At 45.2% G+C, this 57,671-nt stretch carries 54 protein-coding genes, 5 tRNA genes and 1 other RNA gene (1 of these 60 running past the window's edge); 47 read left to right on the top strand and 13 right to left on the bottom strand.

Features of this window, described 5'->3' with window-relative positions; genetic code table 11:
• The 5 genes from R7070_RS19680 to mscS form a co-directional block, all read left to right on the top strand.
• Positions 1-174: the end of a ligand-gated channel protein gene (locus tag R7070_RS19680; RefSeq protein WP_054575406.1), read on the top strand. The gene continues 1,785 nt to the left of window position 1, outside the view; 174 of the gene's 1,959 nt are visible here — the last part of the coding sequence; its start codon lies off the left edge, out of view; its stop codon occupies positions 172-174.
• Between the two features lie 135 nt (positions 175-309).
• A complete protein-coding gene (epd, locus tag R7070_RS19675; protein WP_005384545.1) occupies positions 310-1,347 on the top strand; it encodes an erythrose-4-phosphate dehydrogenase in 1,038 nt (345 codons plus the stop codon).
• A 151-nt stretch (positions 1,348-1,498) separates the two neighbouring features.
• Entirely contained in the window at positions 1,499-2,659 is a 1,161-nt protein-coding gene (locus R7070_RS19670; RefSeq protein WP_005384547.1) for a phosphoglycerate kinase, read from the top strand.
• A gap of 154 nt (positions 2,660-2,813) precedes the next feature.
• The gene (gene fbaA / locus R7070_RS19665; RefSeq protein ID WP_005380996.1) at positions 2,814-3,890 is read left to right on the top strand and encodes a class II fructose-bisphosphate aldolase; all 1,077 of its coding nucleotides are present in this window, start codon (positions 2,814-2,816) and stop codon (positions 3,888-3,890) included.
• A 424-nt stretch (positions 3,891-4,314) separates the two neighbouring features.
• A complete protein-coding gene (gene mscS, locus R7070_RS19660) occupies positions 4,315-5,181 on the top strand; it encodes a small-conductance mechanosensitive channel MscS (RefSeq protein ID WP_005380995.1) in 867 nt (288 codons plus the stop codon).
• Between the two features lie 47 nt (positions 5,182-5,228).
• Here the strand turns inward: mscS and R7070_RS19655 are convergent, their stop codons facing one another.
• On the bottom strand, positions 5,229-5,711 hold the full coding sequence (locus tag R7070_RS19655) for a YbaK/EbsC family protein (RefSeq protein WP_005380994.1): 483 nt from the start codon (positions 5,709-5,711) through the stop codon (positions 5,229-5,231).
• A gap of 26 nt (positions 5,712-5,737) precedes the next feature.
• Positions 5,738-6,367, bottom strand: a complete 630-nt coding sequence (locus R7070_RS19650; RefSeq protein ID WP_031780897.1) for a LysE/ArgO family amino acid transporter — start codon at positions 6,365-6,367, stop codon at positions 5,738-5,740.
• A gap of 147 nt (positions 6,368-6,514) precedes the next feature.
• Between R7070_RS19650 and R7070_RS19645 the strand changes: the two genes are divergently transcribed.
• Together R7070_RS19645 and R7070_RS19640 are read left to right on the top strand one after the other, a co-directional pair.
• Entirely contained in the window at positions 6,515-7,411 is an 897-nt protein-coding gene (locus R7070_RS19645) for a LysR family transcriptional regulator ArgP (RefSeq protein ID WP_025768836.1), read from the top strand.
• 208 nt (positions 7,412-7,619) lie between these two features.
• Entirely contained in the window at positions 7,620-8,312 is a 693-nt protein-coding gene (locus R7070_RS19640; RefSeq protein WP_005384550.1) for an oxidative stress defense protein, read from the top strand.
• A 71-nt stretch (positions 8,313-8,383) separates the two neighbouring features.
• Here R7070_RS19640 and serA read toward each other — a convergent pair whose 3' ends face one another.
• The 5 genes from serA to R7070_RS19615 all read right to left on the bottom strand — a co-directional run bounded on the left by serA (position 8,384) and on the right by R7070_RS19615 (position 11,707).
• Positions 8,384-9,616: a phosphoglycerate dehydrogenase gene (serA, locus tag R7070_RS19635; protein WP_017821632.1), complete on the bottom strand. Its 1,233-nt coding sequence runs from the start codon at positions 9,614-9,616 to the stop codon at positions 8,384-8,386.
• A gap of 274 nt (positions 9,617-9,890) precedes the next feature.
• Entirely contained in the window at positions 9,891-10,547 is a 657-nt protein-coding gene (rpiA, locus tag R7070_RS19630) for a ribose-5-phosphate isomerase RpiA (protein WP_005380982.1), read from the bottom strand.
• Positions 10,548-10,600: 53 nt separating this feature from the next.
• Entirely contained in the window at positions 10,601-11,200 is a 600-nt protein-coding gene (locus R7070_RS19625) for a 5-formyltetrahydrofolate cyclo-ligase (protein ID WP_005384552.1), read from the bottom strand.
• Between the two features lie 5 nt (positions 11,201-11,205).
• A non-coding RNA gene (gene ssrS / locus R7070_RS19620) (6S RNA) lies at positions 11,206-11,390 on the bottom strand.
• A gap of 8 nt (positions 11,391-11,398) precedes the next feature.
• On the bottom strand, positions 11,399-11,707 hold the full coding sequence (locus R7070_RS19615; RefSeq protein ID WP_005384553.1) for a cell division protein ZapA: 309 nt from the start codon (positions 11,705-11,707) through the stop codon (positions 11,399-11,401).
• A 249-nt stretch (positions 11,708-11,956) separates the two neighbouring features.
• Here R7070_RS19615 and R7070_RS19610 point away from each other — a divergent pair, with 249 nt between their 5' ends.
• Genes R7070_RS19610 through R7070_RS19600 form a run of 3 tightly spaced genes read left to right on the top strand, consistent with a single transcriptional unit; the run spans position 11,957 to position 14,977 of the window.
• Positions 11,957-12,535, top strand: coding sequence for a YecA family protein (locus tag R7070_RS19610; protein WP_005380976.1), 579 nt, complete (start codon positions 11,957-11,959; stop codon positions 12,533-12,535).
• Positions 12,536-12,558: 23 nt separating this feature from the next.
• On the top strand, positions 12,559-13,737 hold the full coding sequence (gene ubiH / locus R7070_RS19605) for a 2-octaprenyl-6-methoxyphenyl hydroxylase (protein WP_005380974.1): 1,179 nt from the start codon (positions 12,559-12,561) through the stop codon (positions 13,735-13,737).
• Positions 13,738-13,768: 31 nt separating this feature from the next.
• Positions 13,769-14,977: an FAD-dependent 2-octaprenylphenol hydroxylase gene (locus R7070_RS19600; protein ID WP_256900272.1), complete on the top strand. Its 1,209-nt coding sequence runs from the start codon at positions 13,769-13,771 to the stop codon at positions 14,975-14,977.
• 65 nt (positions 14,978-15,042) lie between these two features.
• Here R7070_RS19600 and R7070_RS19595 read toward each other — a convergent pair whose 3' ends face one another.
• The 3 genes from R7070_RS19595 to ygfZ form a co-directional block, all read right to left on the bottom strand.
• Entirely contained in the window at positions 15,043-15,249 is a 207-nt protein-coding gene (locus tag R7070_RS19595) for a DUF1107 domain-containing protein (RefSeq protein WP_005380970.1), read from the bottom strand.
• A 639-nt stretch (positions 15,250-15,888) separates the two neighbouring features.
• Positions 15,889-16,362 carry an aminoacyl-tRNA deacylase gene (locus R7070_RS19590; protein ID WP_005384562.1) on the bottom strand — a complete coding sequence of 158 codons (474 nt, stop codon included), beginning with the start codon at positions 16,360-16,362 and terminating at the stop codon, positions 15,889-15,891.
• The gene (ygfZ, locus tag R7070_RS19585; protein ID WP_005384564.1) at positions 16,355-17,323 is read right to left on the bottom strand and encodes a tRNA-modifying protein YgfZ; all 969 of its coding nucleotides are present in this window, start codon (positions 17,321-17,323) and stop codon (positions 16,355-16,357) included. The genes R7070_RS19590 and ygfZ overlap by 8 nt, the downstream gene beginning before the upstream one ends.
• A 189-nt stretch (positions 17,324-17,512) precedes the next feature.
• Between ygfZ and R7070_RS19580 the strand changes: the two genes are divergently transcribed.
• Positions 17,513-17,773 (top strand): succinate dehydrogenase assembly factor 2, encoded by a 261-nt coding sequence (locus R7070_RS19580; RefSeq protein WP_005380951.1) that lies wholly within the window; start codon positions 17,513-17,515, stop codon positions 17,771-17,773.
• The gene (locus R7070_RS19575) at positions 17,721-18,203 is read left to right on the top strand and encodes a protein YgfX (RefSeq protein WP_309543986.1); all 483 of its coding nucleotides are present in this window, start codon (positions 17,721-17,723) and stop codon (positions 18,201-18,203) included. The genes R7070_RS19580 and R7070_RS19575 overlap by 53 nt, the downstream gene beginning before the upstream one ends.
• Positions 18,204-18,225: 22 nt before the next feature.
• On the opposite strand, the gene nadB is transcribed toward R7070_RS19575, so the two are convergent.
• Complete coding sequence (gene nadB, locus R7070_RS19570) at positions 18,226-19,839, bottom strand: L-aspartate oxidase (RefSeq protein WP_005380947.1); 1,614 nt, start codon at positions 19,837-19,839, stop codon at positions 18,226-18,228.
• A gap of 554 nt (positions 19,840-20,393) precedes the next feature.
• Here nadB and rpoE point away from each other — a divergent pair.
• From rpoE to acpS, 11 genes are all read left to right on the top strand, one after another.
• Positions 20,394-20,972, top strand: coding sequence for an RNA polymerase sigma factor RpoE (gene rpoE, locus R7070_RS19565; RefSeq protein WP_005380946.1), 579 nt, complete (start codon positions 20,394-20,396; stop codon positions 20,970-20,972).
• A gap of 26 nt (positions 20,973-20,998) precedes the next feature.
• Positions 20,999-21,625, top strand: a complete 627-nt coding sequence (locus R7070_RS19560; protein ID WP_042521278.1) for a sigma-E factor negative regulatory protein — start codon at positions 20,999-21,001, stop codon at positions 21,623-21,625.
• Positions 21,622-22,581 carry a sigma-E factor regulatory protein RseB gene (gene rseB / locus R7070_RS19555; protein WP_005380941.1) on the top strand — a complete coding sequence of 320 codons (960 nt, stop codon included), beginning with the start codon at positions 21,622-21,624 and terminating at the stop codon, positions 22,579-22,581. The genes R7070_RS19560 and rseB overlap by 4 nt, the downstream gene beginning before the upstream one ends.
• A 2-nt stretch (positions 22,582-22,583) precedes the next feature.
• Positions 22,584-23,054 carry a SoxR reducing system RseC family protein gene (locus R7070_RS19550; protein ID WP_005384575.1) on the top strand — a complete coding sequence of 157 codons (471 nt, stop codon included), beginning with the start codon at positions 22,584-22,586 and terminating at the stop codon, positions 23,052-23,054.
• Between the two features lie 158 nt (positions 23,055-23,212).
• Positions 23,213-25,006: a translation elongation factor 4 gene (gene lepA / locus R7070_RS19545; protein WP_005380934.1), complete on the top strand. Its 1,794-nt coding sequence runs from the start codon at positions 23,213-23,215 to the stop codon at positions 25,004-25,006.
• A gap of 104 nt (positions 25,007-25,110) precedes the next feature.
• Entirely contained in the window at positions 25,111-26,010 is a 900-nt protein-coding gene (gene lepB, locus R7070_RS19540; protein WP_104979692.1) for a signal peptidase I, read from the top strand.
• A gap of 21 nt (positions 26,011-26,031) precedes the next feature.
• Entirely contained in the window at positions 26,032-26,709 is a 678-nt protein-coding gene (gene rnc, locus R7070_RS19535; protein ID WP_005380932.1) for a ribonuclease III, read from the top strand.
• The gene (era, locus tag R7070_RS19530; RefSeq protein WP_005380931.1) at positions 26,702-27,664 is read left to right on the top strand and encodes a GTPase Era; all 963 of its coding nucleotides are present in this window, start codon (positions 26,702-26,704) and stop codon (positions 27,662-27,664) included. The genes rnc and era overlap by 8 nt, the downstream gene beginning before the upstream one ends.
• 115 nt (positions 27,665-27,779) lie before the next feature.
• Positions 27,780-28,511, top strand: a complete 732-nt coding sequence (gene recO / locus R7070_RS19525) for a DNA repair protein RecO (protein ID WP_005384578.1) — start codon at positions 27,780-27,782, stop codon at positions 28,509-28,511.
• The gene (gene pdxJ, locus R7070_RS19520) at positions 28,508-29,242 is read left to right on the top strand and encodes a pyridoxine 5'-phosphate synthase (protein WP_053306777.1); all 735 of its coding nucleotides are present in this window, start codon (positions 28,508-28,510) and stop codon (positions 29,240-29,242) included. The genes recO and pdxJ overlap by 4 nt, the downstream gene beginning before the upstream one ends.
• Before the next feature lie 10 nt (positions 29,243-29,252).
• Positions 29,253-29,633, top strand: coding sequence for a holo-ACP synthase (acpS, locus tag R7070_RS19515; RefSeq protein ID WP_053306776.1), 381 nt, complete (start codon positions 29,253-29,255; stop codon positions 29,631-29,633).
• Between the two features lie 69 nt (positions 29,634-29,702).
• On the opposite strand, the gene barA is transcribed toward acpS, so the two are convergent.
• Positions 29,703-32,501, bottom strand: coding sequence for a two-component sensor histidine kinase BarA (gene barA / locus R7070_RS19510; RefSeq protein WP_033907441.1), 2,799 nt, complete (start codon positions 32,499-32,501; stop codon positions 29,703-29,705).
• 192 nt (positions 32,502-32,693) lie between these two features.
• Here barA and rlmD point away from each other — a divergent pair, with 192 nt between their 5' ends.
• From rlmD to rpoS, 13 genes are all read left to right on the top strand, one after another.
• A complete protein-coding gene (gene rlmD, locus R7070_RS19505) occupies positions 32,694-34,013 on the top strand; it encodes a 23S rRNA (uracil(1939)-C(5))-methyltransferase RlmD (protein ID WP_053306774.1) in 1,320 nt (439 codons plus the stop codon).
• Positions 34,014-34,136: 123 nt separating this feature from the next.
• Complete coding sequence (gene relA, locus R7070_RS19500) at positions 34,137-36,356, top strand: GTP diphosphokinase (RefSeq protein WP_005380915.1); 2,220 nt, start codon at positions 34,137-34,139, stop codon at positions 36,354-36,356.
• A gap of 349 nt (positions 36,357-36,705) precedes the next feature.
• Entirely contained in the window at positions 36,706-37,509 is an 804-nt protein-coding gene (mazG, locus tag R7070_RS19495; protein WP_005383780.1) for a nucleoside triphosphate pyrophosphohydrolase, read from the top strand.
• Between the two features lie 205 nt (positions 37,510-37,714).
• On the top strand, positions 37,715-39,355 hold the full coding sequence (locus R7070_RS19490; RefSeq protein WP_021034029.1) for a CTP synthase: 1,641 nt from the start codon (positions 37,715-37,717) through the stop codon (positions 39,353-39,355).
• A 78-nt stretch (positions 39,356-39,433) separates the two neighbouring features.
• Complete coding sequence (eno, locus tag R7070_RS19485; protein ID WP_005383785.1) at positions 39,434-40,735, top strand: phosphopyruvate hydratase; 1,302 nt, start codon at positions 39,434-39,436, stop codon at positions 40,733-40,735.
• A 548-nt stretch (positions 40,736-41,283) separates the two neighbouring features.
• Positions 41,284-41,565: a cell division protein FtsB gene (gene ftsB, locus R7070_RS19480; protein WP_005380907.1), complete on the top strand. Its 282-nt coding sequence runs from the start codon at positions 41,284-41,286 to the stop codon at positions 41,563-41,565.
• A 1-nt stretch (position 41,566) separates the two neighbouring features.
• On the top strand, positions 41,567-42,274 hold the full coding sequence (gene ispD / locus R7070_RS19475; protein ID WP_256900270.1) for a 2-C-methyl-D-erythritol 4-phosphate cytidylyltransferase: 708 nt from the start codon (positions 41,567-41,569) through the stop codon (positions 42,272-42,274).
• A gap of 14 nt (positions 42,275-42,288) precedes the next feature.
• A complete protein-coding gene (gene ispF / locus R7070_RS19470) occupies positions 42,289-42,765 on the top strand; it encodes a 2-C-methyl-D-erythritol 2,4-cyclodiphosphate synthase (RefSeq protein ID WP_005380896.1) in 477 nt (158 codons plus the stop codon).
• 45 nt (positions 42,766-42,810) lie between these two features.
• Complete coding sequence (gene truD, locus R7070_RS19465) at positions 42,811-43,854, top strand: tRNA pseudouridine(13) synthase TruD (protein ID WP_256900269.1); 1,044 nt, start codon at positions 42,811-42,813, stop codon at positions 43,852-43,854.
• The gene (gene surE / locus R7070_RS19460; RefSeq protein WP_005380894.1) at positions 43,854-44,630 is read left to right on the top strand and encodes a 5'/3'-nucleotidase SurE; all 777 of its coding nucleotides are present in this window, start codon (positions 43,854-43,856) and stop codon (positions 44,628-44,630) included. The genes truD and surE overlap by 1 nt, the downstream gene beginning before the upstream one ends.
• The gene (locus tag R7070_RS19455) at positions 44,630-45,256 is read left to right on the top strand and encodes a protein-L-isoaspartate(D-aspartate) O-methyltransferase (protein ID WP_005380892.1); all 627 of its coding nucleotides are present in this window, start codon (positions 44,630-44,632) and stop codon (positions 45,254-45,256) included. The genes surE and R7070_RS19455 overlap by 1 nt, the downstream gene beginning before the upstream one ends.
• A 13-nt stretch (positions 45,257-45,269) precedes the next feature.
• A complete protein-coding gene (locus R7070_RS19450) occupies positions 45,270-46,193 on the top strand; it encodes a peptidoglycan DD-metalloendopeptidase family protein (RefSeq protein WP_017633546.1) in 924 nt (307 codons plus the stop codon).
• Positions 46,194-46,273: 80 nt separating this feature from the next.
• Entirely contained in the window at positions 46,274-47,260 is a 987-nt protein-coding gene (gene rpoS / locus R7070_RS19445; RefSeq protein ID WP_005380887.1) for an RNA polymerase sigma factor RpoS, read from the top strand.
• A gap of 82 nt (positions 47,261-47,342) precedes the next feature.
• Here the strand turns inward: rpoS and mutS are convergent, their stop codons facing one another.
• Positions 47,343-49,904 carry a DNA mismatch repair protein MutS gene (mutS, locus tag R7070_RS19440; RefSeq protein ID WP_005380877.1) on the bottom strand — a complete coding sequence of 854 codons (2,562 nt, stop codon included), beginning with the start codon at positions 49,902-49,904 and terminating at the stop codon, positions 47,343-47,345.
• Between the two features lie 84 nt (positions 49,905-49,988).
• Between mutS and pncC the strand changes: the two genes are divergently transcribed.
• The 11 genes from pncC to R7070_RS19385 all read left to right on the top strand — a co-directional run bounded on the left by pncC (position 49,989) and on the right by R7070_RS19385 (position 57,671).
• On the top strand, positions 49,989-50,471 hold the full coding sequence (gene pncC, locus R7070_RS19435; RefSeq protein ID WP_130545006.1) for a nicotinamide-nucleotide amidase: 483 nt from the start codon (positions 49,989-49,991) through the stop codon (positions 50,469-50,471).
• A 200-nt stretch (positions 50,472-50,671) separates the two neighbouring features.
• Positions 50,672-51,715: a recombinase RecA gene (gene recA / locus R7070_RS19430; RefSeq protein ID WP_005380874.1), complete on the top strand. Its 1,044-nt coding sequence runs from the start codon at positions 50,672-50,674 to the stop codon at positions 51,713-51,715.
• Positions 51,716-51,842: 127 nt separating this feature from the next.
• A complete protein-coding gene (gene recX / locus R7070_RS19425) occupies positions 51,843-52,310 on the top strand; it encodes a recombination regulator RecX (protein WP_017633543.1) in 468 nt (155 codons plus the stop codon).
• 142 nt (positions 52,311-52,452) lie between these two features.
• A complete protein-coding gene (gene alaS / locus R7070_RS19420; RefSeq protein WP_005380872.1) occupies positions 52,453-55,035 on the top strand; it encodes an alanine--tRNA ligase in 2,583 nt (860 codons plus the stop codon).
• 212 nt (positions 55,036-55,247) lie between these two features.
• Positions 55,248-56,435 (top strand): aspartate kinase, encoded by a 1,188-nt coding sequence (locus R7070_RS19415; RefSeq protein ID WP_005383803.1) that lies wholly within the window; start codon positions 55,248-55,250, stop codon positions 56,433-56,435.
• 92 nt (positions 56,436-56,527) lie between these two features.
• Entirely contained in the window at positions 56,528-56,725 is a 198-nt protein-coding gene (csrA, locus tag R7070_RS19410; RefSeq protein WP_004415691.1) for a carbon storage regulator CsrA, read from the top strand.
• A 334-nt stretch (positions 56,726-57,059) separates the two neighbouring features.
• Positions 57,060-57,151, top strand: a tRNA-Ser gene (locus R7070_RS19405).
• A 31-nt stretch (positions 57,152-57,182) separates the two neighbouring features.
• A tRNA-Arg gene (locus R7070_RS19400) sits at positions 57,183-57,259 on the top strand.
• A 29-nt stretch (positions 57,260-57,288) separates the two neighbouring features.
• Positions 57,289-57,380 (top strand) — tRNA-Ser (locus tag R7070_RS19395).
• Positions 57,381-57,465: 85 nt separating this feature from the next.
• Positions 57,466-57,542, top strand: a tRNA-Arg gene (locus R7070_RS19390).
• A gap of 52 nt (positions 57,543-57,594) precedes the next feature.
• Positions 57,595-57,671 (top strand) — tRNA-Arg (locus R7070_RS19385).

Raw genomic sequence — 57,671 nt, 5'->3', positions numbered from 1 at the left:
ATTGTAGAACCAGCTTATACCTTTGTGGACGCCGGTGTGACATACCAGTTAACCGACAATACTCGTATTAAAGGCGCTATCTATAACTTGCTAGACGAGGAAATCAGTTACGAAGAATACGGATATATTGAAGATGGTCGTCGCTACTGGTTAGGTTTAGACGTCGCATTTTAATTATCTATCGTTGTAATAAGGTCGAGCATAGTCTCGACCTTTTTTAATCCTGCTTTACTGTGATTCAACAGGTGCGTTTGTCAGCCTGATCAGGTAGTATCTGTGACACGAAATTTTTGGTAGGGCGAAGGATAAATGCTAAAGGTTGCGATCAATGGATTTGGACGTATAGGTCGTAATGTTCTGCGAGCGGTGTATGAAAGCGGAAAACACCAGCAGATCAAGGTTGTGGCGGTTAACGAACTAGCTCAGCCAGAGGCGATGGCACACCTACTGCAATATGACACCAGTCATGGTCGCTTTGGTAAAAAAATTTCCCATGACCAAGAACATTTGCATGTTCATCATGACAGCGGTGAATATGATTCCATTCGCATTCTCCACCTCTCCGAAATCGAATTACTTCCTTGGCGTGATTTAGAAGTTGATATCGTCTTGGATTGCACTGGCGTATTTGGTTCGCAAGCGGATGGGCAAGCGCATATAGAAGCAGGCGCGAAGAAAGTACTGTTTTCGCACCCGGGCGCAAACGACCTAGATAATACGATTATCTATGGCGTGAACCACGAAACTCTGAAAGACGAGCACCGTGTTGTCTCCAATGGCTCTTGCACCACCAACTGTATCGTTCCCATCATTAAAGTATTAGACGAAGCCTTCGGCATAGAGTCTGGCACCATTACCACAATTCATTCGTCCATGAATGATCAACAAGTAATTGATGCGTATCATAACGACTTACGCCGTACCCGCGCTGCAAGCCAATCTATTATTCCGGTGGACACTAAGTTGCATAAGGGGATTGAAAGAATCTTCCCGAAATTTTCCAACAAATTCGAAGCCATTTCCGTTCGAGTTCCGACAGTTAACGTCACTGCAATGGATTTAAGTGTCACAATTAGTACAAATGTGAAAGTTAATGACGTAAATCAAACCATTGTTAACGCATCTCAGTGTACATTACGTAACATTGTTGACTATACTGAATCGCCACTCGTTTCCATCGACTTTAACCACGACCCCCATAGTGCGATTGTGGATGGAAGCCAGACTAGAGTGAGTAACGGGCAACTCGTAAAAATGCTCGTTTGGTGCGACAACGAATGGGGCTTTGCTAACCGGATGCTGGATACTGCCTTAGCAATGCAAGCTTCTTCGCAAGTGGAACAGTAATGACGAAGAAGTGATGGAGAATTTTTATTTCTAGCCTTGAAATAAATCCATAATATCTCCATATCTATAACCAGTTTGAAGAATTAACAGGCTTGGCAGGGTTGCCGAGTTTTCAAAAACTTTAATTATTAAATATTTGAGAGGACACATCATGTCTGTAATCAAGATGACTGACCTGGATCTTGCAGGTAAACGTGTATTTATCCGTGCTGACCTAAACGTGCCAGTAAAAGACGGTAAAGTAACTTCGGATGCACGTATCATCGCATCTCTTCCAACTATTAAGCACTGCCTAGAAGCAGGCGCTAAAGTAATGGTTACGTCTCACCTAGGTCGCCCAACTGAAGGTGAATACGCTGAAGAGTTCTCTCTACAACCAGTTGTTAACTACCTAAACGACGCACTAGATTGCGAAGTGAAGCTAGCAAAAGACTACCTAGATGGCCTAGAGCTAAATGCGGGTGAACTTGTTGTTCTTGAAAACGTTCGCTTCAACAAAGGCGAAAAGAAAAACGACGAAGAGCTATCTAAGAAATACGCAGCACTATGTGACGTATTCGTAATGGACGCATTCGGTACGGCTCACCGTGCTCAAGCATCTACTCACGGCGTTGGTATGCACGCAGACGTAGCATGTGCTGGTCCTCTACTAGCGAACGAACTAGAAGCGCTAGGCAAAGCAATGGACAAGCCAGCTCGTCCAATGGTTGCTATCGTAGGTGGTTCAAAAGTTTCTACTAAGCTAACGGTTCTTGAGTCTCTATCTAAAATCGCTGACCAACTCGTTGTTGGTGGTGGTATTGCTAACACATTCATCGCAGCTGCTGGCCACAACGTTGGTAAGTCTCTATACGAAGCAGACCTAGTTGAAACAGCTAAGAAGCTAATGGACGAGTGTGCAATTCCAGTAGCAACTGACGTTGCATGTGCGAAAGCATTCGACGAGAACGCAGAAGCTGAAATTAAGCACGTTTCTGAAGTACAAGACGACGACATGATCTTCGACCTTGGTCCAGATTCAACTGCTGAACTAGCTGAAATCCTTAAAAACGCTAAGACTATCCTATGGAATGGTCCAGTAGGCGTATTCGAATTCAAGAACTTCGAAGCAGGTACTAAAGGTATCTCTGAAGCTATCGCAGCTTCTGAAGGCTTCTCTGTTGCTGGTGGTGGTGACACGCTAGCGGCTATCGACAAATTCGGTATCAAAGCGGATGTATCTTACATCTCTACTGGCGGCGGCGCTTTCCTTGAGTTCGTAGAAGGTAAAGTTCTTCCAGCAGTAGAAATGCTAGAAGCACGCGCTAAGTAATTAAAGCAAAGCGGGGGAGTGATTCTCCCGCTTTCTTGTTTGCTGCAACGTGTGAGGAACTCTGCTAGAATAGCCTCAGTTGTGAGCAAACGTTTGCAAGATTTTCAACTTAACAAGTTTTGTTTAAAAACGACAGATAAATAGGATTACATCCATGTCTAAGATCTTCGACTTCGTAAAACCAGGTGTTATCTCTGGCGATGACGTTCAGAAAGTATTTGAAGTTGCAAAAGAAAACAGCTTTGCACTTCCAGCAGTAAACTGTGTGGGTACTGACTCTGTAAACGCAGTACTTGAAGCAGCTGCAAAAGTTAAAGCTCCAGTTATCGTTCAGTTCTCTAACGGTGGCGCTGCTTTCTTTGCTGGTAAAGGTCTAAAACTTGAAGGTCAAGAAGCTCAAATCCTAGGTGCTGTTGCTGGTGCGAAATACGTTCACGCTGTAGCTGAAGCTTACGGTGTTCCAGTAATCCTACACACTGACCACGCAGCTAAGAAACTACTTCCTTGGATCGACGGTCTACTAGACGCTGGTGAAGAGTACTTCGCGCAAACTGGTAAGCCACTATTCTCTTCTCACATGATCGACCTTTCTGAAGAGTCTCTAGAAGAGAACATCGAAATTTCTGCTAAGTACCTAGAGCGCATGGCTAAAATGAACATGACTCTAGAAATCGAACTAGGTTGTACTGGTGGTGAAGAAGACGGCGTTGACAACTCTGATATGGATGCGTCTGAGCTATACACTTCTCCAGAAGACGTTGCATACGCATACGAGAAACTAAGCGCAATCAGCCATCGTTTCACTATCGCAGCATCTTTCGGTAACGTACACGGCGTATACAAGCCAGGTAACGTTGTACTAACTCCAACTATCCTACGTGATTCTCAAGCGCACGTTTCTGAGAAATTCGGTCTTCCAGCGAACTCTCTAAACTTCGTATTCCACGGCGGTTCAGGTTCTTCTCTAGAAGAAATCCGTGAATCTATCGGCTACGGTGTAATCAAAATGAACATCGATACTGATACACAGTGGGCTACTTGGGATGGTATCCGTAAGTTCGAAGCTGAAAACCACGATTACCTACAAGGTCAGATCGGTAACCCAACTGGTGAAGATGCACCAAACAAGAAGTACTACGATCCACGCGTATGGCTACGTGCAGGCCAAGCTTCAATGGTTACTCGTCTAGAGCAAGCATTTGCTGACCTTAACGCAGTTGACGTACTATAATCGTTACTGATTAAGTTACTTAAAAACCCGCTCTTTGAGCGGGTTTTTTTATGTCTATCACTTTCTTCCCCGCTGCTTTCTCCCGATATTTTTATGCGTTAGGTTGTATTTGCTAGTGAGATATCTCACCTTTAACGTTTTTTTAAAGAAAACATGGGAATATCAGTCTTAAGAGTGGCGAAATCAGAGTGCATTGCGTAACCTGTAACAAGTCAGTGTCAGAAAGCTCTGATAAAGTCTTGTTTTGCATATCTTTGCGAAACTCTGACTTTGAAAAAAGTCAGAGTTGGGATATTGTGCCAAAAATCTGACACTGTTCAGTGGAGCAATAGGGATGTTGTTTTAGAAAAGAGCCTTTAAAAAACAAGGTTCATAAATTAACGGCAATTGGATTTATATCTCTTTATTTTTGAGGATAAGAATTATGGCAGGTGAATCGGTGGGTATCGATACCACTTTAACGGATGGTCTAACTCAGGCTGAAACTTGGCTGACAAACAATTCAGATCTACTGGTTCAGTACGGTGTGAACATTATCTCTGCGCTGCTTATTCTGTTTATCGGTAATCTTATCGTTAAGGCAGTCGCTGGTAGTGTTTCTAAAGTACTAGAAAAGAAAAACATGGATAAGGCCGTCGTTGAATTTATTCACGGTCTTGTTCGTTACTTGCTATTTGTAATCGTGCTAATCGCGGCTCTTGGTCGATTAGGAGTTCAAACCGCTTCTGTTGTTGCTGTGATTGGTGCGGCAGGTCTTGCTGTTGGTCTTGCACTACAAGGTTCACTATCAAACTTTGCAGCAGGCGTACTTATTGTTGCGTTCCGTCCATTCAAATCAGGCGACTACGTAGAAATCGGTGGTGTAGCGGGTAGTGTTGAAGCAATTCAAATCTTCCAAACCGTTCTAAAAACACCAGACAACAAAATGGTTGTTGTGCCTAACTCTTCAGTTATCGGCGGTGCCATTACTAACTACTCTCGCCATGCGACACGACGTGTCGACCTAGTGATTGGTGTTTCATACAAAGCAGACCTTAAACTAACGAAGAAAGTGATTCGTGAGACGCTAGAGAAAGATCCACGTATCTTGAAAGACCCAGATATCACAATTGGTGTACTTACGTTAGCGGACTCTTCAGTTAACTTTGTGGTTCGTCCATGGGTGAAAACTGCAGATTACTGGGGCGTATACTTTGATGCAATGCAAGGTATTAAAGAAGCATTGGATGAAAATGGTATCGAGATTCCATTCCCACAAATGGATGTTCACCTGAACAAAGTCGACGCTTAATCAAAAGCAGTCGATATTCAAAAGCGAGGCCAATAGGCCTCGCTTTTTTATATTTCGTAAAGGGTGTGATGACCAGCAAGTAAGAGGCGTTTTAGATGTTTACCTGCAAATCCAAATGTGAACTCAGGTAAGCCAGGCGTATACAGCAACTCTTGATGTTGATAGAGATTGGTATCAACAATGATAGTGATGTATTCCGGTAAGCCTATTGGGCAAACCGCGCCGGGTACGCAACCTAACACTTCGACCATTTCATCGTCATTACAAATAGAGGGACGTTTACCTGTAATCGCTTTAATCTGCTTGGCATCGAGGCGCGAGTCCTTATCTGTCAGATAAACCGCGTAACCTTGTCCTTTGAGTGTTAAAAAGAGGCTTTTGGTATGCGTACCCGTCCAACCAAGCTCTCTCGCAATGCGTATATCTGTCTCAAAGTCTAAAATGGCTTCGTGCTGCCATTCCCGAAAAGGAATAGAGAGCGCGTTGAATCGCTCTCTATTGTTGTTATAAATACGTTTTAGTGACTCCATGTCTTTGCTGCCTTACTACCTGGTGATTACCAATACTTATCAATAAGCTCACTCGCTAAGATATATGCTATTGTGAACATCATCATTGCGATTGCAATGTCGATGGTTTTTTTCACTTTTGGTTGAGAGAGTGTTGGACCTAGTTTGGCTGCTCCTATCGATAAAGTGTAGAACCAAACAAAGGAAGCCATAATCGTACCTAGTGCAAAAGCAATGCGATCATGGCCTTCAAATTGTCCACCGATCGAACCTAGAATAACGACTGTATCTAAATATAAGTGCGGATTAAGCACAGTGACAGCTAACGCACCTAGAATAACCGTTCGACGACCTCGAGCTACGATCTCCCCTTTTGATTCCGATTCACTCTCTGGCTTAAAAGCACTTTTTAGCGAGAGCAGTCCATAGAAGCTCAAGAAAGCAATACCGCCAAGTGTCACCGACGTCAGTAAGATTTCATTTTGAGACAGAATTGCACCACCACCAAAGATACCTAGAGAGATGAAAATCATATCTAGCACGCTACAAATAGTGGCGGTTGTTAGATGGTGGTTACGCTTTATGCCTTGATTCAAAACATACGCATTTTGCGCGCCGATCGGAATGATCATTGATGCTCCTAAACCAAAACCTTGCAATAGAACCCACAAGCTCACACTTCACCTCACTTCAAAATAACAAATACATTTACAGAAAGGGGAAAGATAAAGTGTTTATCTAAATAAGTATAATTAATGATTTTAATCTTACATTAGATAGACTAATTTAACGGGAGGCGTTTGATCAAGAGTGAGAGGAAAGGTATGCGAGGGTTAGATTACAAATGGATTGAGGCATTAGACGCTATAGTTTATCAGGGTAGCTTTGAGCGTGCTGCCGAGCATTTATTTGTTTCTCAATCCGCCATTTCTCAACGTATCAAGCAGTTAGAGAAGTTTCTCGCGCAGCCTGTTTTAATTCGAAGCCAGCCACCTAAGCCAACGCTAATTGGTAAAAAATTGTTGGGTCTTTATCGGCGAGTACGCTTGCTAGAGCATGAAATTCTCCCCGAACTAAAAAATGATACCAGTACGCGACCTGTGCAACTCTCTTTAGCGACTAATGCAGATAGCCTTGCAACATGGCTACTGCCAGCGCTACAAAATGTTATGAAGCAGCGTCAAGTTGAACTAAAACTGACTATCTATGGTGAATACCGCTCTATTGAAAAACTCAAAAGTGGCGAAGTGACAGGAGCGATCAGCTTGGAGTCCCAGCCAATCCCCGGATGCAGAGCAGACTATTTAGGTCGCATCGATTATGTTTGTGTCGCGAGCCCAGAGTTCTATCAGCGTTATTTTTCTAAAGGCGTAAATAATCAGACATTGGCAAAAGCACCGGCCGTTTCATATGACCAATATGATGATCTACATAAAACATTTCTTACCGAGCATTTTAACGTCAATCCTGACAGCGTTATTCATCACAACATCAGTAGTTCTGAAGCGTTTCTAAAAGTGGCGTTAGCTGGTGTTGCTTATTGCTTGATCCCCCGCTTGCAAATTACCGACGAATTAGACAGAGGTGTGTTGGTTGATGTGACTCCAGGTTTTTTAATGTCCCATCGGATTTATTGGCACCACTGGCAGTTAGAAACTGGGGTATTACAAGAAATCTCACACGCGATAGTGGGGTATGCGCAGCAGCATCTACCTCAATAAGTTTGTCAGAGCTGCATATCGTTAACTTAAGTGTGTTTTGTTTAAAAATTACGCCAATGTTACATAGTCAAAGTTGTGTTAGAAGTCACTATGGGTGCTTGGATAATCGGCGGAAGTTTCTATTATGAAACCACACGCTTTCTCAGCCATGATAGTGATGTTGGAATCTGAGATTAAGTACTTAATTTTGTATGGATGGATTTATTGAATGAAATTGTATTCATTTTTGCTGGCTTCAGCACTCAGCCTTACCAGTGCTTCAGTTTTGGCGAATACGCCAGAGTTTGCTCATGTTACGACAACGGGGTATGGCGAAGTGACGGCCACACCTGATATGGCTACGTTTTCTGTAAAAGTAGTCGATACGACAATGACGGCCGAACAAGCGAAATTGTCCGTAGATAAAACCGTTGAAGAGTTTCTAAAAAGCTTGTCGGATGCCGGCTTGTCAAAAGACAATATTACTAGCTCGAATTTATACCTTGCTCCTCAGTACCATTACCCTAAATCAGGAAAAGCAGAACTTGTTGGGTATCGAGCATCTCGCAGTATTGATGTCACGGTGACGGATCTGAAAAACCTTAACCAATACCTAGATATGGCGTTAGAAGCGGGAATTAATCAGGTTGATAATATTCAACTTAAGGTAAGCAACCAAGCCGAGTATCAGCAAAAGGCACGAATGGCTGCGATTAAGGACGCAAGAGAAAAAGCAGGGTCATTAGCGACTGGTTTTGAGAAAAAGTTGGGCGATGTATGGCAGATCAATTACAGACAGATGCACGTTCAGCCTGTGTTAATGCGTTCAATGGCGATGGATAGTAAAGAAGGAGCGAATAGCTACCAAGATTCAACTATGATCATTCGCGATCAAGTCGATGTCATTTATAAGCTAAAGTAAGGCTTAGCAAACAGTAAAAAGCAAAAGGCAGGGAGTCATAACCCCTGCCTTTGTCGTTTCTGTTTCACTGTTTAGTGAAGGATACGAGCACGGATTGTGCCTTCAATGTTTTTGAGCTTTGTTAGAGCTTCTTCTGCTCGTTCAGTTTCAACGTCGATCACTACGTAGCCTATTTCAGCGGCTGTTTGTAGGTACTGCGCGGCAATGTTAATGCCTTCTTCAGCAAAGATGGTGTTGATCTGAGTTAGGATACCAGGACGGTTCTTGTGAATATGAAGCAGACGAGAGCACTCACCACTGTGTTCTGGTAATGACACTTCAGGGAAGTTTACGCTTGAAAGTGTCGAGCCGTTATCAGAGTACTTAGCCAGTTTGCCCGCCACTTCTAAGCCGATATTCTCTTGTGCTTCTTGCGTTGAACCACCAACGTGTGGAGTGAGAATGACGTTATCGAATTTTTGTAAAGGAGACTCGAAAGGGTCAGCATTTGTTTTTGGTTCAGTTGGGAATACATCAATTGCAGCTCCGGCAAGGTGACCAGCTTCTAAGCTATGGCAAAGTGCAGGAATATCCACAACGGTGCCACGTGCAGCGTTGATAAAGATGGAACCTGGTTTCATTCGAGCAAATTCAGCTTCACCCATCATGTTTTTCGTTTCCGGTGTTTCGGGAACGTGCAAAGAAATCACATCACATTTGTTCAATAGTTCACTCATGGTATGTACTTGCGTCGCATTACCAAGGGACAGTTTGTTCTCAATATCGTAGTAGTAAACGCGCATACCTAAGTTTTCGGCAATAATACCAAGCTGCGTACCAATGTGACCGTATCCGATAATGCCAAGGCACTTACCACGAGCTTCGTAAGAGTTGTCTGCACTTTTCTTCCAAATACCGCGATGTGCAAGTGCATTCTTTTCAGGAATCCCACGCACTAGTAAAAGGATTTGCCCAAGTACAAGCTCTGCCACGCTTCGAGTGTTAGAGAATGGTGCATTAAAGACAGGAATACCGCGTTTTGCTGCTGCATCTAGGTTTACTTGGTTAGTACCAATACAAAAACAGCCAATTGCAACCAGCTTGTTCGCCGCATTGATTACCTCTTCGGATAGGTTCGTACGGGAGCGGATACCAATGAAGTGTACGTCTTTTACCGCTTCAATTAGTTCTTCTTCCGGAAGGGAACCTTTATGGTATTCAATGTTGGTATAACCAGCTGCTTGAAGAACTTCAACTGAAGAAGGGTGGAGTCCCTCTAACAAGAGGATCTTAATCTTTTCTTTTTCCAGTGAAACTTTGGCCATTTTTTCTCGTCCTTAAAATGGAAAGGTGGGCTAATGTGGCGCACATTGGACAAAACTATTAAAAAGGGGATAATTAACAGTTTTGTAGGAAGACAAACGTTTCCCTGTGCGTCTTCTGTTCAATAAAGTAACAAAAAAAAATTGCTTTGGGTAAGAAAATTACGGAATAAGAGATAATTTTCTTATAGAAAGGAATAAAAAACGGTGCCTTGCAGCACCGTATGTAATGAAATAACAGAAAAGTGAACCAGATAGGTTCATTTTGGGCTGTTATTTACTCTTCAATTTTTGCACCTTCTGGTGTGCCAGTGATCACTACGTCTGCACCACGATGAGCGAAAAGACCCACAGTCACCACACCAGCGATGCCGTTTATTTTGTCTTCCATTTCTTTCGGGTTGGTAATTTGCATATTGTGCACATCCAGAATCACGTTGCCGTTGTCAGTCACAACGCCTTCACGGTAAGCTGGGTCACCACCTAGTTTTACCAATTCACGAGCCACGTAAGAGCGTGCCATTGGGATTACTTCAACAGGCAATGGGAACTGGCCAAGTACGTCAACTGCTTTAGTGCCGTCAACGATACATACGAACTTATCAGAGATTGCTGCGACAATTTTCTCACGAGTCAGAGCCGCGCCGCCGCCTTTGATCATTTCACGTGCTGGGTTGATCTCATCTGCGCCATCAACATACACATCCAGCTTCATTACATCGTTGCACTCGTATACTTCAATACCAAGCTCTTTAAGGCGCTCAGTTGAAGCGACAGAGCTAGACACTGCACCTTTAATATCATCTTTGATAGTGCCTAGTGCATCGATGAAGTGATTCACGGTAGAGCCAGTACCAACACCGACAATGCTGCCTTTCTCAACATATTTTAGTGCTGCCCAACCAGCCGCTTTTTTCATTTCATCTTGAGTCATGCCAATCTCCTGAATAGATGTTCGTTAACGTTTGCGGGCGTGATTATAGCGGCTTACTTGTCACTTTCCCATTGCCATATTTGGCTTGGGGTCACGATCTTAGGTAATGGAATATCCCAGCTTTCAATTGGTAAGCGTTCTACATGTTGGCAGTCATGAGCGATACCGACAGGTTTAGCACCCTCTCCAGTTATAAACCAACGTGACAGAGTACGATCGTAGTACCCTCCGCCCATGCCTAAGCGGTGTCCGATACTGTCGAACCCAACTAAAGGCGTGCAGATTAAATCAAGCTGGCGAACGGGTTTGAGGTGTCTGATATCGAGCTTGGGCTCTAAGATGCCGTACTTGTTGTAGACGAGCTGTTCATCACTTATATACTGAAGAAACAGTAACTGACCTTTAGAAAAGGGATGGATGACGGGCAGATAAACCGATTTTCCCTGTTGCCATAACCATTCAATGAGCGGTTTAGTATCAAGCTCACCGTCTGCAGAAAGGTAGATGGCAATATGTTGCGCCTGATCGATTTCAGGAAGTTGGGAAAATTGAGTAATAAGGTCGATTCCCGCTTGGTATTGTGTATCACTGCACAGAGCGTTGCGCTTTTCACGAATCAGTTTGCGGAAGTCTTGTCGAGAGAGGTCTGACATAGAGAGAATACCCCAGGGTGCCGTTGAGGATTGTGGCCCTTGAACCAGCTGGTTCAAGGCGGATCAGCAATGACAACCGTAGGCTTCTCGGTGCATGCCGAGCTTGCTCAATAGTTACCAAATACTAACCCTTAGGTATTGCTTATCGGCTCAGGGACTTAAATCCTGCTGACGCACACCCCAGGGTAAATTTTGTATTTACTGCTGTCCTTGCGTAACTTTGCTTAGTGCGTTCTCTAAAGACGCGGTGAGCTTTTCCATTCGCTCAGTAATTTCTTGCTGTTGACCATTGGATTCGTATGACTTGGTGTGCAACTCATAGCAAATATTCAATGCAGCAAAGGTCAGCAGTTGGATTTCATTGGTTACCTTAGTACGTTCGCTCATTTCTTTCAATCGGCGATCCAGATCTTTTGCCGCTGCAACAAGAGACTCTTCTTGTCCTGTCGGACAATTCACACGTGTAAGTTTGCCTAATATTTCAACGTCGATCGCTTGATTGCTCATGATGAATAAACTCTATATTCGCGCTATCTAAGGTGTTGCTTCATACAACTACCGAGGAGCAAACTATAGGAAAACCGCTATTAAGATTCAAGCATTTCCCATCACAGAAAGAGAAATGATGACGAGATCACACAGGAATTGGGCAAATTGAACAAATGCTGTCCAAAATTGAATTTGATAGCCGTTTCAGACCACTAACCTTGATGGTAGGATATACCAATACATTATTACGCAAGAATGAGCCAAGTTATGAGTGAAATCACCCTTCCTGAATACCAATCTATTGCTGCTGAACTGCAATCGGCAAGCCTGGCTGTGACACCGGCGGAGTTACATGGCTTATTTGTTGGCATGTTAAGTGGTGGATTGGCGATCAATGATCAAACTTGGCAGCCGATTCTTTTTGACTACACCAATGATGGGATGGGGTGGCCCTCGACAGCACTCACTTTTGCTCAGAGCATATTCAACGTTACTGTTAATGAGCTTACTGGCACATCAATGGAGCTGTCTTTACTATTGCCAGATGAGCCGGGCGAAGAAGGCTTATTCGCATTAGCCGACAGTGTGTCCGACTTTGTAAACCACTTTATTTCTGGGCTAGGTCTAGCAGGCGTTGCGCTTAACAAAGCATCTGATGACGCTAAAGAAGCACTGGCTGATCTAGAAGAGATTGCCAAATTAGGCATTGATGAAGATGACGATCTTGGTGAACAAGCGCAATTGCTAGAGCAAGTGATTGAGCACATCAAAGCTTGCGTACTAACGATTCATGCTGAATTTGGTGTTCGTCCTGAAAGCAGCGACAAAAAACCTACTATTCACTAATCGTAGACCGTCCAGAGGTTAGTATGAAGCAATATGATGTAGTCATTGCTGGTGGTGCCATGGCTGGTGCAACGTTAGCATTGGCGATTGACCATTTGTCTCAGGGAAAGCTCCGCATTGCCGTCGTTGAGCCTTTTAAAGCACAATCAGATATGCACCCTGGTTTTGACTCTCGCTCAATCGCATTGTCTTACGGTACTGTCAATCTGTTGCGTCAACTACAGCTCTGGACGTCAGTAGAACCGTTTGTCACACCCATTGAACATATCCACGTTTCTGACCGTTCTCATGCTGGGATGACGGAGATTACCAAGCAAGAGGTTGGGGTTGAAGCTCTAGGGTATGTTGTAGAATTAGCCGATGTTGGGCGTGTATATCAAGAATTATTAGACAGTAGCGAGTCAATTACGCTGTTTTGTCCTGACTCCGTTACCGATATCGAGCGCGAGCAAAACTGTACCCATGTGACGTTGAAAAGTGGTGAGCAACTTGAAGCAAAACTGCTGGTGGCTGCAGATGGTGCTGTTTCGACCTGTTGTCAGAAAATTGGTCTAGAACTTTCTGAGCAAGATTTTGAACAAGTGGCTGTCATTGCCAATATTGTGACTCAAGAACCTCATCAAGGTAGAGCCTTTGAACGTTTTACTGAGAATGGCCCTGTTGCTTTATTGCCAATGAGTGACAATCGAATGTCCTTAGTTTGGTGTTTGCACCCTGAAGAAGCCCAAGCCGTTCTTGAGTTATCTGATCAAGCATTTCTCCAGCGTTTACAGAACGATTTTGGTTGGCGTTTAGGCGCGATGAAAAAAGTGGGGCGCCGTGCAAGTTACCCATTGCTTCTTCGCCATCGAAAGCAAAATATTTCACATCGCTTTGCGATTGTTGGAAATGCGGCGCAAACGCTGCACCCGATAGCTGGACAAGGCTTTAATCTCGGTATTCGCGATGTAGTCTCACTAGCAGAAGAAATTGTGCAGCAAAGTGAGGATGTGGGTCTTTATCAAGGCCTGATGCGCTTTAGTCAACGTAGAGAAGCAGATCGAAGCGAAACTATTTGGCTAACCAGTGCCTTAGTGCATGTTTTTTCAAATGATTTACCCGCGATGCGAATTGGCCGAAATACTGCCTTAGCAGCGATGGATAACCTTTCTATTTTTAAGCAGCCGCTACTACGCCATACACTTGGCTTGGTAAAACGATGAACGGCCGCACTGAATTAGGTAATAAAAAGCAATGATGCAAAGTGTAGATATCGCCATCATCGGCGGAGGGATGGTTGGGTTGGCACTTGCTGCCGCGTTCAAAGACAGTGATCTGCGTGTCGCCATTATTGAAGGTAAAGTGCCAGATGATTCGTTGAAAGAATTACCCGATGTTCGTGTGTCTGCGCTGAGCCGCTCTAGTGAGACGATTTTGCGTAAACTTGGTGCTTGGCAGGGCATAGAACAGCGCCGAGCTTCGCCTTACCATGGCATGGAAGTATGGGAACAAGATAGCTTTGCCAGCATTGAATTTAATGCACAAAGTATGGCACAACCTGATTTAGGGCATATTGTTGAGAATCGTGTGATTCAACTTGCACTGCTTGAACAAGTCCAAAAGCTCGATAACGTCACGATGTTTATGCCTGCACGTTGCGCGACTCTCGCGGTCGGTGAGCAAGAAAGCTGGCTGACGCTCGATAATGGCCAAGCCATGACCGCTAAATTAGTGGTCGGAGCCGATGGGGCGAATTCGTGGCTTCGCCATCAAATGGATATTCCATTAACGCATTGGGACTATGGTCATCATGCTTTGGTCGCGAATGTCAAAACTGTTATGCCACACAACAGCATTGCGCGCCAGATATTTACTCCTCACGGACCGTTGGCATTTTTGCCAATGTCGCAACCAGATATGTGCTCTATCGTTTGGTCCACGGAGCCAAATCGAGCAGAGCAGTTAGTGGCAATGAGTGAACATGATTTCAATAAAGCGTTGACGAGTGAGTTTGATGCTCGACTTGGTCTATGTGAAGTAGTGGGAGAGCGTGCTGCGTTTCCTTTGAAAATGCGCTATGCGCGAGATTTTGTTGTCGAGCGAGTCGCGCTGGTTGGTGATGCGGCCCATACCATTCACCCATTAGCGGGGCAGGGTGTGAATTTAGGTTTATTAGATGCGGCCAGTCTTGCTCAAGAAGTATTAGCACTTTGGAAGCAGGGACAAGATATCGGTAGTAAACGCAACCTAAGAAGCTACGAGCGTTGGCGAAAAGCGGAAGCGGCAAAGATGATCGCTACTATGCAAGGGTTTCGAGATTTGTTCTCTGGCGAGAACCCTGCTAAAAAGCTTGTTCGTGGCATTGGCTTGAGTTTAGCGGGGCAACTGCCCGGAGCGAAAGATGAGATCATGAAGCGCGCGCTTGGTTTAAAGGGACACTTGCCGGATCTGGCGCGTCAGTAAGTGCAAAGCGAACTTCAAATACACAAAAGGCTGGTTAATCCAGCCTTTGTTTTATCAACATTTTGCTAAGCATATGCGCATCGGAGTTTCATTATTTCTTGATTGATCTCTTTGACCGCTCGGAAATGGCGTTGCTCTGCTTTCTCCGGCAGTATTAACTTACCGTTATCAAACTCGAATCTACCGACCCCGTAAATATAAATTCTTCCTTTAAAAAGACGACTTATATGTTTAGCAATCATACTTGGTGTATAGCGCTTAAACAGTCTCATATTTACTTTCCTTTTATCTAACCTAGCCTAGGTATTCTACGTTCTGGACGCGAAAATTATTGTGACAGCAATAGTATTAAATACAGATGTAGGGTGTTGCGTCAGAGAATTGTGTTGTCTTAGACAATTTGACAGTGTCATCTCTTAAATAGCGTGAGGATTACCCCAAAAATAACCTCTCTAAAGGAACCCTTACGCCAATACACTCCTTTTTACGTGACGCATTAAGCAATAGTTTTGTTACAGAATTAAGAATAGAACGAAAACGGTTGTTTGCTAGTTGTTTCTATTAAGGTCGTGCTTCGCGTAACACACTTTACGTTCTAACGATTAGAGGAAATGAAAGAGAAAAAGTTCCACGTAAAAAAAAGCCCGCTTCAGCGGGCGAATAGTCACAGATGCATTACACAAAAGTGGATAACTAACTGCATGAATGCTGTCACTCAGCTAGCTGACTCACTTTATATCGGTTAAGTGCTTGTTTGAAACTTAACCAACAAATTCAGCATATACGAGTTTTATCTTTGTGACTATTTATGTTTTATATGTGATTAAAAATTCTCATGTCTATTTTTGTAGATATGAGCGAGATCACGCAGTGATAGAAACACTACGTGTCATTACATTGTTTTTAGACGATTAACGACAGATCTCAGCTACGGTCGGCTGGCACAATTGGATAAGATCTTGAATAGAAAGCGCCAGCCCAGCCATTCGATCGCCACTGCTGATCGTGACTTCCTGTTCTTCTAGTAAGCTAGGGTCGAACACGATTGGCATATGACGTTTGAGTAACAGAGGAGTGACAGTACCAATTTTGTAACCAGTGATGGACTCAACGTCGGCTTGATCAACACAAGTCATCCGGCGACATTTCAGTAACGAGCGCACTTTTTTGGGATCAACGCTACGATCACCTGGTGCACAGGCGAGTGCATATTGATTACCCATGTCTCGTAGCAAGATTGCTTTCACCATTTGAGAGGGGCGAATGCCGCGTTGGTGCGCGGCATCCTCAATGGTCGTTGCTGGTCTTTGATGCGGTAACAGACGAAACGGAATGTGTTGGTCTGTGAGAAATTGCATCAAAGGAGTATTGATTGTATTACTCATCATCAAGACTGTAAGGCAGTGATTCGATTGTCCATTCACATTCTGGTTGCGCAACTAAACGAAGACGAGTGTCCTCATCGAGATTATTAGGCAGCACGATCAGGCCAATCGCGTGATTGTCACTGAACTGGTAGTGATTTAATAAAGCACCTACTGAACGCCAGTTTTCACCTACGCTGCGTTCGAGCTCAATTGGTTCGTCACTAAATGGAGCAGAAGTTGCACCTTTTACGATATACATCGCACGTTTATTGGTACCGCGATACTTCGCTCGTGCTACCGTTTCTTGTCCCGTGTAGCAGCCCTTTGTGAAGCTTATGCCTCCTAAAGCTTGCACGTTGAGTGCTTGTGGAATGTGAGCATTCTGCGCGGATGCAGAGACAAATGGTAAACCTGCCTCAATATCGAAACGATTCCAAAGCTCATTTGTCGTAAAGACAGCGTCGGTAGTTTCAACGATTTGCTGTGCTTTTGGCGCACTTAATATCAGTAACCAACGATCTTGTGCAACTTGCACTGCTGTGCCACCGTCAACTGGGCGAACGCTGCCAGTTGTCTTGCTCATTGTTGAAATGAATTCGTCGGCTTTGACGCCAGCAACACCTAAGATAACGTCATCAGAAGCTTCAATCGTTACTTTAGAGAAAATGGCGTATTTCTTTATTTCACTAAGTTCTACGTCAATCGCCGATTTTGGTTGGATCATGCCGTAGCCATCATAATGATGGAAAAGGCGGAACACGCTCCACACTTTTCCTTTCGCATCACAATGTGCGCCCAGTGTTGATTGGTCTTGTTCTAAAGAAACAACATCGCAGGTAACCTGACCTTGTAAGTATGATTTTTTATCGTCACCGATCATGGTGATCATGCCGAAGTTATCCAGCAGTGAGATAGATAACTCTGGAAGTGCGTCTTGAGTTGAGAGAGGTAATGCTGAAAAACGAGTTTGCCATTCCATAATTACAATGCCTTTTGAAGATATTTTTCCGCTATGTTATACCCAAATAACCTTGAGATACTAGGGGAGCGATTTACGAATCAACATTTGTCTGCTTTCACTATCGTATTGTGACCCGCACACTAGTGACGTAGCACATCCCTTGTTACACTCCGCACTAACAACAAGACATCTATGAAGGAATAGTGAATGTACACTCCGGAAGAAAAAGCGCGTATTAAATGGGCTTGTCGTCGAGGCATGCTTGAGCTTGACGTAGTAATTATGCCGTTTTTTGAAGAGTGCTTTGATACTCTGAGTGAACAAGAGCAGCGTGACTTTGTTTCTTTACTTGAATGCGATGATCCTGATCTGTTTACTTGGGTAATGGGGCATGGCCGTAGCGAAAATTTAGGTCATGCAGCAATGGTTGATAAAATTGTCGCCCATAACCTCAGCAAAGTTCGTTAATTTTACTGCTTCTCCCTCTCTGACTGCCCGAGTCTTCAATGTTGTACTTTTCTTATTGATGACTTGGGCTGTTATCCTCTCTAGCATTCCGCTCGTATTATCGACTTATTTGTTATTACTGATTGTGAAGGCTTTCTCAAACCAAAGTCTTGTTCAACCTACAAGTCATGGGCATTGGTATGTGCACTGCGATGGCTCGGTTAGGTTTGATGCCCTTGAGTGTGGCGAATACTCGGAAGATATTGAGTCCGAAAAGGGTCATTTACAGCGAGTTGATACATCGGCATCACCATTCAAGATAACATTCCAATTGCAATCTGGCCGTAGTGTTACGATTTGGCGTGATAGCTGTGACGATGAGCAGTATCGTCAATTATCTTTGGTATTACGCCAATGGGAAATGAAACAGGGAGCTAATGCTCCCTGCTGATGTAATAGTTTACTCGGTAGAGTTAAAGCTGTTTAGCTGGAACCAAAATCGTTGGTCCGCTGTTTTCCAGTTGGTTCGGATAATCAAGCGTGTAGTGCAAACCTCGACTCTCTTTACGCTGCATCGCACAACGAACCATCAACTCTGCTACTTGTAAAAGGTTACGCAGTTCTAATAAGTTGTTCGACACGCGGAAATTGCTGTAGTACTCGTGTGTTTCTTGTTGCAACAGTTGGATACGGCGTAAGGCGCGCTCTAAACGCTTGTCAGTTCGCACAATGCCCATGTAGTCCCACATAAACAGACGAAGCTCGTGCCAGTTGTGCTGAATGATCACTTCTTCATCACTATTGGTTACTTTGCTTTCATCCCAACATGGCACCTGTGAAGGTAGCTCAACGTTAGTGTGATGTTTTAGAATATCTTTTGCCGCAGACCAAGCATAAACCACGCATTCGAGAAGTGAGTTTGATGCCATGCGGTTAGCACCATGCAGCCCGGTGTAGCTAACTTCACCAATCGCATACAAATTTTTCAGATCGGTGCAGCCATTTCTATCCACCATGACACCGCCACAAGTGTAGTGTGCAGCAGGTACGATTGGGATTGGCTCTTTAGTCATGTCAATGCCCAAGTCCATCAAACGTGAATAAATGGTTGGGAAGTGTTTCGTAATAAAGTCAGCAGGCTTATGGCTGATGTCGAGATACATACAGTCGGCACCTAAACGCTTCATTTCGAAGTCGATAGCACGAGCCACGACGTCACGCGGAGCAAGCTCTTTACGTTCATCGAAATCTGGCATAAAGCGAGAACCATCTGGACGACGCAGGTAAGCACCTTCGCCACGTAACGCTTCAGTTAGCAAGAAGTTACGTGCTTCTGGGTGATATAAACACGTCGGATGGAACTGGTTAAATTCCATATTAGCCACACGACACCCTGCACGCCAAGCAATCGCAATACCATCACCAGACGACACATCTGGGTTAGAGGTGTATTGATAAACCTTTGAAGCACCACCTGTAGCGAGAACCACAAATTTGGCTCGCACGGTTTCGACATGCTCTTCGTTGCGGTTCCAAATATAAGCACCGATAACTTTGTTTTTATCACCGCCAATTTTGTCTTCGGTGATTAAGTCCAGAGCATTGTGACGTTCGAGAACATGAATGTTTGGATGGTTATGAGCGTTATCTTGCAGGGAGGTTTGCATCGCCATACCTGTCGCATCTGCCGCGTGAAGAATACGACGACGGCTATGACCACCTTCACGAGTTAAGTGGTAGCGAGGTTCATCGTCAGAGTCATCTTCTTCACGATCAAATGGGACACCACCGTCAATCAACCACTGTACACACTCTTTTGAATGCTCAGCAATGAACCTTACGGTCTCCTCATCGCAAATACCATCCCCGGCGATTTGCGTGTCTTCAACGTGTGAATCAATGGTGTCTGACTCATCAAATACGGCAGCGATACCGCCTTGAGCATAGTAGGTCGCCCCTTCGCTGCGTGGTCCTTTACTCAGCACCATCACCTTACAGTGGTTAGCAACGCGCAAAGCCAACGACAAACCTGCCGCGCCACTCCCTACCACTAATACATCACACTCATGTTCACGATTTGTGTTCATATAACTTTTATAATCCCAAGCTAAGGTAACAAAGTTACCTTGTGTATTATTTGCACACCATGTGCATTCCATTATCGCGACATCTGTCGCTAAGGGCTAAGTTGGGAGACCTATCGACGTCCGTGTTACTGCGGTGACTGAGCCACTCTTCTTTTTCATGCAGAGCATGAGCATGCTTCCTAAGTTATAATTTGTAACGCGGTGTTCAGATAGCCATTAGCCATGCAAATGAAAAGTAATAGTTTGTCAATGCCATTGCTTTTCCATGCTCGACCCAGCACAATCTGGGACAGAGATCATTCATTATACCCATTTCCCTCCAAGATGCTCGCTTGTCAAACTTAGACTAAAGTCAGGCAGCGGTGGTCATTTGGGTACAGACATCACACTGTGAAAAAACAATGACAAAAAACTTGAGAAACCATGGAACTTTCTCATTCACGTTAGGGTCACAATAGTGCTCAAGTAAGCAGTGGTGTCAATACTACGTTTTGCATAATTAGTACCCATATCTGAGAAGAGTAGGGGCATAACAAATAGGAGTATCCGCTCGAATGAACGAGCAGCTGACCGATCAAGTATTGATTGAGCGAGTTCAGAATGGCGATAAGCAAGCATTCAACCTGTTGGTAACAAAGTACCAGAATAAGGTATGTAATCTTATTTCCAGATACGTTAGTAATCCTGGCGATGTACCAGATGTAGCACAAGAAGCGTTTATTAAAGCTTACCGAGCTATCCCTAGCTTTCGTGGGGAAAGTGCGTTTTATACGTGGCTGTATCGCATTGCAGTGAATACTGCGAAAAATCACATTGTTGCTCAAGGGCGTAGACCTCCAGCGACAGATGTCGATGCTGAAGATGCTGAATTTTACGAAACAGGTAGTGCACTTAAAGAAATATCGAACCCTGAGAACTTAACGTTGTCCAAAGAATTGCAACGGGTGGTGTTCAGTGCAATCGAAGCTTTACCTGAAGATTTAAAAACCGCAATGACATTACGAGAGCTCGATGGCTTGAGTTATGAAGAAATTGCAGAAGTGATGGATTGCCCGGTAGGAACGGTACGATCGCGTATCTTCCGTGCTCGTGAGGCGGTGGAAAAGAAAATCAGACCTCTTTTGCAACGCTAGTACAAGTAATAACTATGGTGAAAATAATGGCTGACAAAGAAAAACTTTCAGCTCTCATGGATGGAGAATTGGTCGATAAGGCTTTAATTCAAGAGTTAGAGCAAGACCAAGAGAGCCGTGATGCTTGGCAGAACTATCACCTGATTGGTGATGTGATGCGAGGCGAAGCGCCAGCAAAACCTGAGTGGAATATTGCTGAAAGCGTGGCGTTAGCGTTAGAAGATGAACCTGCACACCGTGCGTTTGATTCGCACAGTGCAAATGTTATCTCAATTGCGGATACGCCAAAAGAGTCGCAACCAGAACCGCAAAAAGCAAAACGTCACTTGCCAGGTTGGTTGACGCAGTTTGGTCAAGTTGCTGTTGCTGCATGTGTATCGCTTGTTGTTATTTTAGGTGTACAGCAGTACGGTGGTAGCGATTCAATGTCGCCGCAAGCAGATCAATTACCTGTATTGCAGACGGTTCCGTTTGCTGGCAGCGCAGAACCAGTGAGTTTGACTCGTGAGTCTGTAGAACGTTCTGTAGGCGAGGCAAATATGCAAGAGCAGCGCAAGCGTGTTCATGCTATGCTGCGAGACTACGAATTGCAGTTACGAATTAACAGTGATGCATCTCAACAAGATGCAAATCTGAATCCGGATATTGAATGAAAAAATTTCTGATCAGCGCTTGCGCTCTGTTCAGTATGATGTCTTCTCAAGCCTTTGCTGGTGACAAGCCAGCGGAGGCTTTATTGCATCAAATGAGCGAGGCGAGTAAGAATTTAAGTTACGAACTCTCTTATATCCTTATCAAAAAGAACAGCATTGAGCCGTTGCTGTATCGTCATGCCACGCATGGTGACGATCAATATGCTCATCTTGTCTACTTAAGTGGCCCTGTGCGTGAAGTTATTCGTCGCGGAACTGAAGTAAGTTATATCGAAACGGGTTTAGAACCGTTCACCATCGAGTCAGGTAAAATGGTCGCTCCGACTATGCCTATGCTCAACACCAATATCGATGAGCTAAACTTGTATTACGACTATGTAAAAGTGGGTAGAGCTCGTGAAGCTGGTGTGGCAACACAAGTGCTGCGTATTGTTCCTAAAGACGGTCTGCGCTATTCATACGTACTATGGATCGATGAAAAGAGTAAATTGCCGTTGCGTGCCGACCTTGTGGACCGCGATGGTGAAATGCTTGAACAATATCGCACTATTTCTTACACGGTAAACCCAAAAATCGCAGAGTTAATGAGTGGCCTGCAAGATGTTCAATTACCTGCTGTTCTCACCATGCCAAAAGGCGATATTGGGACCAGTAATTGGCAGGTTGGTTGGATCCCTGAGGGTTTCGAGCCGAACGAGCTCAACCGCTATCGTATGGCCGTTACTAACCAAATGGTGGAGAGCCAGCTGTATTCTGATGGTCTGTTTAGCTTCTCTGTTTACGTAGCAAACAAGGATGAGCATTCGTTAAAAGGGCAGTTGGTTCGCCAAGGCAGAAGAACGCTACACAGTTTTGTGAGCGGTCAACATGAAATCTCTGTTGTAGGAGACATTCCACCGACCACAGCACAGCGTATCGCCCAATCAGTCACATTTAATGTAACAAAGAGTAAATAACAATGATGACCGCGTTGGCTACCGTGACAGACGTGCATCGTCGCGGCAAGCAATACGAAATTGATTTAAGTTGCGAACAGCAGACCAGTTGCAGTAGTTGCTCTTCACAGAAAAGCTGTGGAACGGGCGTTGTTACTAAAGCCATTGGTAACAAGAGTTTATCTTGGCACCTGCGCACGGATAAATCGGTGAAAATAGGTCAAGTCGTCGAGATTGGTTTTCCTGAGTCGAGCCTAATAAAATCAGCAATGGCGGTTTATTTACTGCCATTGTTTGGTTTGATTATCGGTGCGATGTTTGGTCACTTCCTATTAGCGCCGCTGACAGCCGGCGGGGAAGGCATCATCATATTGGCATCGGTATTGTTTGCCGCTGGTGGAATGTGGATCGCAAAACGTGTTTCTCGTCCGTTAGAAGATGAATCCAAGCGCCAAGTTACCCTCGTTCGGGTACTTGGAGAGCCAATCCAGTAAGTGCTGTCCCCCTCCACTAAAGGTTATTTGGGTATGTACTTTAAATTACGTGCGCCCGTTAACGAAATTCGGTAGAATCTGCCAACTTGATTGAAATGCCGTCAGTAGATGGCGTTTCTTACTGTCCCTATTTGTAAAGAGTTAGTCACCCTAAATCTATGAAGCACATTCGTAACTTTTCGATTATCGCCCACATCGACCATGGTAAGTCGACCCTATCAGACCGTCTAATCCAAGTTTGTGGCGGGTTAACCGATCGTGAAATGGCCGCACAGGTTCTGGATTCTATGGATCTTGAACGTGAGCGTGGCATCACCATCAAATCTCAGAGTGTGACGCTAAACTACACCGCTAAAGACGGTGAGACGTATCAGCTGAACTTCATCGATACTCCGGGGCACGTTGACTTTGCATATGAAGTATCACGTTCTCTAGCGGCTTGTGAAGGTGCGCTATTGGTTGTGGATGCGGGTCAAGGTGTTGAAGCTCAAACACTGGCTAACTGTTACACCGCGATCGAAATGGATCTAGAGGTTGTGCCAATCTTGAACAAGATTGACCTACCAGCAGCCGATCCTGAGCGTGTAGCGGAAGAAATTGAAGAAATCGTTGGTATCGATGCAATGGAAGCAACCCGCTGTTCTGCGAAGACAGGCATTGGTGTTGATGACGTTCTAGAGAACATTGTGTCAGCGATTCCAGCACCGGAAGGTGATCCAGATGCGCCACTACAAGCGCTGATCATTGACTCATGGTTTGATAACTACCTTGGCGTTGTTTCTCTAGTGCGTATTAAAAACGGCGAACTGAAGAAGAACGATAAGATCAAAGTGATGAGTACGGGCCAAGTTTGGGGTGTAGACCGCCTTGGTATCTTTACGCCAAAACAAGTAGATACCGATACCCTTCGTACTGGTGAAGTAGGTTGGGTTGTTTGTGGCATCAAAGACATTCTTGGTGCCCCTGTTGGTGATACGCTGACTCTAGCGAAGAATGGTTGTGATAAACCGCTACCAGGCTTTAAGAAAGTTAAACCTCAGGTTTACGCAGGTCTGTTCCCTGTATCTTCCGACGATTACGAAAACTTCCGTGACGCACTAGGCAAACTAAGCCTTAACGACGCATCGCTATTCTACGAGCCAGAAAACTCTGCGGCACTTGGCTTTGGTTTCCGTTGTGGTTTCCTTGGCATGTTGCACATGGAAATCATCCAAGAGCGTCTAGAGCGTGAATACGACTTGGATCTTATTACCACAGCACCAACGGTAGTTTACGAAGTTGAGAAGACGGATGGCGATCTGCTGTATGTTGATAGCCCAGCAAAACTACCAGCGATCAATGATATTGAAGAAATTCGTGAACCGATTGCGCGTTGTAACATCCTTGTGCCTTCAGAGTACCTAGGTAACGTAATCACACTGTGTGTTGAAAAGCGAGGCAGTCAAGTTGATATGGTTTACCACGGTAACCAAGTCGCTGTGACTTACGATATTCCAATGGCTGAAGTGGTACTGGATTTCTTCGATCGTCTGAAATCAACATCACGCGGTTACGCATCTTTGGATTACAACTTCCAGCGTTTTGAAGCTTCGAACATGGTACGTGTAGACGTTCTTCTTAACGGTGACACTGTTGATGCATTGGCGATGATCACACACAAAGATCAGTCTCAGACTCGCGGTCGTCAGTTGGTAGAGAAGATGAAAGAATTCATCCCTCGCCAAATGTTTGATATCGCAATCCAAGCGGCAATTGGTAACCACATTATCGCTCGTTCAACGGTAAAACAGTTGCGTAAGAACGTTATTGCGAAATGTTACGGCGGTGATGTAAGTCGTAAGAAGAAACTTCTGAAGAAACAGAAAGAAGGTAAGAAACGCATGAAGCAGATCGGTAACGTTGAGCTGCCTCAAGAAGCGTTCCTAGCCATCCTTCACGTAGGTAAAGACTAAAGTTGAACTTTGTCTCACACTTGTCGGTCTTAAGACGTTAGATATTAAAATAAGTGAAAGGGTTTCGGCTCTTTCACTTTCGTATTTTTAGATAAGGGAATTTAATGGCGAATACATTCTCACTGATGTTGGTTATTGCGACTTTGGTAACTGGCGTGGTTTGGCTATTGGAAAAGCTGGTTTTCGCGAAAAAGCGTCAGGAAAAACTGGCTGAGATTCAAGCTCAGACGTCTAATGGTTTGGATGCAGTGACCTTGCAAAAAGTAGAGCGTCAGCCTTGGTGGGTTGAAAATAGCGTCTCTATTTTTCCTGTGATCGCGTTCGTTTTAGTATTACGTTCTTTTATCTACGAACCATTTCAAATCCCATCAGGCTCAATGATGCCTACCTTGCTGGTTGGCGATTTCATTTTAGTTGAGAAGTACGCGTACGGTCTAAAAGACCCAGTATGGCGTACTCAGCTAGTGGAAACTGGTAAGCCTGAGCGTGGTGATATCGTGGTCTTCAAATACCCACCACAACCAAGTGTGGACTACATTAAGCGTGTAGTTGGTTTACCTGGTGATATCGTGCGTTATTCAAGTGATAAGCAGCTTTGCGTGCAAAGCCAAGGCGAATCGGCATGTAAGCCAGTTAAACTGAGCAATGTTGAAGAAAGTCAGTTTAGCTCGAACGGTATTCCAATGATCCAACTGGATGAAAAATTGGGTAACGTTGAGCACAATATTTTGGTTAACCCTCTTGTGCGTAACCGCGTGGAGCAATATTTCCCACGCAGCGGAACGACAGAGTGGGTTGTACCAAAAGGTCAGTATTTTGTGATGGGTGATAACCGTGACAACAGTGCTGACAGCCGTTACTGGGGCTTTGTTCCAGAAGCAAACTTAGTCGGTAAAGCTGTCGCGATCTGGATCAGCTTCGAGTTTGATCGTGGCGCAGATAGTGTTCTACCTTCATGGATTCCAACTGGTGTGCGTTTTAACCGCATCGGTGGCATTCACTAACCATTCAAATATCGAGAGAGTATGAATTCTCCAATTGATAAACTAGAGAGAAAGCTCGGCTACCAGTTTCAAGATGCCGGGCTTATCAATTTGGCGCTGACGCACCGCAGCGCCAACAGTAAGCACAATGAACGTCTTGAGTTTCTGGGCGATTCAATTTTAAGTTTTGTCATCGCTGATGATCTGTACCATCGTTTCCCAAAAGTGAACGAAGGTGACATGAGCCGCATGCGTGCTACTTTGGTTCGCGGACATACATTGGCGGAACTGGGTCGTGAATTCGATCTAGGAGATTATTTAAAATTAGGTCCAGGTGAATTGAAGAGTGGCGGTTTTCGCCGAGACTCTATTTTAGCCGATGCGGTTGAAGCCATTATTGGCGCAATTTACCTAGACAGTGATCTTGAAGTTGTGCGAGGCATTGTACTGAGTTGGTATCAGTCACGCCTTGAAGCCATCAAACCAGGCGTTTCACAGAAAGATCCGAAAACTCGCCTACAAGAGTTCCTACAAGGCAGAAGAAAACCGCTGCCTGTCTACACAGTGACTAATATTAAAGGTGAAGCGCACAACCAAGAGTTCACGGTTGAGTGCGAAGTAGCAGGTGTGGATAAGCCTGTAATCGGTAAAGGCACCAGCCGCCGCAAGGCAGAACAAGCGGCTGCTGAAACAGCACTTGAGCAATTGACAAATGGCTGATAACGAATTCGATATCGATGCGTTTTTCGCATCACAAGGTGAGCCAAGCTCGCCAGAAAACCAACACTGTGGCTTTATTGCTATTGTTGGTCGTCCAAACGTAGGTAAGTCGACACTTTTGAACAAGATTTTGGGTCAGAAGATTTCGATCACCTCTCGTAAGCCGCAAACGACACGCCACCGTATTATGGGTGTGGATACGGACGGCGATTACCAAGCGATTTACGTCGACACGCCTGGACTTCACATTGAAGAAAAGCGTGCGATCAACCGTTTGATGAACCGTGCAGCTAACTCGTCATTGAGTGATGTAAACCTTGTGTTCTTCTTAGTCGATGGTACGCATTGGACTAAAGACGATGAGATGGTGCTGACCAAACTTCAAAAATCGAACTTCCCAGTTGTGCTTTGTGTAAACAAAGTCGACAACGTACAAGATCGTAACGACGTGATGCTACACATGGCGGAGATGTCGAAGAAGATGGACTTCGTGGATGTTGTGCCAATCTCTGCCAAGCAAGGTAAGAACATTGACGTACTGCGTAAGCACGTGCGTAATCACTTACCTAAAGCAACGCATCACTTCCCAGAAGAATACGTGACTGACCGTTCTCAGCGTTTTATGGCGTCTGAGATTGTGCGTGAAAAGCTGATGCGCTTTACTGGTGAAGAGCTGCCATACTCAGTAACGGTTGAGATTGAACGTTTTGATTACAACCCAGAAACCGACGGTTTCCACATCAATGCATTGATTCTTGTTGAGCGTAATGGCCAGAAGAAAATGGTGATTGGCAAAGGCGGCGAGAAGATTAAAACCATTGGTCGCGAAGCGCGTTTAGATATGGAAGAATTGTTCGGTCGTAAGGTTTACCTAGAAACTTGGGTAAAAGTGAAATCTGGCTGGGCAGACGACGAACGAGCGTTGCGATCGTTGGGTTATATAGACGATTTATAATCTTGGCTGCGAAGGTGCTTCGCTCCAACATCGATGAAAAATCAGTATCGATTAAAATAAGGAGCCGCTCGGCTCCTTATTTTTTATTTCACACTTTTTAGGCACAATGACTTAGATGAGTAATCTGTCTTCCGAAGGTTTACAGCGCTGTTTTGTATTGCACCGACGCCCTTACAGTGAATCGAGCTTAATCCTTGATGTATTTAGTGAGGAATATGGCCGAATGACTTTAATGGCCAAAGGCGCGCGCAGTAAGCGTTCGAACTTAAAAGGCGCATTGCAACCTTTTACCCCGCTATTACTTAAATGGTCGGGGAAAGGCTCAATGAAAACTTTGCGTCAAGCCGAGCCGATAAGTCTAGGTTTGCCGTTAACGGGCATTAATCTCTACTCAGCCATGTACGTCAATGAACTGATTGGCCGTATTTTGATGGCTGAAGTGCCGATGCCAGCACTATTTCATGATTATTTGCATGCGTTAACCGAGTTGGCGCACAACGAGAACCCTGAGCCTGCACTGCGTCGTTTTGAGTTAGCCTTGCTGTCTGCGATGGGGTATGGCGTGGATTTTTTGCATTGTGCAGGTACCGGCGAGCCCGTCGATCCAGAAATGACCTATCGTTACCGGGAACAGAAAGGGTTTATTGCTTCGGTTAGGCGCGATAACCTCACGTTTTTAGGGAATGAACTGATTGCTATCAGTGAGCGGCGGTTCGTCACTAAAGAGCAGCTAAAAGCGGCAAAACGCTTTACACGTATAGCCTTAAAGCCGTATCTTGGCGGCAAACCTTTAAAAAGTCGTGAATTTTTCATTCAGACCCCCAGAGCACGGAGTAACGGAAAATGAGCTCAATTTATTTAGGCGTCAATATCGACCATATTGCCACTCTACGTAATGCACGTGGTACAAAATACCCAGATCCTGTTCACGCTGCTGAAATTGCTGAGCGTGCAGGCGCGGACGGTATCACTATCCACTTACGTGAAGACCGTCGCCATATTTTGGATCGTGATGTACGTATTCTGCGTGAAACCATTCAAACGCGTATGAATCTAGAGATGGCAGTGACTGACGAAATGATTGAGATTGCGCTGCAAACTAAACCAGAGTTTGTGTGTTTAGTGCCTGAAAAACGTGAAGAACTGACGACGGAGGGTGGCTTAGATGTAGTAGGGCAGCTTGACAAAATTAAAGCTGCGACGAAAAAGCTGACAGATGCCGGCATTAAAGTTTCGCTCTTTATTGATGCTGACCGTCAACAGATTGAAGCTGCGAAAAAGTGTGGTGCTCCGTTTATTGAGCTACATACTGGCCATTATGCAGATGCGACGACAGAAGACGAACAACAAGCTGAACTGAAGAAGATTGCCGCTGGTGCGAGTTATGCACATGATCTAGGTATTATTGTTAATGCCGGGCATGGCCTGACTTATCACAATGTCGCACCAATTGCTGCATTACCAGAAATTTACGAACTCAACATTGGTCACTCAATCATTGGTCGCGCAGTATTTGATGGTTTAAATAAAGCGGTTGCTGACATGAAAGCACTGATGATTGAGGCTCGCCAGTCATAGGACTATCTAGATGGCGATTATAGGGTTAGGGACCGACATTGCAGAAATTGAGCGTATTGAAAAAGCGTTAGCTCGTAGTGGTGAACCTTTTGCTCAGCGGATTCTTTCAGAAGAAGAAATGACCAAATTCTCACAGCTTAAGCTGCAAGGTCGTTATCTTGCTAAGCGCTTTGCTGTTAAAGAAGCTGCCTCAAAAGCATTGGGGACAGGGATCGCAAAAGGGGTCACGTTTCACGACTTTTCCATCTCGAACGATGAGCTTGGAAAACCAGTACTCGCATTGACGGGCACAGCCAAGCAAATAGCGGATGCGATGGGTGTTAACCACATTCACCTGTCCATTTCCGATGAGCGTCATTACGCTGTGGCGACGGTCATTTTTGAATCCTAGCTTGTAAGTCTTAAACAAAATACTAAAAAGCCAGAGCAGATGCTCTGGCTTTCTTGTCTCTCGAGCAGATTACTGTTCAAGGTATAATTTTGCAGTCGTTGTGACTTTAATCATTTCATCTTGCAGCTCGAACATTTCAGGCTCAACTTCCTCAAGACTGATCCCTGAGCGCAGTGCTTGCTCAAGCGTCGCACAGAGTGACTTCAGTCTTGGAACGCCACAATATGAACTACTGCCGTGCAGCTTATGGATGACATGAATTAGGTCATCACGAGAGATATCTTCTTGCTCTAGAGCTTGGTCAACAACCGCTTCTACTTCAGGGATGAACTCAATCAACATGCGCAGCATATCTTTGGCGAGATCCTCTTTATTCGCGCTCTGTTTCAAGGCCGCTTGCCAATCAATAATCACATCCTGTTGAGGTGAAGAAACGGATTGTGGTGCGCTTCCTTCAGGTTCATCAACGTATGAAGGGGCGACTTTGCCAATGCTCTCTGTACAAGCATTGGGGTTCCAGTGAACCAAAACCTGTTGTAGCACATGCTCTTCAATAGGTTTGGTCAAGTAGTCATCCATTCCTGCCGAGAGCAAGCGGTCTCGTTCCCCTGCCATGGCATGCGCCGTTACCGCAATCACTGGCGTGTCTTTATTTAGCTCCAACTCTTTAATGTGCTTACAAGCGGTCACCCCATCCATTTGTGGCATTTGGATATCCATGAAGATTAAATCGTACTTTTTCTCTGTCGCCAGGTTCACCGCTTGCTGGCCATTGCTACAGGCGGTGACGGTTTCTACTCGTTCGCGGAGCAGTGCAGAGATCAGCTTCAAGTTTGCAGGGTTGTCATCCACTGCTAGTACAGTGAGAGGTAAACGGTCCCCTTCGCTTGGCGTAATTGGAGCGCTTAATACCGGTGGCGATTCTACATGTTCGCTAATCAGGCTTTGTAGCAACTTACGGCGAGACAATGGCTTCGTCAGGCACTGGACGTGATGCTCTGTCATTATTTGGTCCGCAAGCGCCAATTCGGTACTCGGTGTCCCTAGGAGAACACTCGGAGCCATACGTTTCGCTTGTTCTATCCAAGGTGTAATAACTTCCGCATCGTGAGTCTGGTTGGCCGCTAAATTCAACAATACATAATCATATTGTTCTTCGTTGTTTGGTAGCGAAGAGCGGTAGGTTACTAAAATACCCTCCTGACTTAGAATCTGTTGGGTTACGGATGCGGCTTGCATGTTTGGTTCAATCAGCAGTAACTGCTTCCCAGTCAGAAGTTCCACTTCAATCAGTTCGCTCATTGGCATCTCGGTTGAGTGCAAGCGCACCGTAAACCAGAAGGTTGAACCTTGGTGTAGACGGCTGGTTAAACTGATTTCGCCGCCCATCTGGCTCACCAGTTTCTGAGTGATGACCAGACCAAGGCCAGTACCGCCGTAACGACGTGAAATACTTGCATCTGCTTGGCTAAAGGCTTGGAACAACTGCGCTTGCTGACGCTCAGAGATACCAATGCCGGTATCACGCACCATGAATTGCAGTTCGACGGAGTCTCCTGATTGAGAGCGCATTTCTACGCTAACATCAATGTTGCCTCGCTCGGTAAACTTGATTGAGTTACCTACTAAGTTCGTCAAAATTTGCTGGATACGTAGTGGATCCCCAACTAAACCTGGTGGAATTTTAGGGTCCACTTTTAGGGTGATTTCTAACCCTTTCTCATGTGCACTTGTGGCTTGTAGGTTAATTACCTCTTCTAAACTTTCTCGGAAATCAAAAGGAATGTTTTCCAGCGCCAGCTTACCCGCTTCAAGTTTCGAGAAGTCGAGAATGTCATTGATGATATTCAGCAAGTTGTTCGCCGATTTCTCAATCGTCTGTAGGTAATCCGTTTGGCTGTTAGAAAGCTGCGTTTTAAGCATTTGACGAGTAAAGCCAATCACCCCATTGAGCGGAGTACGCAGCTCGTGCGACATGTTCGCCAAGAACTCTGACTTAACCCTGGCCGCTTCTTGCGCGCGTTTCTTCGCGATATCCAGCTCAACGTTCTGAATTTCTAGCTGCTCAAGCGTTTCACGTAAGTCGGACGTGGCTTGGTCTATACTGTGCTGCATCTCTACGTGATATTCTGATAACGATACCGCCATGGCGTTGATGCCATTTTTTAGCTGGTCTAACTCACCGTGCATTTTGCCTTCGATACGCACATCCAGATGACCACGGCGAATGCGGTCAACGACATTCTTCATGTGGGTGATAGGTTGGGTCACATCGTGCATTAGACGTGAAGCAAACACACTTGCTAAGCCAAGACCGAGAACCAGAACTAAAAACGCAGAGAAGACTTCTTGATACTGTTGCAGCCTCAAGGAGGAGAGATCTAACTCGACGGCGATGTAACCAATCGCTTTTGTGCCTTGGCTTTCGTTCGACAACTCCGCTAAGTAGTGACCTTCTGACAAAATGGGGACACGCAATATCAGTGAGTTTTCGTAGATTTCCGAATTACCCAGTTGCGGGATCGGTTTATCTTTGGGAAACATCAAGGCTTCAAAATTAGGATGAAAGTTAGAGGTTACAAAGAGCTCATGATGTTCATCAAATACCGCGATACTACGAACCAGTTTGGAGTTTTTGCGGTGCGCGTAGCTTATCAAGCGACGTACCGCCTCTCGGCTTTCTGATAGTAGATGAGTTTCACTGGCAATCGCCAGCGGCTCAATAATGCTGTTACCAGTGGTGATAACTTGTTTCTCAAGGTCTTGGTAGCGGTTAAATGAGAAAAAGCCGCTCAGTAATAAACCAATAATGAGAGTGGGAGCGAGAGTTAGTGTAATTACACGTGCTCGTAAGCCATATCTGGTCATGTTATCTAATTACATCGGAGTCTGGATATGGGAAAATAACGCATTATTTCTCAAGCGCACGATAAAGCCTTGAGCAAAGAAGTGACGTCACCGAATAAACGGTAAGCATAATCAAGTCACTCGAATCACACAACGGCTGCAATCAAGAATAGTGAAGCCGAAGAGCAATTACACATAAATCAGGCACAGAGCATGGCACGCATCTTTCAACCGAAAAAGAAAACCCAACTCAATACTCGGCACCAAGCAGTGCAAGTAGAGCGTTTAGATCACCACGGCGCAGGCATTGCTTACCTCAAAAAGAAGCCATTGTTTATCGATGGAGCACTGCCGGGTGAGGAGGTGGTCACTCAATTGGTGGAAGAAAAGAGCAAATACGCTCGCGGTAAGTTGATTAAAATCCTTAAGCCGAGTGAAGCTCGTGTGGAGCCATTTTGCCCACATTATCATGAGTGCGGTGGTTGTGATTTGCAGCACTTAGATTATGACCAACAATTGACGTACAAACAGCAAACGTTGCGTCAGCTAATGCGAAAATTTTCAGGCAGTGACATTGAACTAGATGCCCCGTTATTGGGAGATTCGCAGGCCTACCGTCGCCGTGCGAGAGTGAGCTTGTTTGTTGATAAAAAAAACCGTCAGCTACATTTTGGTTTCCGTAAAAAGCAGAGTAAGCAAATTGCGCAAGTAACCGATTGCCCAGTGCTGGCACCGGAACTGAATGTTTTGCTGCCAGAGATTTACTCAGCCCTAAAAGCGTTCAAAAAGCCTGAACAATTGGGTCATGTAGAGCTGGTACTTGGTGATAATGGGCCGTGTATTACGCTGCGCCACTTGAGCGCTCTGACAACGAGTGAAACTCAATCTCTAACGGAGTTGGCAAAACGTCATGGCGCATCGTTGTACTTAATGCCATCGACAGAACAATTAGACCTTATCGAAGGCGATATGCCTTTTTATCAAGAAGTTGGAGTGAAAATCCCTTTTGCACCAAATAACTTTATTCAAGTAAACCAAGGTGTAAACCAACAAATGGTCAAACAAGCGGTTGAGTGGTTAGACCCACAAAAGAGTGACCGAGTGTTAGATTTGTTCTGTGGTTTAGGCAACTTTAGTTTACCAGTTGCGAAATTAGCTAAGTACGTGGTTGGAGTAGAGGGTGTTGCAGAGATGGTAGAAAAAGCCACAAACAATGCATCTTTGAACCAAATCAATAACGCGCAATTTTATCACGCTAACCTTGAGCAAGATTTTGAAGGCCAAGCCTGGGCCGCAGAGCGGTTTGATAAAGTATTATTAGACCCGGCACGCGCGGGAGCGAGTGGGATCATCGATCAAGTTTCTGAGCTTGGCGCACAGCGTGTAGTTTATGTTTCTTGTAATCCTGCTACCCTTGCTAGGGATAGTCAAAGCTTGATAGAGCAAGGCTATAAATTAACTAAATTAGGTATGCTGGATATGTTCCCTCATACCAGTCATCTAGAATCGATGGCATTGTTTGAAAAGTCCTAACTTTAGGACTTTGACCCCTTATTTGTGGTGGGTGGTCATAAAGCCAGCGTGTACGCGCGGTAAAAAGAACTAACCTGGACGGTGTTAGTCAAACCACACGAATATAATAATTAGGATGATGAGATGGTTGCGGTAAGAAGCGCGCATTTAAACCAAGATGAACAGTTTGAACTCGAAAACTGGGTGGCTAGCCTAGGACAAGAGAAAAACACAGCCTCACGCTTAATCGAAGTATATCGAGATTGCCAGACGGTATTAGCTGATAACGAGCAAGCGGAGCTGTTGTTGTGGCGTGGACGAGAAATGATCGAAATTTTGATCACCTTGTCTATGGATCAAGCCACTTTAGTGGCTGCTCAACTGTTTCCTTTGGTTTCAAGTGGTGCTTTTAACAGAGAAATTCTGGAAGAGAAATACAGCAAAGAAATCATAAAATTAATCGACGGCGTTGAAGAAATGGCTGCTATTGGCCAACTCAACGTCAACATGGAAGGCAGTGCAGCGTCATCTCAGGTAGATAACGTACGCCGCATGCTGCTTGCCATGGTGGATGACTTCCGCTGCGTGGTTATCAAGCTTGCGGAGCGAATTTGTAACCTTATTGAAGTTAAAAAAGCGCCTGATGAAGTTCGACGTGCGGCGGCAAAAGAGTGTGCCAACATCTATGCGCCGCTAGCAAACCGATTAGGCATCGGTCAGCTGAAATGGGAAATTGAAGATTACGCTTTCCGCTACCAACAGCCGGAAACTTACAAACAAATTGCCAAGCAGCTTTCTGAGCGACGCATCGTTCGTGAACAGTACATCAAAGACTTTGTTGAAGACCTCACGCACGAAATGGAAGTGTCGGGCATCAATGCCGAAGTGAGTGGTCGACCTAAGCACATCTACAGCATTTGGCGAAAAATGCAGAAGAAGAGTTTGGCATTCGATGAGCTATTTGATGTTCGAGCAGTACGTATCATCGCAGACAAACTGCAAGACTGTTACGCGGCTTTGGGTGTAGTTCACACCAAATACAAGCACCTACCGAGCGAGTTTGATGACTACGTTGCTAACCCTAAACCAAACGGTTATCAATCGATCCATACCGTAATTCTAGGGCCAGAAGGCAAAACCATCGAGATCCAGATTCGTACCAAGCAAATGCATGAAGAGTCGGAGCTGGGTGTTGCCGCGCACTGGAAATATAAAGAAGGGGCAAGCAGCCGAAGCGGTTATGATGAGAAGATCACGTGGCTGCGTAAGCTACTGGATTGGCAAGAAGAAATGTCTGACTCTGGCGAAATGCTCGATGAGCTGCGTAGCCAAGTCTTTGATGACCGTGTTTATGCCTTTACACCACGTGGTGATGTTGTCGATTTGCCAATGGGGGCAACGCCGCTAGATTTTGCCTATCACATTCACTCCGAAGTGGGACACCGTTGTATCGGTGCCAAAGTCGGAGGTCGTATTGTGCCATTCACGCATAAATTACATATGGGTGACCAAGTCGAGATTATCACTCAGAAAGAACCTAACCCATCACGTGACTGGTTAAACCCATCATTAGGCTTCGTTCATTCTGGTCGTGCGCGTGCCAAAATTAACGCCTGGTTCCGAAAACAAAGCCGTGAGAAGAACCTTGAAGCAGGTCGTGAAATCCTTGAGCATGAGTTAGCCAAAATTGGCGCAACGTTAAAAGATGCAGAGCATTACGCCCTCAAGCGGTTTAACGTCAAAACACCAGATGAATTGTATGTTGGTGTAGGTAGCGGTGATTTGCGTATCAACCAAATAATTAACCATATCAACGCGTTAGTTAACAAGCCAACGGCAGAGGAAGAAGATCAACAAGCACTGGAAAAACTGCAAGAAGCTGAGCATAAATCACCCGCGCAAAGCCGACCGAAAAAAGACGCAGTTGTAGTAGAAGGCGTCGATAACCTAATGACACATCTAGCACGTTGCTGTCAGCCAATTCCAGGTGACGATATCTCTGGTTACATAACGCAAGGTCGTGGGATTTCAGTACACCGTAGTGACTGTGAACAGCTAGAAGAACTGCGCCATCATGCGCCAGAGCGCATCATCGATACAGTCTGGGGCAGCGGCTTTGTGGGGTCATACATCCTCACCGTGCGTGTTGAAGCGATGGAGCGAGGTGGTCTACTCAAAGACATTACGACACTGTTCGCCAACGAAAAGATCAAAGTGACCAGTATGAAGAACCGAGTCGACTACAGACGTCAACTTGCCATCATGGACTTTGACCTAGAAGTCACCAATATTGAGGTGCTTTCGCGGGTTTCGAAACGTGTGGAACAGATCAAGGATGTCATGACGGTGAAACGCCTCGGCTAAAACTCTCGTCATAGTTATCGTTGTAGCGTTGTTGACTGCACGCACTCGCTCCATCACATGGTGAACCATGCTCAGGAGTCTCGTTTGTTTGTCGCCTAGCTACAACTTCAACTATTTACAGAGTTACACTTGCGTCATATTTGGCTTTTTATCTGCGTTAGCTGCACTTATTCCGACGTGCCGGCTCAGGGGCATCACATAGTAGGCTATGCTCAGGAGTCGCGAAAACTTGTTGCCTTGTCAAAGTAACAATTACTTAGTGAAAGCTGCTGAGAAAATATAATGTAGAAGGTGAGTGGTTTTGGCTGCTCACCTTTTTCTTTAATAGAAAGGTTTAAAGGAACAAAAAATGAGTCATCCAATTGAACAGTTAGAACAAATCATGGCGAAGCTGCGTGATCCCGAAAACGGTTGCCCTTGGGACTTAAAACAAACCTTTGACACCATCGTTCCGCATACAATAGAAGAAACCTACGAGGTGGTGGACGCGATTCAAAATCGAGATTGGCCCAATCTAAAAGAAGAGCTAGGGGATTTGTTGTTTCAGGTGATTTTTTACAGTCAGCTAGCGAAAGAGCAAGAGCTGTTCGACTTTTCGGATGTCGTCGAAACCGTGAACGAAAAACTGACTCGTCGCCACCCGCATGTTTTTTCAGATGTTGAGTTTGAATCTGACGAGGAAATTAACGCGAACTGGGAAGCGGAAAAAGCAAAAGAAAAAGCCCTAGTAGGCAAAGCGGAAGAAAGTATCCTAGACTCAATACCAAACTCTTTACCGGCACTTTCTCGTGCTACAAAAATTCAGAAAAAATGTGCAAAATTTGGGTTTGATTGGGATTCACTTGGCCCGGTTGTCGATAAAGTACGAGAAGAAATTGACGAAGTCATGGAAGAGGCACTGCAAGTTCAGCCCGATGAAGAGAAAGTTGAGTTGGAACTCGGTGATTTGCTATTTGCGACTGTCAATTTGGCTCGCCACCTTGATAAAAACCCAGAAGTCGCGCTAGGAAAAGCAAACGTAAAGTTTGCGCGACGTTTTAAACAAGTTGAAGGCAAGGTTCAGCAGTCAGGCAAAGTACTTACAGATTGTTCTTTATCAGAACTTGACCATTTTTGGGATGAAGTAAAACAAGAAGAATCGAGGCAGAGGTAAACTGGCAGAATACATAATATAAGGTCAGCTTGTTTGGTTACACGAAAACGGACTTTGGTTTGTCTTTGCTCACTTTGATTTGAAGCAAAAAATAAAAAATTACGGTGTGATAGATTTCACGTTGTGGCGGTAAGGAGCTTCTGGTATATTTATCTCCCGTCCAGAAGCACTCCATTTCCCTCATTCAACCAATTTCAGGTTAAACATGACGACAAATTACATTTTTGTTACTGGCGGGGTTGTATCCTCTCTAGGTAAAGGTATTGCAGCAGCATCTCTTGCGGCTATTCTAGAAGCTCGTGGTCTTAAAGTGACTATGATGAAGCTTGACCCTTACATCAACGTTGACCCGGGCACAATGAGCCCTACTCAGCACGGTGAAGTGTTCGTTACAGAAGATGGCGCAGAGACTGACCTTGACCTTGGTCACTACGAGCGTTTCATCCGTACCAAGATGACCAAGCGTAACAACTTCACTGCAGGTCGTGTTTATGCCGACGTACTTCGTAAAGAACGTCGTGGTGACTACCTAGGCGCAACTATTCAAGTTATCCCTCATATCACTAACGCAATCAAAGATCGCGTTATTGCAGGTTCTGAAGGCCATGATGTGGCTATTGTTGAAGTTGGCGGTACTGTTGGTGATATCGAATCACTACCATTTATGGAAGCGATTCGTCAGCTAGCTGTTGAGCTAGGCCGTGAGCGCGCAATGTTCATGCACCTAACACTTGTTCCTTACCTAGCGGCAGCGGGCGAAGTGAAAACTAAGCCGACGCAACACTCTGTAAAAGAACTTCTATCTATCGGTATTCAGCCAGACATCCTAGTTTGCCGTAGCGATCGCGTTATTCCTGCGAATGAGCGTAAAAAAATCGCACTGTTCTGTAATGTTCCAGAAAAAGCAGTAATTTCAATGAAGGATGTAGACTCTATCTACAAGATCCCTCAGTTGATTAAATCTCAAGGGCTAGATGACCTTGTGTGTGCTCGCTTTGGTATTACTGCTCCTGAAGCAGACCTTTCTGAATGGGAACAGGTTATCTACGAAGAAGCAAATCCTACTGGTGAAGTAACCATCGGTATGGTTGGTAAATACATTGAATTACCAGATGCATACAAATCTGTGAACGAAGCGCTTAAACACGCTGGCTTGAAAAACCGTCTAAGCGTCACAATTAAGTATGTAGACTCACAAGATATCGAAACAAAAGGCGTTGAACTTCTAGAAGGTTTGGACGCAATCCTAGTACCAGGTGGCTTCGGCGATCGTGGTATTGAAGGCAAGATCCGTGCGGCTCAATATGCACGTGAAAATAACGTGCCTTACCTAGGTATTTGTTTGGGTATGCAAGTTGCACTAATCGAATACGCGCGTAACGTTGCGGGTATGGAAGGTGCACATTCAACAGAATTTAACAAAGAGACTAAGTACCCTGTGGTAGGTTTGATCACAGAGTGGGTAGACGAATCAGGTAGCGTAGAAGAGCGTACTGAAAAGTCTGACCTAGGCGGTACGATGCGTCTTGGTTCACAGCTGTGTCACCTAGAGAAAGGGACTAAAGCTCGTGAACTGTACGGTAGCGCGACGATCCATGAACGTCACCGTCACCGTTACGAAGTGAATAACGTGCTTCGTCCGCAAATCGAAAAAGCAGGCCTAAAAGTATCAGGTCTATCTGCGGACAAGAAGTTAGTGGAAATGATTGAGAACCCAGCTCACCCATGGTTTGTAGCGGCTCAGTTCCACCCAGAATTCACCTCGACTCCTCGCGATGGACATCCATTGTTTGCAGGTTTTGTTAAGGCTGCGGGCCAAAACGCACGCGGCGAATTCGAGAAGTAAAAGGATACGGGCGGCGGCGAAGGTTGTGCTGCTGCCCTTTAAGATTGACATTTATATTTGAAACGAGAGGAAACATTAATGTCTAAGATCGTTAAAGTTCTAGGTCGTGAAATCATCGACTCACGTGGTAACCCAACTGTAGAAGCTGAAGTACACCTAGAAGGCGGTTTCGTAGGTATGGCGGCAGCTCCATCTGGCGCATCTACTGGTTCTCGCGAAGCTCTTGAGCTACGTGACGGTGACAAAGCACGTTTCCTAGGTAAAGGTGTTCTTAAAGCAGTTGAAGCTGTAAACGGCCCAATCGCTGAAGCTCTAGTTGGCAAAGACGCTAAAGACCAAGCTGCAATCGACGCAGTAATGATCGAACTAGACGGCACTGAAAACAAATCTAAATTCGGTGCTAACGCTATCCTAGCTGTTTCTCTAGCAAACGCTAAAGCTGCTGCTGCTGCGAAAGGCATGCCTCTATACGAGCACATCGCTGAGCTAAACGGCACTGCAGGTCAGTTCTCTATGCCTCTACCAATGATGAACATCATCAACGGTGGTGAGCACGCAGACAACAACGTTGACATCCAAGAGTTCATGATCCAACCAGTTGGCGCTAAGACTCTTAAAGAAGGTCTACGTATCGGTGCAGAAGTATTCCACAACCTAGCTAAAGTTCTTAAGTCTAAAGGCTACAGCACTGCAGTTGGTGATGAAGGTGGTTTCGCTCCTAACCTTAAATCTAACGCTGAAGCTCTAGAAGTTATCGCAGAAGCTGTTGCAGCTGCTGGTTACGAACTAGGTAAAGACGTAACTCTAGCTATGGACTGTGCTGCATCTGAGTTCTTCGACAAAGAAGCTGGCATCTACAACATGAAAGGCGAAGGTAAAACTTTCACTTCTGAAGAGTTCAACCACTACCTAGCTGAGCTAGCTAACCAATTCCCAATCGTTTCTATCGAAGACGGTCTAGACGAGTCTGACTGGGATGGCTTCAAGCACCAAACAGAACTACTAGGTGACAAGCTTCAACTAGTAGGTGACGATCTATTCGTTACTAACACTAAGATCCTTGCTGAAGGTATCGAGAAAGGCGTAGCTAACTCTATCCTTATCAAGTTCAACCAAATCGGTTCTCTAACTGAGACTCTAGCTGCAATCAAGATGGCTAAAGACGCAGGTTACACAGCAGTAATCTCTCACCGTTCTGGCGAAACTGAAGATGCAACTATCGCTGACCTAGCGGTAGGTACAGCAGCAGGTCAAATCAAAACTGGTTCTATGAGCCGTTCTGACCGTGTTGCTAAGTACAACCAGCTAATCCGTATCGAGGAAGCTCTAGGTGAGCGCGCTCCTTTCAACGGTCTTAAAGAAGTTAAAGGTCAAGCTTAATTCTTCACTGAATTAGCAGCTTAACTTAAAGCTTTTAAAACACCCTGCTTTGGCGGGGTGTTTTTTTATATAACGGAAGCGCTAAGTGAGCGCGCTCCTCCATGTTTCAAGGAAGCGGTCTTAAAGAAGTTAAAGATCAAGCTTAATTCTTAACTGAGTTAACGGCTTAACTTAAAGCTTTTGAAAACGCCTCACACTTGCGGGGCGTTTTTTTATACAACGGAAGCGCTAAGTGAGCGCACTCCTCCATGTTTCAAGGAAGTGGTCTCAAAGAAGTAAAAGGTCAAGCTTAATTCTTATTGAGTAAAGTTTCGCTAAATAGCTTTTTGAAACCCTCGCTACGGCGTTTTTTTGTATTTATAGATTTGTATTTTGGGGTCTTACTTTGGTCATGGGTAAGGTTCGCTTCCCATGAGCTTGTTTCATTTTGCTGCTTATTTCTTGTAAGGAGCGTGTGAGTCTCCCTTTCTCCCCTAGAGGCAACCTCGCATTTATGCTATATATGTCACCTTATCTAATTCCTTCCGGTACAGAATGTTAGCAGCGATATGCGAATCTTTGTTATAGCCCTTACGCTACTGTTTGGCTTGCTTCAATACACTCTATGGTTTGGTAAAAACGGAGTGTCTGACTACTACACAGTAAAAGATGAAATTGAAGTTCAGCAACAAGTGAACAGCAAGCTACAAGCTCGCAACAATGAAATGTTCGCTGAGATTGATGACTTAAGGCAAGGTCTTGATGCGATTGAAGAACGTGCGCGTCATGAGCTCGGTTTAGTTAAAGATGGCGAGACTTTTTACCGCATTATAGGTGAGGAAAACCATTAAAATGTTGGATATGAACTCATCGCATATCGCAATTGTGCCTGCTGCTGGTGTGGGTAGCAGAATGAAGGCAGATCGCCCTAAGCAATATTTATTGATCGAAGGTAAAGCAGTACTGGAACATACCGTAGATAAACTGCTTTCCCACCCAAATATTTCTAAGGTTGTCGTTGCCATTACTGACGGCGACCCATATTACCCAGAATTGTCCATTGCTAAGCACCCAGATGTGATTCGTGTAGCTGGTGGTAAAGAAAGAGCAGACTCTGTGTTATCAGGGCTAAACTATGTCAATGAGCATCTGGAAAGCGAGTGGGTGTTAGTCCACGATGCTGCAAGGCCATGTGTATTAACATCCGACATTGACCGTTTGATTGATGTTTGCTGCGCCCGCTCAACGGGTGGCATTCTCGCATCTCCTGTGAGAGATACAATGAAGCGAGCAAACGCAGTACAAGATATCGAACATACGGTAGATAGAGAAGCATTGTGGCATGCACTTACTCCACAAATGTTTAAAACTCAGCAGCTTACTCAAGCACTGGCTGACGCATTAGAACAGGGTGTAACTATTACTGATGAAGCCTCGGCTTTGGAGTGGTTAGGCGAGAAGCCAGCCTTAGTTCAAGGGAATGCGAACAATATAAAAATCACTCAGCCAGAAGACCTTGCGTTAGCCGAGTTTTATCTAAGCCGTGAGCGCGGCGAATAAAGAAAGGATAGAAAATGATTCGAATTGGTCATGGTTTCGATGTACATAAATTCGGTGGTGAAGGCCCTGTCATTATTGGTGGTGTAGCAATCCCTTATGAGCAAGGTTTGATTGCACACTCAGACGGCGATGTAGCGTTGCATGCGTTAACGGATGCTCTGCTGGGCGCGATTGCTGCCGGCGATATTGGTCGTCATTTCCCAGATACGGATGATAAATGGAAAGGCGCAAACAGTCGTGAACTACTGAAAGACGTTTACCGTCGAGTCAAAGAGCAAGGCTACCGTCTTGGCAATGCTGATGTAACCATCATGGCACAAGCGCCTAAAATGGCACCACACATTGACGCAATGTGTGCGGCGATTGCCGAAGACCTAGAAACCGATATTAGTAACATTAACGTAAAAGCGACGACGACAGAACGTCTCGGTTTTACTGGACGCAAAGAAGGCATTGCAACGGAAGCCGTTGTACTTCTGTTTAAGCAATAACTAGCAATTTGCTCCTCTAAGCTGTGATATCAGCGGAAACACATCATGTCAGACATTTTATCTTCATTGGCTTACCTAACAGGTAAGCCAATTGCATCGGCAAAAATCAAAGCGCAGCCAGAGCACTTTCAGGTTCGCGAAGATTTAGGTTTTGCCTTTACGGGCGAAGGCGAGCACCTAATGGTTCGTATCCGTAAAACGGGCGAGAACACCAGCTTCGTTGCTAACGAGTTAGCAAAAGCCTGTGGTGTTAAGTCGAAAGACGTTAGCTGGGCGGGTCTTAAAGACCGTCATGCGATGACGGAACAGTGGTTAAGTGTCCATTTACCAAAAGGTGAAACGCCAGATTTTTCAGCGTTTTTGGCTCAATACCCAAGTATCGAAATCCTTGCAACAGATCGTCACAATAAAAAACTGCGTCCTGGTGACCTAGTAGGGAACGAGTTCGTGGTTACTTTGTCTGAAGTGACAGATAGAGCGGATGTAGAGCAACGTCTTGAAAAATTGAAACAAGTTGGCGTGCCAAACTACTTCGGTAGTCAGCGTTTTGGTAACGATGGCAACAACCTTGAAGAAGCACGTCGATGGGGACGCGAAAACGTTCGTACCCGCAATCAAAACAAGCGCAGTATGTATTTATCAGCGGCTCGTTCGTGGATTTTCAACCGCATCGTTTCAGCTCGTCTAGAGAATGGTGTGTTTGATAAGTTCATTGATGGTGACATTGCACAGACGAATTCTGGCACTCAGTTGATTGATGCAAACAACATCGCTGCTCTGCAAGTGCAATTTGCGCGAGGTGAAGCGGCAATTACCGCTGCGCTTGCTGGCGATAATGCACTGCCTACTCAAGCCGAGGCTCTGGCATTAGAGCAACCGTTTTTAGACGAAGAGCCTGACCTCATGGCGCTGATTCGTGGTAATCGCATGCGCCACGACCGTCGCGATATTGCGCTGAAGCCAAAAGATTTAGCTTGGACGGTTGAAGGTAACAACATTACGCTGACTTTCTCACTGGATGCGGGATCTTTTGCGACCTCTATTGTTCGTGAGTTAGTTAATGAGGTTGAAGTAGAAAGAGAATACTAATGGAACAGGATTCACGAAACCCGAAGCCCTTAAGGGTCTTAATCAGCAATGATGATGGTGTTCATGCTCAAGGGATTCATGCCCTCGCTGATGAGTTGAGAGATATCGCTGAAGTGACCATTGTCGCACCTGATCGAAATCGTTCAGGTGCTTCGAATTCACTCACATTAGAACAACCATTACGCGTGACTGAAATTGCCCCAAATATCTACTCAGTGCAAGGCACGCCCACGGATTGTGTGCATTTCGCGCTGAATGAGCTAATGAAAGATGATTTGCCTGATCTTGTTCTGTCAGGAATCAACCATGGCGCTAATTTGGGTGATGATGTTCTTTATTCTGGAACAGTAGCAGCCGCCATGGAAGGTCATTTCCTTGGCGTTCAGTCGGTGGCTTTTTCTCTAGTGGGTAAGCGACATTTCGAATCCGCCGCTAAAATTGCACGTCAAATTGTACAACAGCATTTAGCGTCGCCGATTCCAACGAATCGTCTACTGAACGTAAACGTGCCTGACTTACCATCAGAGAATTTAGGTGAAATTGAAGTTACGCGTTTAGGTGCACGTCATCACGCAGAGAATATGATCAAGCAGAAAGATCCGAGAGGCCATGACATTTATTGGTTAGGCCCACCAGGAAAGGAGCAAGATGCAGGAGAGGGCACGGACTTTTATGCAATTGAGCATGGCCGAGTTTCAATGACGCCTCTGCAAGTTGATCTCACCGCTCACGAGTCGCTGCGTGCTATGGATAGTTGGTTAAAGGAAGAGAAGTAATGAGTAACCCACATGCTGACAGGTTGATAGCGTTTCTTATCTCCAGTGGCATCAAAGACCAAAGAGTTCTGGATGCTATCCAACGCTTGCCACGAGAAAGCTTTGTTTCTCAAGCGATGATGCACCAAGCCTATGATAACAATGCGTTACCAATTGGTCAGGGACAAACTATTTCTCAGCCTTATATCGTTGCTCGTATGACCGAGTTGCTTGAGCTAGAGCCGGCGAGTCGTGTTCTGGAAATCGGAACGGGATCGGGTTATCAAACCGCGGTACTGGCGCAAATTGTTGATCATGTATACTCCGTTGAGCGAATTAAATCGTTGCAATGGGAAGCAAAGCGTCGCCTGAAGCAATTGGATATTTACAATGTTTCAACTAAGCATGCTGATGGGTGGCAGGGCTGGGAAGCGAGAGGTCCTTTCGATGCTATCATTGTTACCGCTGCCGCTGAAGTGATTCCCCAAGCTCTTCTCTCACAATTAAGAGATGGCGGCAAAATGGTCATTCCTGTTGGAGATACGGAGCAACAGTTATTAAAAATAGAGCGTAAGGGAGACGAATATCTCTCTACCGTTGTAGAAATGGTTCGGTTCGTACCTCTGGTTGCGGGTGATTTAGCTTAAGGGTTAGGGATAGGTGAATAAGTTACTACGTCATATTGGTATTAGCTTTGTGTTTGCTGCAGGACTAGTTGGTTGTGCAGCGCATTCCCCTGCACCTGTCTCTAGCCTAAAAAAAGACTATTCAAGCCTTGAAAGAGGAAGTTACAGAGGGAGTTATTATGAGGTAAAAAAAGGTGATACACTTTACTTCATAGCTTATGTCACAGATAAAGATGTAAATGATCTTGTTCGTTACAATGAGTTAACTCAGCCTTACACTATCTACCCAGGACAGAGGCTAAAACTTTGGGCTCCGAAATATGTCGCCCCTAAATATGGTCAAAAAGTTGAACCCGTTGTGGCTCCTGTTGTTACGACACCCCCAGCTCCAGTGACGAAAACATCAACAGCCTCTAAACCTAAACCTTCGAGTAAAAACTCTAGTCAAAAACCTACAGAGACTAAGCCTAAAGTCGTACAAAAACAGCCTCCAAAGAAGGTTGAACAATCGAAAACAAAGGAGTATGTTGGTTCAAAAGATAACCAAAAAGTGAAGCAAAAAGCGCCAACTACCACAGCAAAGAGTGATAAAGTCTCAAAGTGGTTGTGGCCAACAAAAGGGAGAGTAATCAAGAACTTTTCGGCGGGAGAACAGGGAAATAAAGGTATCGACATCGCAGGACAGCGTGGTCAACCTATCGTTTCAACCGCAGCCGGCACAGTCGTTTATTCAGGCAATGCGCTACGAGGTTATGGCAACTTAATTATAGTAAAGCATAACGACAATTATTTAAGCGCATACGCACACAATGACAAACTGCTGGTCACAGAAGGACAAAGCGTAAAAAGCGGACAAAAAATCGCCACCATGGGTAGTTCAGGTGCAAAGTCGGTCAAACTACACTTTGAAATTCGCTATCAAGGTAAATCAGTGAATCCAAAACGCTATTTGCCTTAAAACTTTGAAAAACAACTTGCGACATCATTTAGCGACATATTGAGTTGTCATGTCTTGCTAACTCGCCAGGGGGAGGCGTTATGAGTATCAGCAACACAGTAACCAAAGTTGAAGAGTTTGCATTTGACAATGCGTCAGTGAAGACCATTGATAACGAACTCGAAAGATCATCATCCACAGAAAGCAAAGCGACTGCGCGTGAAGAGTTTGACGCGAGCAGTAAAAGCTTAGATGCAACTCAGTTGTATTTGGGCGAAATTGGCTTCTCACCTTTACTTACTGCCGAAGAAGAAGTGCTTTACGCAAGACGCGCCCTACGTGGCGACGAAGCGGCACGCAAACGTATGATCGAAAGTAACCTACGTTTGGTTGTTAAGATTTCTCGTCGATACAGTAACCGTGGTCTAGCACTACTTGATCTGATTGAAGAAGGTAACCTCGGCTTGATCCGAGCGGTCGAAAAATTCGACCCAGAACGTGGTTTCCGTTTCTCTACTTACGCAACGTGGTGGATCCGACAAACGATAGAGCGAGCGTTGATGAACCAAACTCGCACGATCCGTCTACCTATCCATGTAGTGAAAGAGCTGAACATTTATCTGCGTACTGCGCGTGAACTTTCTCAAAAGCTCGATCACGAACCGACCGCAGAAGAAATTGCTGCTCAATTAGATATTCCAGTCGAAGACGTAAGCAAAATGTTACGCCTTAATGAGCGTATTAGCTCTGTCGACACGCCAATCGGTGGTGACGGTGAGAAAGCGCTGCTAGATATTATTCCTGATGCAAACAACTCTGATCCAGAAGTTTCGACTCAAGATGACGACATCAAATCATCGTTGATTCATTGGTTAGAAGAGTTGAATCCGAAACAGAAAGAAGTGCTTGCACGTCGCTTCGGCCTACTAGGCTACGAGCCTTCGACGCTGGAAGAAGTTGGTCGAGAGATTGGTCTGACACGTGAGCGAGTACGTCAAATACAAGTGGAAGGTTTACGTCGTCTTCGTGAAGTCCTAATCAAACAAGGTTTGAATATGGAAAACTTGTTTAACGTAGAAGACGATTAAATAATCCGTATTTCACTAGATACACAAAAGGCTATGGTTCCCCATAGCCTTTTTTCTTTTTTTCTCGTTGGTGTGAGTCTGTTTACAGCATCTTCTTCAAGCGATACAGCTCTTCAAGAGCTTGGCGTGGCGTTAAGTCGTCAGGATCAATACCTGACAGAGCTTGTTCGACCTCGCTAGGCTCTGGAATCAGGCTCAACTGGTTAGCCACATCTACTGCACTTGGACGTGGTGTGTCACTGTTTTGCCCCAGTTGCTCTAGCTGAGATAGCTTGTTACGCGCATTTTTGATGACCGTTTTTGGTACGCCTGCTAAGCCCGCAACAGCCAGGCCGTAAGACTTACTTGCCGCACCTTCTTGAACTGCGTGCATAAAGGCAATGCTGTCTCCATGTTCTACGGCATCCAAGTGAACGTTCGCTAAGTTTGGCAGCTGGCTTGGTAACTCTGTTAATTCGAAGTAGTGGGTTGCAAATAGGGTCATCGCACCAATTTGTGTTGCGAGCCATTCCGCACTTGCCCAAGCTAAAGACAGACCGTCGTAAGTACTAGTACCACGTCCGATTTCATCCATTAGCACCAAACTATTCTTAGTTGCGTTGTGAAGAATATTGGCTGTTTCTGTCATTTCTACCATGAAGGTCGAGCGGCCAGATGCAAGATCATCTGACGCACCAATACGAGTAAATATACGATCTAAAGAACCAATCTGTGCGGATTCTGCCGGTACATAAGAGCCGATATGTGCCATCAATGCAATCAGCGCAGTTTGACGCATGTAGGTTGATTTACCACCCATGTTTGGACCGGTGATGATCAACATCTTACGGGCTGGGTTAAGCTCAATTGGGTTCGCGATGAACGGCTCTGTTGTTACTTGTTCTACGACTGGATGACGACCAGCTTGAATGTGAATTCCTGCGTCTTTCACAAGCGTTGGGCGGCAGTAATCTAACGAATCTGCACGCTCTGCTAGGTTTTGTAATACATCCAGTTGAGACAGAGCAGAAGCTAGGTTTTGCAGCTTCTCAAGGTTTGGCATCAATAGATCAAACAGTTCTTCCCACAACTGTTTCTCAAGTGCTAACGCTTTAGATTTCGAGTTAAGTACTTTGTCTTCGTGTTCCTTAAGCTCTGGAATGATGTAGCGTTCAGCGTTTTTGAGTGTTTGGCGACGTACATAATGCGGTGGAACCAAATGGCTCTGGCCACGGCTTACTTGGATAAAGAAGCCATGAACGTTGTTATAGCCTACTTTAAGCGTATCGATACCGTGTCGTTCACGCTCATCTCGCTCAAGCTGCTCAAGATATTCTGTTGCACCATCTGCCAATTTTCGCCATTCATCGAGCTCCGCATTGTAGCCTTCAGCGATGACGCCACCATCACGAATAACAACCGGCGGATTTTCTTTAATCGCGCGCTCTAACAGGTCACATACTTCGTCAATCGGAGCTGCATACTTCGCCAATTTCGTTAGGTACGGATGGGTCAAAGAAGCGGTGACAGATTCTAGCTCTGGTAGCTGTTGCATTGCATTGCGAAGTCTAGCCATATCGCGAGGGCGAGCAGAGCGTAATGCAAGGCGCGCTAAGATACGTTCAATATCACCAATTTGCTTTAACGTTGGTTGAAGATCGGCAAACAGAGCTTGTTCTTTAATCTCACCAATCGCATCAAGACGATTGTTTAACGTTTCAATGCAACGCATAGGCTGATGCAACCAACGCTTCAGCATTCGGCTGCCCATCGGAGTAGCACAATGGTCGAGTACTGCAGCGAGCGTGTTATCGGTTCCGCCTGCTAGATTTTGAGTAATTTCCAGATTACGTCGGGTAGCAGCATCAAGGATGACGGATTGATCCTGATGATCAAACGTTAAAGAGCGAATATGAGGTAAAGCCGTACGTTGAGTATCTTTTACGTACTGGATCAAACAACCAGCAGCACATAACCCTAAGGACGCATGTTCTACACCAAAACCAACCAGATCTTTTGTGCCAAATTGTTGATTGAGTTGTTGCTTAGCCGTATCAAGCTCAAATTCCCAGACTGGGCGACGACGGTTACCATTGCGGCTCGCCATTAAATGTACAGGTTCAAAATCTTCTGGGAACAGTAGCTCACGTGGTGCAGTGCGTTGAAGCTCGGCTGTCATCGCTTCTTCAGTTTCTGGTTCTGTCAGTTGGAAGCGACCAGAGGTGACATCCAGCGTCGCATAACCGAACTTACCGTTGTGATGGTAAATTGCTGCGATTAAGTTATCGACACGCTCAGAAAGCAGCGCTTCATCCGTCACAGTACCTGGTGTCACGATACGCACAACTTTACGTTCTACCGGGCCCTTGCTGGTGGCCGGATCGCCAATCTGTTCACAGATCGCCACAGACTCACCAAGCTGAACAAGTTTTGCCAGGTAGCCCTCTACGGCGTGAAATGGCACACCCGCCATTGGGATAGGTTCACCTGCAGACGCACCACGTTTGGTCAATGAAATATCAAGAAGCTGAGAAGCTCGCTTGGCATCATCGTAAAAGAGTTCGTAGAAATCGCCCATGCGGTAGAACAGCAAAATCTCTGGGTTCTCAGCTTTTAGCTTGAGGTATTGCTGCATCATCGGAGTGTGTTTTTGTTCAGCTTTCACAGGTAAGTTCTTTTGTTTATTTCCGTAGCGGCTTAGGATACGTGAATCCCTATCAAGTAAAAAGAGACAAAGGGCATTTTGGCTATGGAAAAAACAACAAAATTGAGTGCCGATTTAGGCGCATTATTGGCTAAACACGGGCATCTTTTAACGACCGCAGAATCATGCACAGGTGGTGGTGTTGCAACCGCCATTACTGACATTGCTGGTAGTTCAGCGTGGCTTGACCGTGCGTTTGTCACCTACAGTAATGAAGCGAAAATGGAGATGCTTGGTGTGCAAGCTTCAACGTTAGAAGCGCATGGTGCAGTGAGTGAGCCAGTTGTGATTGAAATGGTACAGGGTGCAATTAAAAACTCCAATGCCACCATCGGTGTGTCCATCAGTGGTATTGCAGGGCCGGGTGGTGGCAGTGAAGAGAAACCAGTCGGCATGGTCTGCTTTGCTTTTGCTGATAACCAAAGTTGGCAGCAAGTCGAAACCATGCATTTCTCTGGTGACCGTGCAGAAGTTCGCAAAAAAGCGGTCGAGCATGCGCTGACTCAATTGTATCAACATCTACTCTAGAATTTCTTAACTTGTTTTAGCCCAGCATTGATAAGGGCTAGAGCAAATCACGACTTTAGGTCAGCCAAATTTTTTTCATACAGGTATGGACACTGTATGAATCAACAGTATAATAACTTTCATTGCTGAGCAGTTCTTCTGCTTAAGAAAAATGAATTACTATTCGTCGCCCAAAGAAGATGAATAAATCGGAGAAAGTAATGGACGAGAACAAACAGAAAGCGCTCGCCGCTGCGCTAGGTCAAATTGAAAAGCAATTCGGTAAAGGCTCTATCATGCGCCTTGGTGATAACCGCGCAATGGACGTAGAAACCATCTCAACGGGTTCTCTTTCTCTTGATATCGCTTTGGGTGCTGGTGGTCTACCAATGGGTCGTATCGTAGAAATCTACGGCCCAGAATCTTCAGGTAAAACAACGCTAACCCTTGAGCTTATTGCTGCTGCACAACGTGAAGGCAAAACGTGTGCGTTTATCGATGCAGAGCACGCTCTAGATCCTGTATACGCGAAGAAACTTGGCGTTGATATCGATGCATTGCTAGTTTCTCAGCCAGACACAGGTGAGCAAGCGCTAGAGATCTGTGACGCACTTGCACGTTCTGGTGCTATCGATGTTATGGTTGTCGACTCTGTCGCAGCACTAACACCGAAAGCAGAAATCGAAGGCGAAATGGGCGATAGCCACATGGGTCTGCAAGCACGTATGCTTTCTCAAGCAATGCGTAAGCTAACGGGTAACCTAAAGCAGTCTAACTGTATGTGTATCTTCATCAACCAAATCCGTATGAAGATTGGTGTGATGTTTGGTAACCCAGAAACAACAACAGGTGGTAACGCACTTAAGTTCTACGCTTCTGTTCGTCTAGATATCCGTCGTACTGGCGCAATCAAAGAAGGTGACGAAGTCGTAGGTAACGAAACGCGCATCAAAGTTGTTAAGAATAAGATTGCAGCACCATTTAAAGAAGCAAACACACAAATCATGTACGGCCAAGGCTTTAACCGCGAAGGTGAACTTGTCGATCTAGGTGTGAAGCACAAGTTAGTTGAAAAAGCCGGTGCTTGGTATAGCTACAATGGCGATAAGATTGGTCAAGGTAAAGCGAATGCGTGTAACTACCTGCGTGAGCACCCTGAAGTGGCTAAAACTATCGATACAAAACTGCGTGAAATGTTGCTAGCGCCAGCACTTGCGGAAGCGCCTGAAGCTGGTGAAGCGCCAGAGCAAGCTGAAGAGTTTTAATCTCTCATAGATTAATAAATGACAAAGCCCTGCAATGCGGGGCTTTGTTGTATCTATTGAAATCAAAAATCGAATTATCACAAAGGCCATTGAGAGCCTGTACAGCAAAAATACTTTTAGGATCATCATGTACCAAAAACGCCAGGCGCCAACATTATCGAGCAAAGAGGCAGCTATCCAATTGCTTAGCCGTCGCGATCATGGTCAGTATGAGCTTTACCAAAAATTATCGATGAAGGGCTATGAAGAATCAGACATCGACATCGCAATTAATTTTTGCCTAGACCATAATTATCTAGATGATTTACGTTACGCGAAGAGTCAAATTAGACAGCATGTATACAAAGGACATGGAGAGCGTCGAATTCGTCAAGAGTTAAACCAGAAGCGTGTTGCGGAATCGGTGATTGAGCAAGCTATGGCTGAAGAGCCGCAAGATTGGTTTGAACTGGCTAAACAGGCGGCAGAAAAGAAATTCAAAGGTATTAAAGCCAAAGACCAAAAAGAGTACGCAAAACAAGTTCGTTTTCTGCAGTATCGCGGCTACAGTTTTGACCAAATCAGCTACGCGCTGAGCTTTGAGGACGAAGATTAACGGTCAGTCGTCCGCACTGATTTTTGTTTTGCTTCAAATTTTTTCTCCTACTCCCTCTTTTCCTCAAGAAAACTAGTCTCAGCTGTTTGCATGATCTACAATACGGCAAAATTCTAACTCGACTATTTTCAGGAAGAGCTGCATGTACATGAGCACTGATGAGGTTCGTAACGCGTTCCTCAAGTTCTTTGAGAGCAAAGGACACCAAATCGTAGAAAGTTCATCGTTAGTTCCACATAACGACCCAACCCTGCTGTTCACAAACGCAGGTATGAACCAATTTAAAGATTGTTTCTTAGGCTTAGAAAAACGAGCCTACACTCGAGCGACTACGGCTCAGCGTTGCGTACGTGCTGGTGGTAAACATAACGACCTAGAAAATGTTGGCTTTACTGCTCGTCACCACACATTCTTTGAAATGTTAGGCAACTTCAGCTTTGGCGATTACTTCAAAGAAGATGCGATCTCCTTTGCTTGGGAATTCCTAACCGAAGTTCTTAAACTGCCAGCGGATCGTTTATTGGTAACTGTTTACGAAACCGATGACGAAGCGTTTGACATCTGGAACAAGAAAGTTGGCGTACCCGCTGATCGTATTGTTCGCATTGGTGATAAAGAAGGCGGCAAGCCGTACGAGTCTGATAACTTCTGGCAAATGGGCGACACTGGCCCTTGTGGTCCATGTACTGAAATCTTCTACGATCACGGTGAGCACATCTGGGGTGGCCGTCCTGGCACGCCTGAAGAAGATGGTGACCGTTTCATCGAGATCTGGAACAACGTATTCATGCAGTTCAACCGTCACGCAGACGGCACTATGGAACCGCTACCAAAACCATCGGTAGATACTGGTATGGGTATCGAGCGTATCTCTGCAATCATGCAGGGCGTTCACTCAAACTACGAAATCGATGTATTCCAAGCTCTTATCAAAGCAGCAGCAGAAGTTATCGGTTACGAAGACCTATCAAACCAATCACTACGCGTTATCGCTGACCACATCCGTTCATGTTCATTCCTGATCGTGGATGGCGTTATGCCTTCAAACGAAGGTCGTGGTTACGTATTACGCCGTATCATCCGTCGTGCAGTTCGTCACGGTAACAAGCTGGGCGCACAAGGTGCATTCTTCCACAAGTTGGTTGGCGTTCTAGCTGACATCATGGGTACGGCTGGTGAAGAGCTGAAGCGTCAACAAGCTGTGGTTGAAAAAGTACTGCGTATCGAAGAAGAAAACTTTGGTCGTACACTTGAGCGCGGTATGGCGATTCTAAACGAAGCATTAGATAACCTAGATGGTAAAGTACTGGACGGCGAAACCGTATTTAAACTTTACGACACTTACGGCTTCCCAGCTGACTTAACTAACGACGTTGCACGTGAGCGTGAGTTCGCAATCGACGAAGAAGGTTTTGAGAAAGCGATGGAAGAGCAGCGTCAACGTGCGCGTGAAGCGGGTAACTTCGGTACTGACTACAACGCAGCAATCAAAGTTGATACGCAAACAGAATTCTGTGGTTACACAGGTACTAAAGGCTCTAGTTCTGTAGCAGCGATGTTCGTTGAAGGCAACGAAGTAGATTCGCTATCTGCGGGCGACAAAGCAATCATCGTACTTGGTGAAACACCATTCTACGCAGAGTCAGGCGGTCAGTGTGGTGACGCTGGTGAAATCCGTACTGAGTCTGGTGTATTCCGCGTTGAGGACACTCAAAAACTAGGTAACGCAATCGCGCACCACGGTGTAATGGCAGAAGGCGTTCTAGCGAAAGGTGATGAAGTAGCAACTATCGTTGACGCAGAGCGTCGCGCAGCTATCTCTCTAAACCACTCAGCAACGCACTTGCTACACGCAGCACTACGCCAAGTTTTAGGTGAGCACGTAACGCAGAAAGGCTCATTGGTGAAGGCAGACAACCTACGTTTCGACTTCTCGCATCTAGAAGCCGTAACTGCAGCAGAACTGAAAGAAGTTGAGCGTCTAGTTAACGCGCAAATTCGTCGCAACCACACGATTGAAACCAACGTGATGGACATTGAGTCAGCTAAGAAGAAAGGCGCAATGGCTCTATTCGGCGAGAAGTACGATGACGAAGTACGCGTACTGTCTATGGGTGACTTCTCGACAGAGCTTTGCGGTGGTATTCACGCATCAAGCACAGGTGATATTGGCCTATTCAAAATCACTTCAGAAAGCGGCATTGCTGCAGGTATTCGACGTATTGAGGCGGTAACAGGCGAGGCTGCATTAGACGCGATTGAAGCTCAAAACGCGAAGTATGAAGAGAAACTGGCAGAATCTGCACAGAAAGCAAAAGCGCTAGAGAAAGAAGTGCAGAAGCTAAAAGATAAGATGGCGGCAGCAGAAAGCGCTAACATCATGGGCAAAGCGGTTGAAGTCAATGGTACAAAAGTTCTAGTCGCAGCTCTTGAAGGCGCTGACAGCAAGAACCTACGTACTATGGTTGATGACATCAAGAACCAAATGGGGTCTGGTGTCGTACTGCTTGCCAACGTAACAGGTGACAAGGTTGGCCTGATTGCTGGTGTGACTAAAGATCTAACTGGTAAAGTAAAAGCTGGTGATCTAGTTAAGATGATTGCTGAGCAAGTCGGTGGTAAGGGCGGTGGTCGTCCTGACATGGCTCAAGCTGGTGGTACTGATGTAGCCGCACTACCAGAGGCAATTAAAACAGTTCAGCCTTGGTTAGAAGAGCGCTTATAAGCTTTTAACTACTAAAATTACGCTCAATCAAGTTTCTTTGATTGAGCGTAATTTTTTTTAGCAGCCAAGTGGTTTAATTGACCAAAAGTTAACCGAGTCATTTAGGCTATTTGGTTTTTGTTGTAACTACTGCTTATATAATTTTTCTAAAAGGAAATACTGAAGATGTAAGCAGTTCTAAAGAGACTTCGGTCTTGGGAAGGTGAAGACTGGTGAAAAAGCCCCTTATCGTGCAAAAGTTTGGCGGAACCTCAGTGGGTTCAATTGAAAGAATCCACCAAGTTGCTGAACACATCATTAAGGCGAAAAATGATGGCAATCAAGTTGTTGTTGTCGTGTCTGCAATGTCAGGCGAAACAAACAGACTGATGGACCTCGCTAAACAGATAGATAGCGTGCCTACAGCTCGAGAACTTGATGTTTTGCTCTCTGCTGGTGAGCAAGTGTCAATGGCACTGTTAGCAATGACACTCAATAAATTGGGTCATGCTGCACGCTCGCTTACCGGAGCACAGGCGAATATTGTGACGGATAATCAACACAATGACGCAACGATTAAACACATTGATACTAAGACAATTCTGGGATTGCTTGAGCAAGACCAAATCGTGATTGTTGCAGGCTTTCAAGGTGTGAATGAGAACGGGGATATCACCACATTAGGTCGAGGTGGCTCAGATACGAGCGCAGTGGCACTGGCAGGCGCATTGCGCGCTGATGAGTGTCAAATCTTTACCGACGTTGATGGTATTTATACTTGTGACCCACGTGTAGTGAAAAACGCGCGAAAATTGGCGGTTATCGATTTTCCTTCCATGGAAGCGATGGCAAGCCGAGGCGCGAAAGTATTACATTTACCTTCAGTGCAATTTGCATGGAAGAATAATGTGCCACTGCGCGTGCTTTCGACATTTGATGTTAATGAAGGCAGTCTGGTAAAGGGGGAGTTAGGCAATCAAGCCGTCTCTGGTATAGCCATTCAACGTGACCTTGCCATAATCGAAGTCGATAAAGAACATTTATCTAGTGCTACAAAACAATGTCAGATGTTGGGTATTGACATTTGGAATGTGATCGAGGAAACAGAACGGGCAGGTATCATGATAAAACAAGATGCATGTGCCAAGTTCGATCTGGTGTTCAGCGACAAAATCCGTAATAGTGAAGTGGTAAGCCTGTTGACCGCAGTGGGGCTTGAGGCCAATGGAATGGTAGAGCACGCATGCGATTTGTTGGCAAAGCGAGATATTGAGATCAATTTCAGCGCAACGAATGCACTCACTATGATGCTAGTTTTAGCACCCGAATGTGTGGATACAGCAGCAAACATTCTGCATGATGCTTACATTACGTCTAGTGAAGCATTAAACATTCAACAAAAACATGCCTTTTTAGGCTGATTTTCGCTAACAAGGTAGTTTACGAAAATATAACTTTTGTTGGATAATAGCTTTGTAGCAAGAAAATTTAGAGATTACTCAAGGAGCAAAGAATGCTAATTTTGACTCGCCGCGTAGGCGAAACACTGATGATTGGTGATGAAGTGACTGTAACTGTACTGGGTGTTAAAGGTAACCAAGTGCGTATCGGCGTTAACGCTCCGAAAGAGGTTTCAGTTCACCGTGAAGAAATCTACATGCGCATTCAAGCTGAAAAAGGCAATGGCAACGTTGCTTCAGGTAACTACTAAGTCGCTCCTGTTTACAGAGCTTAGTTTGAATGAAAAAGGCTAACCGAAGGGTTGGCCTTTTTAGTTTTTACTGTTTTTGAAAATTTGCAGAAACTATTGTGTTGAGTATGGCTGTGAATTCATCAATAATATTGATTCGAACTTCAGAAAGTTATTTGAAAATAAATGTCTTTTTTTCAGAGAAGACTCTCTTTTTTTCATCATAATAGAGTGATAAAGTTCGTTTAATAGTCACTTTGATTAAATCAGCAACGGTTAAGCCAGTTTCGTAGATTTTTTCAAAGAAAGTGTTTGACATATTTTCGGTAAAACGTAATATGTGCCTCCGCAAGACGGTGAGGTGGCCGAGAGGCTGAAGGCGCTCCCCTGCTAAGGGAGTATACGGTTTATCCCGTATCGAGGGTTCGAATCCCTCCTTCACCGCCATTCTTGCAACGTTGATTTATCAACAAAAAGTGCGTCCTTAGCTCAGCTGGATAGAGTACCTGGCTACGAACCAGGCGGTCGGAGGTTCGAATCCTCCAGGACGCGCCATATCTCTTTTGAGATATAACAATGAAAACGGTGAGGTGGCCGAGAGGCTGAAGGCGCTCCCCTGCTAAGGGAGTATACGGTTTATCCCGTATCGAGGGTTCGAATCCCTCCTTCACCGCCATTCATTGACTGGCCCGATGGCCTTTTTTTTGTTTCGTAAGAAATGAATGTGATTTACTTCACAACTTCTTGGCGAGAAGATCTGCGCGTCCTTAGCTCAGCTGGATAGAGTACCTGGCTACGAACCAGGCGGTCGGAGGTTCGAATCCTCCAGGACGCGCCACTTATTAAAGGGTAATGCCCTGATGTTGACGAAAGTCGATATCGAAAACTGCGCGTCCTTAGCTCAGCTGGATAGAGTACCTGGCTACGAACCAGGCGGTCGGAGGTTCGAATCCTCCAGGACGCGCCA

The organism is Vibrio sp. 1557, from assembly GCF_033340175.1.
In the GTDB taxonomy this organism is placed as follows: domain Bacteria; phylum Pseudomonadota; class Gammaproteobacteria; order Enterobacterales; family Vibrionaceae; genus Vibrio; species Vibrio alginolyticus.
This window is presented reverse-complemented; position numbering and strand designations above follow the sequence as displayed.

What these genes read in the sequence shown, in the direction of transcription:
- epd (WP_005384545.1), top strand. Translation starts at nt 310, where the DNA reads ATGCTAAAGGTTGCGATCAATGGATTTGGACGTATAGGTCGTAATGTT.
- R7070_RS19670 (WP_005384547.1), top strand. Translation starts at nt 1,499, where the DNA reads ATGTCTGTAATCAAGATGACTGACCTGGATCTTGCAGGTAAACGTGTA.
- fbaA (WP_005380996.1), top strand. Translation starts at nt 2,814, where the DNA reads ATGTCTAAGATCTTCGACTTCGTAAAACCAGGTGTTATCTCTGGCGAT.
- mscS (WP_005380995.1), top strand. Translation starts at nt 4,315, where the DNA reads ATGGCAGGTGAATCGGTGGGTATCGATACCACTTTAACGGATGGTCTA.
- R7070_RS19655 (WP_005380994.1), bottom strand. Translation starts at nt 5,711, where the DNA reads ATGGAGTCACTAAAACGTATTTATAACAACAATAGAGAGCGATTCAAC.
- R7070_RS19645 (WP_025768836.1), top strand. Translation starts at nt 6,515, where the DNA reads ATGCGAGGGTTAGATTACAAATGGATTGAGGCATTAGACGCTATAGTT.
- R7070_RS19640 (WP_005384550.1), top strand. Translation starts at nt 7,620, where the DNA reads ATGAAATTGTATTCATTTTTGCTGGCTTCAGCACTCAGCCTTACCAGT.
- serA (WP_017821632.1), bottom strand. Translation starts at nt 9,616, where the DNA reads ATGGCCAAAGTTTCACTGGAAAAAGAAAAGATTAAGATCCTCTTGTTA.
- rpiA (WP_005380982.1), bottom strand. Translation starts at nt 10,547, where the DNA reads ATGACTCAAGATGAAATGAAAAAAGCGGCTGGTTGGGCAGCACTAAAA.
- R7070_RS19625 (WP_005384552.1), bottom strand. Translation starts at nt 11,200, where the DNA reads ATGTCAGACCTCTCTCGACAAGACTTCCGCAAACTGATTCGTGAAAAG.
- R7070_RS19615 (WP_005384553.1), bottom strand. Translation starts at nt 11,707, where the DNA reads ATGAGCAATCAAGCGATCGACGTTGAAATATTAGGCAAACTTACACGT.
- R7070_RS19610 (WP_005380976.1), top strand. Translation starts at nt 11,957, where the DNA reads ATGAGTGAAATCACCCTTCCTGAATACCAATCTATTGCTGCTGAACTG.
- ubiH (WP_005380974.1), top strand. Translation starts at nt 12,559, where the DNA reads ATGAAGCAATATGATGTAGTCATTGCTGGTGGTGCCATGGCTGGTGCA.
- R7070_RS19600 (WP_256900272.1), top strand. Translation starts at nt 13,769, where the DNA reads ATGATGCAAAGTGTAGATATCGCCATCATCGGCGGAGGGATGGTTGGG.
- R7070_RS19595 (WP_005380970.1), bottom strand. Translation starts at nt 15,249, where the DNA reads ATGAGACTGTTTAAGCGCTATACACCAAGTATGATTGCTAAACATATA.
- R7070_RS19590 (WP_005384562.1), bottom strand. Translation starts at nt 16,362, where the DNA reads ATGAGTAATACAATCAATACTCCTTTGATGCAATTTCTCACAGACCAA.
- ygfZ (WP_005384564.1), bottom strand. Translation starts at nt 17,323, where the DNA reads ATGGAATGGCAAACTCGTTTTTCAGCATTACCTCTCTCAACTCAAGAC.
- R7070_RS19580 (WP_005380951.1), top strand. Translation starts at nt 17,513, where the DNA reads ATGTACACTCCGGAAGAAAAAGCGCGTATTAAATGGGCTTGTCGTCGA.
- R7070_RS19575 (WP_309543986.1), top strand. Translation starts at nt 17,721, where the DNA reads ATGCAGCAATGGTTGATAAAATTGTCGCCCATAACCTCAGCAAAGTTC.
- nadB (WP_005380947.1), bottom strand. Translation starts at nt 19,839, where the DNA reads ATGAACACAAATCGTGAACATGAGTGTGATGTATTAGTGGTAGGGAGT.
- rpoE (WP_005380946.1), top strand. Translation starts at nt 20,394, where the DNA reads ATGAACGAGCAGCTGACCGATCAAGTATTGATTGAGCGAGTTCAGAAT.
- R7070_RS19560 (WP_042521278.1), top strand. Translation starts at nt 20,999, where the DNA reads ATGGCTGACAAAGAAAAACTTTCAGCTCTCATGGATGGAGAATTGGTC.
- rseB (WP_005380941.1), top strand. Translation starts at nt 21,622, where the DNA reads ATGAAAAAATTTCTGATCAGCGCTTGCGCTCTGTTCAGTATGATGTCT.
- R7070_RS19550 (WP_005384575.1), top strand. Translation starts at nt 22,584, where the DNA reads ATGATGACCGCGTTGGCTACCGTGACAGACGTGCATCGTCGCGGCAAG.
- lepA (WP_005380934.1), top strand. Translation starts at nt 23,213, where the DNA reads ATGAAGCACATTCGTAACTTTTCGATTATCGCCCACATCGACCATGGT.
- lepB (WP_104979692.1), top strand. Translation starts at nt 25,111, where the DNA reads ATGGCGAATACATTCTCACTGATGTTGGTTATTGCGACTTTGGTAACT.
- rnc (WP_005380932.1), top strand. Translation starts at nt 26,032, where the DNA reads ATGAATTCTCCAATTGATAAACTAGAGAGAAAGCTCGGCTACCAGTTT.
- era (WP_005380931.1), top strand. Translation starts at nt 26,702, where the DNA reads ATGGCTGATAACGAATTCGATATCGATGCGTTTTTCGCATCACAAGGT.
- recO (WP_005384578.1), top strand. Translation starts at nt 27,780, where the DNA reads ATGAGTAATCTGTCTTCCGAAGGTTTACAGCGCTGTTTTGTATTGCAC.
- pdxJ (WP_053306777.1), top strand. Translation starts at nt 28,508, where the DNA reads ATGAGCTCAATTTATTTAGGCGTCAATATCGACCATATTGCCACTCTA.
- acpS (WP_053306776.1), top strand. Translation starts at nt 29,253, where the DNA reads ATGGCGATTATAGGGTTAGGGACCGACATTGCAGAAATTGAGCGTATT.
- barA (WP_033907441.1), bottom strand. Translation starts at nt 32,501, where the DNA reads ATGACCAGATATGGCTTACGAGCACGTGTAATTACACTAACTCTCGCT.
- rlmD (WP_053306774.1), top strand. Translation starts at nt 32,694, where the DNA reads ATGGCACGCATCTTTCAACCGAAAAAGAAAACCCAACTCAATACTCGG.
- relA (WP_005380915.1), top strand. Translation starts at nt 34,137, where the DNA reads ATGGTTGCGGTAAGAAGCGCGCATTTAAACCAAGATGAACAGTTTGAA.
- mazG (WP_005383780.1), top strand. Translation starts at nt 36,706, where the DNA reads ATGAGTCATCCAATTGAACAGTTAGAACAAATCATGGCGAAGCTGCGT.
- R7070_RS19490 (WP_021034029.1), top strand. Translation starts at nt 37,715, where the DNA reads ATGACGACAAATTACATTTTTGTTACTGGCGGGGTTGTATCCTCTCTA.
- eno (WP_005383785.1), top strand. Translation starts at nt 39,434, where the DNA reads ATGTCTAAGATCGTTAAAGTTCTAGGTCGTGAAATCATCGACTCACGT.
- ftsB (WP_005380907.1), top strand. Translation starts at nt 41,284, where the DNA reads ATGCGAATCTTTGTTATAGCCCTTACGCTACTGTTTGGCTTGCTTCAA.
- ispD (WP_256900270.1), top strand. Translation starts at nt 41,567, where the DNA reads ATGTTGGATATGAACTCATCGCATATCGCAATTGTGCCTGCTGCTGGT.
- ispF (WP_005380896.1), top strand. Translation starts at nt 42,289, where the DNA reads ATGATTCGAATTGGTCATGGTTTCGATGTACATAAATTCGGTGGTGAA.
- truD (WP_256900269.1), top strand. Translation starts at nt 42,811, where the DNA reads ATGTCAGACATTTTATCTTCATTGGCTTACCTAACAGGTAAGCCAATT.
- surE (WP_005380894.1), top strand. Translation starts at nt 43,854, where the DNA reads ATGGAACAGGATTCACGAAACCCGAAGCCCTTAAGGGTCTTAATCAGC.
- R7070_RS19455 (WP_005380892.1), top strand. Translation starts at nt 44,630, where the DNA reads ATGAGTAACCCACATGCTGACAGGTTGATAGCGTTTCTTATCTCCAGT.
- rpoS (WP_005380887.1), top strand. Translation starts at nt 46,274, where the DNA reads ATGAGTATCAGCAACACAGTAACCAAAGTTGAAGAGTTTGCATTTGAC.
- pncC (WP_130545006.1), top strand. Translation starts at nt 49,989, where the DNA reads ATGGAAAAAACAACAAAATTGAGTGCCGATTTAGGCGCATTATTGGCT.
- recA (WP_005380874.1), top strand. Translation starts at nt 50,672, where the DNA reads ATGGACGAGAACAAACAGAAAGCGCTCGCCGCTGCGCTAGGTCAAATT.
- recX (WP_017633543.1), top strand. Translation starts at nt 51,843, where the DNA reads ATGTACCAAAAACGCCAGGCGCCAACATTATCGAGCAAAGAGGCAGCT.
- alaS (WP_005380872.1), top strand. Translation starts at nt 52,453, where the DNA reads ATGTACATGAGCACTGATGAGGTTCGTAACGCGTTCCTCAAGTTCTTT.
- csrA (WP_004415691.1), top strand. Translation starts at nt 56,528, where the DNA reads ATGCTAATTTTGACTCGCCGCGTAGGCGAAACACTGATGATTGGTGAT.